General features: G+C 62.3%; 57 protein-coding genes and 1 pseudogene (1 of these 58 cut by a window edge). 24 read left to right on the top strand and 34 right to left on the bottom strand.

What is annotated here, in order from left to right; translation table 11 throughout:
• From RA20_RS03295 to RA20_RS03280, 5 genes and pseudogenes are all read right to left on the bottom strand, one after another.
• On the bottom strand, positions 1-29 hold the start of the coding sequence (locus RA20_RS03295; protein WP_039124628.1) for a DUF1007 family protein. The gene continues 607 nt to the left of window position 1, outside the view; only the first 29 of its 636 coding nucleotides appear in the window; it begins with the start codon at positions 27-29; its stop codon lies beyond the left edge, outside the window.
• A gap of 62 nt (positions 30-91) precedes the next feature.
• Positions 92-340 (bottom strand): annotated as a pseudogene (locus RA20_RS24890) (polyphosphate kinase 2); the annotation flags it as partial.
• A gap of 146 nt (positions 341-486) precedes the next feature.
• Positions 487-1,095, bottom strand: a complete 609-nt coding sequence (locus RA20_RS03290) for a carboxymuconolactone decarboxylase family protein (protein WP_039124625.1) — start codon at positions 1,093-1,095, stop codon at positions 487-489.
• A gap of 176 nt (positions 1,096-1,271) precedes the next feature.
• The gene (locus RA20_RS03285; RefSeq protein WP_039124623.1) at positions 1,272-2,690 is read right to left on the bottom strand and encodes a pyridoxal phosphate-dependent decarboxylase family protein; all 1,419 of its coding nucleotides are present in this window, start codon (positions 2,688-2,690) and stop codon (positions 1,272-1,274) included.
• Between the two features lie 147 nt (positions 2,691-2,837).
• Positions 2,838-3,551 carry a hypothetical protein gene (locus tag RA20_RS03280; protein WP_039124621.1) on the bottom strand — a complete coding sequence of 238 codons (714 nt, stop codon included), beginning with the start codon at positions 3,549-3,551 and terminating at the stop codon, positions 2,838-2,840.
• A 157-nt stretch (positions 3,552-3,708) separates the two neighbouring features.
• Between RA20_RS03280 and parE the strand changes: the two genes are divergently transcribed.
• The 9 genes from parE (at position 3,709) to RA20_RS03230 (ending at position 12,243) form a co-directional block, all read left to right on the top strand.
• The gene (gene parE, locus RA20_RS03275) at positions 3,709-5,667 is read left to right on the top strand and encodes a DNA topoisomerase IV subunit B (protein ID WP_039124619.1); all 1,959 of its coding nucleotides are present in this window, start codon (positions 3,709-3,711) and stop codon (positions 5,665-5,667) included.
• Between the two features lie 4 nt (positions 5,668-5,671).
• Positions 5,672-5,893: a hypothetical protein gene (locus RA20_RS03270; protein WP_039124617.1), complete on the top strand. Its 222-nt coding sequence runs from the start codon at positions 5,672-5,674 to the stop codon at positions 5,891-5,893.
• 138 nt (positions 5,894-6,031) lie between these two features.
• Complete coding sequence (locus RA20_RS25290; protein WP_152618424.1) at positions 6,032-6,838, top strand: hypothetical protein; 807 nt, start codon at positions 6,032-6,034, stop codon at positions 6,836-6,838.
• A protein-coding gene (locus RA20_RS24885) for an IS5 family transposase (RefSeq protein ID WP_152618423.1) occupies positions 6,783-7,570 on the top strand; the annotation gives its coding sequence in 2 pieces (ribosomal slippage) (positions 6,783-7,119 and positions 7,119-7,570; 789 coding nt in all). The genes RA20_RS25290 and RA20_RS24885 overlap by 56 nt, the downstream gene beginning before the upstream one ends.
• An 875-nt stretch (positions 7,571-8,445) precedes the next feature.
• A complete protein-coding gene (locus RA20_RS03250) occupies positions 8,446-9,207 on the top strand; it encodes a hypothetical protein (RefSeq protein WP_039124611.1) in 762 nt (253 codons plus the stop codon).
• 29 nt (positions 9,208-9,236) lie between these two features.
• Positions 9,237-9,893, top strand: a complete 657-nt coding sequence (locus tag RA20_RS03245) for a DNA-3-methyladenine glycosylase I (RefSeq protein WP_039124610.1) — start codon at positions 9,237-9,239, stop codon at positions 9,891-9,893.
• A gap of 34 nt (positions 9,894-9,927) precedes the next feature.
• Positions 9,928-10,608, top strand: a complete 681-nt coding sequence (locus RA20_RS03240; protein ID WP_039124608.1) for a hypothetical protein — start codon at positions 9,928-9,930, stop codon at positions 10,606-10,608.
• Positions 10,609-10,706: 98 nt separating this feature from the next.
• On the top strand, positions 10,707-11,141 hold the full coding sequence (locus tag RA20_RS03235; protein ID WP_039124606.1) for a DMT family transporter: 435 nt from the start codon (positions 10,707-10,709) through the stop codon (positions 11,139-11,141).
• A gap of 55 nt (positions 11,142-11,196) precedes the next feature.
• On the top strand, positions 11,197-12,243 hold the full coding sequence (locus RA20_RS03230; protein ID WP_039124605.1) for a hypothetical protein: 1,047 nt from the start codon (positions 11,197-11,199) through the stop codon (positions 12,241-12,243).
• 27 nt (positions 12,244-12,270) lie between these two features.
• On the opposite strand, the gene RA20_RS03225 is transcribed toward RA20_RS03230, so the two are convergent.
• A complete protein-coding gene (locus RA20_RS03225) occupies positions 12,271-12,588 on the bottom strand; it encodes a bactofilin family protein (RefSeq protein WP_039124603.1) in 318 nt (105 codons plus the stop codon).
• 281 nt (positions 12,589-12,869) lie between these two features.
• On the opposite strand from RA20_RS03225, the gene RA20_RS03220 reads away from it, so the two are divergent.
• Positions 12,870-13,511 carry an imm11 family protein gene (locus RA20_RS03220; RefSeq protein ID WP_039124601.1) on the top strand — a complete coding sequence of 214 codons (642 nt, stop codon included), beginning with the start codon at positions 12,870-12,872 and terminating at the stop codon, positions 13,509-13,511.
• A gap of 192 nt (positions 13,512-13,703) precedes the next feature.
• Here RA20_RS03220 and RA20_RS03215 read toward each other — a convergent pair whose 3' ends face one another.
• From RA20_RS03215 to proS, 4 genes are all read right to left on the bottom strand, one after another.
• Positions 13,704-14,387 (bottom strand): ABC transporter ATP-binding protein, encoded by a 684-nt coding sequence (locus tag RA20_RS03215; protein ID WP_039124599.1) that lies wholly within the window; start codon positions 14,385-14,387, stop codon positions 13,704-13,706.
• A complete protein-coding gene (locus tag RA20_RS03210) occupies positions 14,380-15,666 on the bottom strand; it encodes a lipoprotein-releasing ABC transporter permease subunit (protein ID WP_039124597.1) in 1,287 nt (428 codons plus the stop codon). The genes RA20_RS03215 and RA20_RS03210 overlap by 8 nt, the downstream gene beginning before the upstream one ends.
• Before the next feature lie 158 nt (positions 15,667-15,824).
• On the bottom strand, positions 15,825-16,448 hold the full coding sequence (locus tag RA20_RS03205; RefSeq protein WP_039124596.1) for a GDSL-type esterase/lipase family protein: 624 nt from the start codon (positions 16,446-16,448) through the stop codon (positions 15,825-15,827).
• 112 nt (positions 16,449-16,560) lie between these two features.
• On the bottom strand, positions 16,561-17,916 hold the full coding sequence (gene proS / locus RA20_RS03200; RefSeq protein ID WP_039124594.1) for a proline--tRNA ligase: 1,356 nt from the start codon (positions 17,914-17,916) through the stop codon (positions 16,561-16,563).
• Positions 17,917-18,155: 239 nt separating this feature from the next.
• Between proS and RA20_RS25285 the strand changes: the two genes are divergently transcribed.
• Positions 18,156-18,737: a hypothetical protein gene (locus RA20_RS25285; protein ID WP_152618422.1), complete on the top strand. Its 582-nt coding sequence runs from the start codon at positions 18,156-18,158 to the stop codon at positions 18,735-18,737.
• Between the two features lie 113 nt (positions 18,738-18,850).
• Here the strand turns inward: RA20_RS25285 and RA20_RS03195 are convergent, their stop codons facing one another.
• Positions 18,851-20,452: a BCCT family transporter gene (locus RA20_RS03195; protein WP_039124590.1), complete on the bottom strand. Its 1,602-nt coding sequence runs from the start codon at positions 20,450-20,452 to the stop codon at positions 18,851-18,853.
• Between the two features lie 173 nt (positions 20,453-20,625).
• On the opposite strand from RA20_RS03195, the gene RA20_RS03190 reads away from it, so the two are divergent.
• The 3 genes from RA20_RS03190 (at position 20,626) to RA20_RS03180 (ending at position 24,785) form a co-directional block, all read left to right on the top strand.
• Positions 20,626-22,329 carry an adenylate/guanylate cyclase domain-containing protein gene (locus RA20_RS03190; RefSeq protein ID WP_193748760.1) on the top strand — a complete coding sequence of 568 codons (1,704 nt, stop codon included), beginning with the start codon at positions 20,626-20,628 and terminating at the stop codon, positions 22,327-22,329.
• 117 nt (positions 22,330-22,446) lie between these two features.
• Positions 22,447-23,811: an FAD-dependent oxidoreductase gene (locus tag RA20_RS03185; protein WP_039124589.1), complete on the top strand. Its 1,365-nt coding sequence runs from the start codon at positions 22,447-22,449 to the stop codon at positions 23,809-23,811.
• A complete protein-coding gene (locus RA20_RS03180) occupies positions 23,811-24,785 on the top strand; it encodes an isopenicillin N synthase family dioxygenase (protein ID WP_039124588.1) in 975 nt (324 codons plus the stop codon). The genes RA20_RS03185 and RA20_RS03180 overlap by 1 nt, the downstream gene beginning before the upstream one ends.
• A 179-nt stretch (positions 24,786-24,964) precedes the next feature.
• Here RA20_RS03180 and RA20_RS03175 read toward each other — a convergent pair whose 3' ends face one another.
• The gene (locus RA20_RS03175; protein ID WP_039124587.1) at positions 24,965-25,735 is read right to left on the bottom strand and encodes a DUF5020 family protein; all 771 of its coding nucleotides are present in this window, start codon (positions 25,733-25,735) and stop codon (positions 24,965-24,967) included.
• 575 nt (positions 25,736-26,310) lie between these two features.
• Here RA20_RS03175 and RA20_RS03170 point away from each other — a divergent pair.
• The 3 genes from RA20_RS03170 to RA20_RS03160 are packed head-to-tail and all read left to right on the top strand — an operon-like array spanning position 26,311 to position 29,733.
• A complete protein-coding gene (locus RA20_RS03170; protein WP_039124583.1) occupies positions 26,311-27,378 on the top strand; it encodes an AI-2E family transporter in 1,068 nt (355 codons plus the stop codon).
• A gap of 20 nt (positions 27,379-27,398) precedes the next feature.
• Positions 27,399-28,106 (top strand): HdaA/DnaA family protein, encoded by a 708-nt coding sequence (locus RA20_RS03165; protein ID WP_039124582.1) that lies wholly within the window; start codon positions 27,399-27,401, stop codon positions 28,104-28,106.
• A gap of 52 nt (positions 28,107-28,158) precedes the next feature.
• On the top strand, positions 28,159-29,733 hold the full coding sequence (locus RA20_RS03160; RefSeq protein ID WP_039124581.1) for a Ppx/GppA family phosphatase: 1,575 nt from the start codon (positions 28,159-28,161) through the stop codon (positions 29,731-29,733).
• Positions 29,734-29,748: 15 nt separating this feature from the next.
• Here RA20_RS03160 and RA20_RS03155 read toward each other — a convergent pair whose 3' ends face one another.
• Positions 29,749-30,129: a hypothetical protein gene (locus RA20_RS03155; RefSeq protein ID WP_039124580.1), complete on the bottom strand. Its 381-nt coding sequence runs from the start codon at positions 30,127-30,129 to the stop codon at positions 29,749-29,751.
• 337 nt (positions 30,130-30,466) lie between these two features.
• On the opposite strand from RA20_RS03155, the gene RA20_RS03150 reads away from it, so the two are divergent.
• On the top strand, positions 30,467-31,573 hold the full coding sequence (locus tag RA20_RS03150) for a peptidoglycan-binding domain-containing protein (protein ID WP_039124576.1): 1,107 nt from the start codon (positions 30,467-30,469) through the stop codon (positions 31,571-31,573).
• An 88-nt stretch (positions 31,574-31,661) separates the two neighbouring features.
• Here the strand turns inward: RA20_RS03150 and RA20_RS03145 are convergent, their stop codons facing one another.
• The 7 genes from RA20_RS03145 to RA20_RS03115 form a co-directional block, all read right to left on the bottom strand.
• The gene (locus tag RA20_RS03145) at positions 31,662-32,657 is read right to left on the bottom strand and encodes an endonuclease/exonuclease/phosphatase family protein (protein ID WP_039124574.1); all 996 of its coding nucleotides are present in this window, start codon (positions 32,655-32,657) and stop codon (positions 31,662-31,664) included.
• Positions 32,638-33,336: a molecular chaperone DjiA gene (locus RA20_RS03140; RefSeq protein WP_039124572.1), complete on the bottom strand. Its 699-nt coding sequence runs from the start codon at positions 33,334-33,336 to the stop codon at positions 32,638-32,640. The genes RA20_RS03145 and RA20_RS03140 overlap by 20 nt, the downstream gene beginning before the upstream one ends.
• A gap of 9 nt (positions 33,337-33,345) precedes the next feature.
• Entirely contained in the window at positions 33,346-33,867 is a 522-nt protein-coding gene (locus RA20_RS03135) for a GNAT family N-acetyltransferase (RefSeq protein WP_039124563.1), read from the bottom strand.
• Positions 33,864-34,472, bottom strand: a complete 609-nt coding sequence (locus RA20_RS03130) for a VOC family protein (protein ID WP_039124562.1) — start codon at positions 34,470-34,472, stop codon at positions 33,864-33,866. The genes RA20_RS03135 and RA20_RS03130 overlap by 4 nt, the downstream gene beginning before the upstream one ends.
• A gap of 160 nt (positions 34,473-34,632) precedes the next feature.
• Positions 34,633-34,992, bottom strand: coding sequence for a hypothetical protein (locus RA20_RS03125; protein ID WP_039124561.1), 360 nt, complete (start codon positions 34,990-34,992; stop codon positions 34,633-34,635).
• Between the two features lie 78 nt (positions 34,993-35,070).
• On the bottom strand, positions 35,071-37,200 hold the full coding sequence (scpA, locus tag RA20_RS03120; RefSeq protein ID WP_039124559.1) for a methylmalonyl-CoA mutase: 2,130 nt from the start codon (positions 37,198-37,200) through the stop codon (positions 35,071-35,073).
• Positions 37,166-38,098 carry a hypothetical protein gene (locus RA20_RS03115; RefSeq protein ID WP_039124557.1) on the bottom strand — a complete coding sequence of 311 codons (933 nt, stop codon included), beginning with the start codon at positions 38,096-38,098 and terminating at the stop codon, positions 37,166-37,168. Before RA20_RS03115 ends, scpA begins: the two co-directional genes overlap by 35 nt.
• A 177-nt stretch (positions 38,099-38,275) precedes the next feature.
• On the opposite strand from RA20_RS03115, the gene RA20_RS03110 reads away from it, so the two are divergent.
• Entirely contained in the window at positions 38,276-38,710 is a 435-nt protein-coding gene (locus RA20_RS03110; RefSeq protein ID WP_039124725.1) for a DUF4174 domain-containing protein, read from the top strand.
• A 4-nt stretch (positions 38,711-38,714) separates the two neighbouring features.
• Here the strand turns inward: RA20_RS03110 and RA20_RS03105 are convergent, their stop codons facing one another.
• The 3 genes from RA20_RS03105 to RA20_RS03095 all read right to left on the bottom strand — a co-directional run bounded on the left by RA20_RS03105 (position 38,715) and on the right by RA20_RS03095 (position 41,761).
• Positions 38,715-39,218: a hypothetical protein gene (locus RA20_RS03105; RefSeq protein ID WP_039124555.1), complete on the bottom strand. Its 504-nt coding sequence runs from the start codon at positions 39,216-39,218 to the stop codon at positions 38,715-38,717.
• 147 nt (positions 39,219-39,365) lie between these two features.
• Positions 39,366-41,411 carry an acetyl-CoA carboxylase biotin carboxylase subunit gene (locus RA20_RS03100; protein WP_039124554.1) on the bottom strand — a complete coding sequence of 682 codons (2,046 nt, stop codon included), beginning with the start codon at positions 41,409-41,411 and terminating at the stop codon, positions 39,366-39,368.
• 146 nt (positions 41,412-41,557) lie between these two features.
• A complete protein-coding gene (locus RA20_RS03095; protein ID WP_039124551.1) occupies positions 41,558-41,761 on the bottom strand; it encodes a hypothetical protein in 204 nt (67 codons plus the stop codon).
• 677 nt (positions 41,762-42,438) lie between these two features.
• Between RA20_RS03095 and RA20_RS03085 the strand changes: the two genes are divergently transcribed.
• Positions 42,439-43,581 carry a DcaP family trimeric outer membrane transporter gene (locus RA20_RS03085; RefSeq protein ID WP_039124548.1) on the top strand — a complete coding sequence of 381 codons (1,143 nt, stop codon included), beginning with the start codon at positions 42,439-42,441 and terminating at the stop codon, positions 43,579-43,581.
• 83 nt (positions 43,582-43,664) lie between these two features.
• Here the strand turns inward: RA20_RS03085 and RA20_RS03080 are convergent, their stop codons facing one another.
• From RA20_RS03080 to RA20_RS03055, 7 genes are all read right to left on the bottom strand, one after another.
• Positions 43,665-44,009 (bottom strand): hypothetical protein, encoded by a 345-nt coding sequence (locus tag RA20_RS03080; protein ID WP_039124546.1) that lies wholly within the window; start codon positions 44,007-44,009, stop codon positions 43,665-43,667.
• A gap of 69 nt (positions 44,010-44,078) precedes the next feature.
• Positions 44,079-44,219, bottom strand: coding sequence for a hypothetical protein (locus RA20_RS25665; protein WP_193748759.1), 141 nt, complete (start codon positions 44,217-44,219; stop codon positions 44,079-44,081).
• A gap of 214 nt (positions 44,220-44,433) precedes the next feature.
• On the bottom strand, positions 44,434-44,817 hold the full coding sequence (locus tag RA20_RS03075; RefSeq protein WP_342586142.1) for a DUF6497 family protein: 384 nt from the start codon (positions 44,815-44,817) through the stop codon (positions 44,434-44,436).
• Between the two features lie 98 nt (positions 44,818-44,915).
• A complete protein-coding gene (locus RA20_RS03070; RefSeq protein ID WP_241482203.1) occupies positions 44,916-45,266 on the bottom strand; it encodes a hypothetical protein in 351 nt (116 codons plus the stop codon).
• A gap of 81 nt (positions 45,267-45,347) precedes the next feature.
• The gene (locus RA20_RS03065; RefSeq protein WP_039124541.1) at positions 45,348-45,905 is read right to left on the bottom strand and encodes a hypothetical protein; all 558 of its coding nucleotides are present in this window, start codon (positions 45,903-45,905) and stop codon (positions 45,348-45,350) included.
• Between the two features lie 162 nt (positions 45,906-46,067).
• Complete coding sequence (locus tag RA20_RS03060; protein WP_039124539.1) at positions 46,068-47,600, bottom strand: acyl-CoA carboxylase subunit beta; 1,533 nt, start codon at positions 47,598-47,600, stop codon at positions 46,068-46,070.
• Between the two features lie 173 nt (positions 47,601-47,773).
• On the bottom strand, positions 47,774-48,985 hold the full coding sequence (locus tag RA20_RS03055) for an MFS transporter (RefSeq protein ID WP_039124537.1): 1,212 nt from the start codon (positions 48,983-48,985) through the stop codon (positions 47,774-47,776).
• A gap of 240 nt (positions 48,986-49,225) precedes the next feature.
• Here RA20_RS03055 and RA20_RS03050 point away from each other — a divergent pair, with 240 nt between their 5' ends.
• Positions 49,226-50,437, top strand: a complete 1,212-nt coding sequence (locus RA20_RS03050; protein WP_039124535.1) for a multidrug effflux MFS transporter — start codon at positions 49,226-49,228, stop codon at positions 50,435-50,437.
• 3 nt (positions 50,438-50,440) lie between these two features.
• On the opposite strand, the gene RA20_RS03045 is transcribed toward RA20_RS03050, so the two are convergent.
• Positions 50,441-51,301, bottom strand: a complete 861-nt coding sequence (locus RA20_RS03045) for a LysR family transcriptional regulator (RefSeq protein WP_052248802.1) — start codon at positions 51,299-51,301, stop codon at positions 50,441-50,443.
• 94 nt (positions 51,302-51,395) lie between these two features.
• Between RA20_RS03045 and RA20_RS03040 the strand changes: the two genes are divergently transcribed.
• The 3 genes from RA20_RS03040 (at position 51,396) to RA20_RS03030 (ending at position 53,927) form a co-directional block, all read left to right on the top strand.
• Positions 51,396-51,683 (top strand): YciI family protein, encoded by a 288-nt coding sequence (locus RA20_RS03040; RefSeq protein WP_039124533.1) that lies wholly within the window; start codon positions 51,396-51,398, stop codon positions 51,681-51,683.
• Positions 51,684-51,748: 65 nt separating this feature from the next.
• Positions 51,749-53,137 carry a helix-turn-helix domain-containing protein gene (locus RA20_RS03035; protein WP_039124531.1) on the top strand — a complete coding sequence of 463 codons (1,389 nt, stop codon included), beginning with the start codon at positions 51,749-51,751 and terminating at the stop codon, positions 53,135-53,137.
• A 154-nt stretch (positions 53,138-53,291) separates the two neighbouring features.
• Positions 53,292-53,927, top strand: coding sequence for a hypothetical protein (locus RA20_RS03030; RefSeq protein WP_039124529.1), 636 nt, complete (start codon positions 53,292-53,294; stop codon positions 53,925-53,927).
• Positions 53,928-54,005: 78 nt separating this feature from the next.
• On the opposite strand, the gene RA20_RS03025 is transcribed toward RA20_RS03030, so the two are convergent.
• The 3 genes from RA20_RS03025 to RA20_RS03015 all read right to left on the bottom strand — a co-directional run.
• The gene (locus RA20_RS03025; RefSeq protein WP_039124527.1) at positions 54,006-54,191 is read right to left on the bottom strand and encodes a hypothetical protein; all 186 of its coding nucleotides are present in this window, start codon (positions 54,189-54,191) and stop codon (positions 54,006-54,008) included.
• Between the two features lie 353 nt (positions 54,192-54,544).
• Entirely contained in the window at positions 54,545-54,784 is a 240-nt protein-coding gene (locus RA20_RS03020) for a YdcH family protein (protein ID WP_039124526.1), read from the bottom strand.
• 162 nt (positions 54,785-54,946) lie between these two features.
• Positions 54,947-56,263 (bottom strand): choline dehydrogenase (locus RA20_RS03015; RefSeq protein WP_039124524.1); only part of this gene is annotated, 1,317 nt, incomplete at its 5' end.

The following is a 56,263-nucleotide window of genomic DNA, read 5'->3' as shown; positions in this document are numbered from 1 at the left end:
ACCGCAAGAAAAGGACCAAAACACTTCATGCCGAAAGATCTAAGCCCTGCACCGCACACCCGCAACAGCTAGCACGCGATGCAAGCAGGTTTCAGCGGGCGCGGGTCTCGGGATGCAGCGCCTTGCACAGGATATGATCGGACTGATGGATCACATAATGCGCCTGGCCCGCGATCAGCGGATCGGACGACTGAGCGGTCTCCAGGTCCTTGCCGGGGCAGGCCAGCACCGGCTGGAAATGCCCCATGCAATCCAGCCGCGCCCGTTTCTTTCAGTTCGGCTTGGTCACCGTCCAGGCCGCATCCGCGGTGCCGGTGTAAAAGAACATCGCTTCCCTGGCTGACCGCCCGCGCCCCGGATCCGCGCTGACCAGCCTCAAAAGATGCACCGCCGGCACGAAAAAAGCGGCCCCTTTAGGCCGCCTGCTTCTTTCTGGTTTGAAATACCCCGGGATGAGCGCGCCTGGCGCGCGAGGGGCAGCGCCCCTTATGTGTGCCCCCAGTCCTGCGGGTCCTCCGAGTTGTTCGGGCTCAGCCCCAGCACATCCCCCTTGACCGAGCATCCCAGCCCCAGCACCGTCCGGTTGGCATAAGAAAAATAGGCGGTCACCTGGTTGATCTCCAGGATCTCGCCGTCATCAAACCCGGCCTCGCGCAAGGCCGCCACATCCGCTTCGCTAACGCTGGCAGGCGCCTCGGTCAGCTTGCGCGCATAGCCCATCGCGGCGATCTGCGCAGGATCCAGCGGCGCGGCACCCGGATCGCGCGCTTCAATTGCTGCCCGGACCGCCAGCCCGCGCGCCTCATCCCCCAGCAGCCGCTGCAGGCCTGCAAAATGATGCTCGACGCAGTAGGCGCAGTCGTTCAAGGACGACACCCACACCCCCAGCACCTCCAGAAACCACTTGGGGATCTTGTTGCCGGTGTGGTGCAGCACATTCTTGTAGATCGCCATATGGCCTTCCATCGAATGCGGCCGCAGCGAGTGCACCATCATGATGTTGTCGACATTGTTCCCCGGCCCGGTCACCCGCTCATACAGTTTCTTCAGCTTGCCGGTTGCCTCTTCAAAAGGAACGGTCCTGATCCAAGCCATATTTCTCTCCCTGACTGTTTGCCCAGGAGAGTAGCCGCTGCGCTTTGCGAGGAAAGCAGAAACGGAACGTCAAACACCGCTCTATTCGGAACGTGAGGCGCAAGCCGCACGGCCCGCGCCTGACCTTCCTCCCGGGAAGGCGCGAACCTTGTGCTGCCGCAAGTGAGCTGCGCAATCTAGGCTTGGCTGGCTTCGCGTGCCACGGCTGCAATCGCCGCCGTTACATCCGCTTCGCGGCTGCGGTGGTTGACGATGGCGGCCCGCAGCATCACCCGGCCTTGCGACCTTGTGGTCGAGAACACGGCCTCGCCGCTTTCCTGCAGGGTTTGGGCAATGCGCGCATTCACATCCGACTGCGCCTCAGGCTCCAGATCGCTGCGCGCGGTGAAAACGCAGACATTGGACACCACCGGCGCCCCCAGTTCCATCAAGGGTTGCGCCTCCACCTCTGCCGCCATGAAGGACGCCAGCTCGCAGTTCCCGGTGATCGCCTCCGAGAACGCCGCCTCGCCATAGGTCTCCAGCGCCGTCCAGATTTTCAAGGCCCGGTTGCCGCGGGACAGATCGATGCCGTAATCGCAGAACCACGGCTCGCCGCCCGCCAGCCCGCCCTCGGCGCCCTCCAGATAAGAGGGGCGCGCCGCAAAGGCCGCCCGGTGCTCGTCCTCGTTGCGCAACAGCGCCATGCCGCAGTCATAGCCCACATACATCCACTTGTGGAAATCCAGCGCAATACTGTCAGCCCGGCCGATCCCGTCGGACAGCGACCGGTAAGGCTCTGCTGCAATCCGCGTCCAGGCGCCAAAGGCCCCGTCCACATGCAGCCACAGACCCAGTTCCGCCGCCGCATCCGCCAGCGCATTCAGATCATCATAAAGCCCCAGATCCACCGATCCGGCGGTGCCGACCACAAGAAACGGCACGGCCCCGGCGGCCTTGTCTCCGGCAACCATCTCGGCCAGAGCCGCACAATCCATTTTACCGCCGGCCAAAGGCACCTTGCGCAGATTTTCCGAGCCAATGCCCAGAAGCTCCACAGCCTTCAGTGTCGCATTATGCACGCCCTCGCCCGCATAAGCCGTCAGCCTTGCAGACCCCTGCCCGCTCTTGCGCAGGTCTTTCAGCACCCGGAGGCGCGCCGCCTGAAAGGCTATCACCGTGGCCTGCGACGTCCCCGTCACCAGCAGCCCGCTGGCGCCCTCCGGCATCCCCATCTTGCGGCGGGTCCAGTCAACCACCGCACGCTCCATATAGTTCGCGCCATGGTCGCGCCCGCCCATATTGGCGTTCACCGCAGCCGCCGCCAATGAGCTGATCAGATCCGAGGCCAGCCCTGATCCCTGCACCCAGCCCCAGAACCGCGGATGGGTGTTGCCGCCATGATAGGGCAGCACATCCGAGATGATCCGGTTCACGGTTTCCTGCGGCCCCCGCGCCTCGGCTGTCACCGCGTAGCGCGCATCAATGTCTTCCGGAACCGGCTGCCAGGGACGCTCCGCGGCTGCCTGCATCTGGTCCAGCGCCGCCTCCAGCATCCGCTGCGCCTCGGCCCGGAATGCCGCCCAATCCTGCGTCCTGATCCCCTTCTCAGCCACCTGCGCGCCCTCCTCATGTGCTTAGCTGGCCGCAGATGTACCCCGCAAAGGCTGCAACTGCAGCAATATTCTCCCATCTGCGGCAATCTGAAAACAATGGTTCGGGTTTTTGCGAGGCATTGCCCAGCAAAGATTGGAACCGCATGCTCAGTGGAACTGAACGAAGCGCGTGATCTGCTGCTTGCTGTATCCTAGGTGCGGCAGCATTTCTTCCATGAACCTCTGCCAAGGCTGTCCGGAATAAGTGTGAGAAGCAAAGTTCGAAACGCAGGTTCTGGAGTTGTGAGTATATTCAACCTGCCAGTCGGAGAAGCCGAATATCAGAAACCGCTCCCCGTCCCGGGCGCAAAACGCATCCAAGGGTGCAACGTCCAGCAGCTTGTCTGCCGCTTCAGCGCTGATCCGAGCTTCCCTCTCCTTAAAGGGCAGCTTCTGCGCCGGCATGTTCTCGACGGTAACCCGCGCGCTCTCCACATTTCCGAATGCACGATTGTGCAGAGGTTTGGCGGTCTTCTGCGTCAGCAAGGCCCCGCTAGGGCTCCGCTCGATTCTAAAGACTGCCGGCAGTTCGCCAGGAGGACCCAAGAGAATTCTAAGCCCCCACTCACCGGTCTTCCGCTGATGGCCATTCCACGCGGCTTCCTGAAACGACGCCAGATGAAAGTTCCACCTTCGCTCCCAGAACGACAGGTCTTCGAACTGAGTATCACCAGGCAGGTAATTTCTACCCACCCACCCTTCTGGATAAAACCAACTGCTATTCTTAATCACCGGGCCAACAATTCCGTCCCGTGCCGCATGTCCAGCAGCACACCCGCTCAGCATCAGCGCCAAGCCCGCCGCTATCGCAACTTTCCGCATCCGCAATACTCTGCCTGAAATTGATTTCCGAATTCCGTCAAATCACTATACGCAGGAAAGCGCGGTTATCCACAGCCCCTAGCGGCCCTCTTCCACCCGGCCACAACACCTGCCATAATACCCGTCAACCAAAACCAAGGAAGAGCAGCTCCCGCACATGGCCGACGACCTCCTCAGCACGCCCGCAGCCGAGACCTATGACGCCTCCTCGATCGAGGTTCTGGAAGGCCTTGAACCGGTCCGCCAGCGCCCCGGCATGTATATCGGCGGCACCGATGAGCGCGCGCTGCACCATATGGTCGCCGAGATCCTCGACAACTCCATGGACGAGGCCGTCGCGGGCCACGCCAACCGGATCGAGGTGACGCTGCATTCCGACTACGCCGTCACCATCTCGGACAACGGCCGCGGCATCCCGATCGATCCGCACCCCAAGTTCCCGGACAAATCCGCGCTGGAGGTGATCCTCTGCACCCTGCATGCGGGCGGCAAGTTCTCCGGCAAGGCCTACCAGACCTCCGGCGGCCTGCACGGCGTCGGCTCCTCGGTGGTGAATGCGCTCTCGGATTCCATGGTCGTGCAAGTTGCCAAGAACAAGGAGCTGTTCGAACAGCGCTTCTCCCGCGGCCTGCCGCTGGGCGGCGTTGAGAAGATCGGCGCGGCGCCGAACAAGCGCGGCACCTTCGTCACTTTCCACGCGGACGAGGAAATCTTCGGCCACCACCGCTTCAAGCCCAAGCGCCTGTTCACCCTGGTCCGTTCCAAGGCCTACCTGTTCTCCGGCGTCGAAATCCGCTGGAAGTCCGAGATCGACGACGGCGAAACCCCGCAAGAGGCCACTTTCCACTTCCCCGGCGGCCTCAAGGACTACCTGACCGAGGTGCTGGGCAAATCATCCGTCTACGCAGACGTGCCTTTTGCCGGCAAGGTCGAGTTCCGCGAGAAATTCGGCGAGGCGGGCTATGTGGAATGGGCGATCAACTGGACACCCTCGCGCGACGGCTTCACCCAGTCCTACTGTAACACCGTCCCCACGCCTGAGGGCGGCACACACGTAACGGGCTTCTGGTCCGCGATCCTCAAGGGCATCAAGGCCTACGGCGAGCTGGTCGGCAACAAGAAGGCCGGCCAGATCACCCGTGACGACCTGATGACCGGCGGCTGCGCCCTGGTCTCCTGCTTCATCGCCGACCCCGCCTTTGTCGGCCAGACCAAGGACCGCCTGTCGACGGAATCCGCCAACAAGATGGTGGAGAACTCGGTCCGCGACCATTTCGACAACTGGCTCGCCGCCGACACCAAATCCGCCGGCGCCATCCTCGACTTCCTGATCCTGCGCGCCGAGGAACGGCTGCGCCGCAAGCAGGAGAAAGAGACCCAGCGCAAATCTGCCACCAAGAAACTGCGCCTGCCCGGCAAGCTCACCGACTGCACGTCGAAAGACCGCTCCGGCACCGAGCTGTTCATCGTTGAGGGCGACTCGGCGGGCGGCTCCGGCAAGGGCGCCCGCAACCGCACCAACCAGGCGCTGCTGCCGCTCAAGGGCAAGATCCTGAACGTGCTTGGCGCCGCCTCCAACAAGCTCGGCTCCAACGCCGAGATCAACGACCTCTGCGAGGCGCTTGGCGTCGGCCTTGGCACCAAGTTCAACCTTGACGATCTGCGCTATGACAAGATCATCATCATGACCGACGCGGACGTCGACGGCGCCCATATCGCGTCGTTGCTGATGACCTTCTTCTTCACCCAGATGCGCCCGCTGATCGACGGCGGCCACCTCTACCTCGCCTGCCCGCCGCTGTTCCGCCTGACGCAAGGAGCGAAACGCGTCTACTGCCTGGACGAGGCCGAGCGCGACACATGGCTGGAGAAGGGCCTGGGCGGCAAGGGTAAGATCGACGTCTCCCGCTTCAAAGGTCTTGGCGAAATGGACGCCAAGGACCTGAAAGAGACCACCATGGACCCCGCCACCCGCAAGCTGATCCGCGTCACCATCGACGAGGACGAGCCCGGCGAGACCGGCGACCTGGTCGAGCGCCTGATGGGCAAGAAACCCGAGCTCCGCTTCCAGTATATCCAGGAAAACGCGAAGTTCGTGGAGGAGCTGGACGTCTAAGCCGATGGCGTTCAAGCTTTTCGCCGGGTTATTCTTAGCGCTGCATCTGTTCTTTCTCGCCCTTCTTTACCTCAAGGCGAGGGAGAAAGACCCATCGCTTGGCATCCTGGGTTTCTGGTTTGGACGTGCGCGGCCTCACCCAGCGCTTCAGTTTCTCATGCTGCTGGCATCCGCAAGCACAGCCGCAGTGCTAACAGCCATCATCGACGCTGTGTTTTTCTCCTGATCGCAGTGGTTGCATTCACCAGCCACACGCATAGTGTGAGGCGAAGAGAGAAATAACCCGAGCTCCGCTTCCTGTGTTTCCAAGAAAACACGAAAATTGTGTGTGTGGGGGGGGGGTAGGATGTTTGAGGGAGCCTAAGTGGTAAAGGTTTTCACTGATCATTCTGATCAGCGCCATAAAAGCTGGTGCTATCATTGCTCCCGGACTTTGGGTTCTAGAGAAACCAATCGGGAGCACATTCCAACAAAAAACATACTGACAAAACCATATCCAGAGAACTTGCCAGTTGCTGCAGTTTGCGCAAAATGCAACGAGAGCTATTCTCTGGATGAACAGTACTTTATTGCCTTTTTGTCCGCAGTATTGTCCGGAACCACGGATCCAAATCTACAGGTAAATAATGCTGGCAAAAGCGCTCTTAAGGATCCGAAGCTTCGCGGCCGAATTGAGCGCAGCAAGCGTGAGTACGTAACGATAGGTGGCGAGAAGGTAACACTGTTCGAGCCGGAAGCTGATCGTATCAACAACGTTGTTATCAAAAACGCTCGTGGTCATGTTTTCTTTGAAAACGGTGAACCAAAATTTGAAGAGCCACTTTTCTGCGATGTATTTCCACTGCAAACAGCCAGTGATGAACAGTTAAATGCAATATTCCCGCTGCAGCACTTCGATGTTTGGCCGGAAGTCGGCAGCCGATGGATGCAGCGGCTTGTAGCGGAAAGTGGGTTCGACGACCAAGGATTCTATGTCGTTCAGCCGGAAGTCTACAGGTTTAGACTAGATTTTGATCACGGAGTCACAATCAGATCCGTAATTCATGAATACCTAGGCCGTGTTGACAAAAGGGATTCACAGGCAGAGCTGAACGTGATTCAAGCTGGTATCTGCGATGGAGACCAGCTTGGCACGAGACCTTATGTCGGACGAAGAATGGGTGTTCTTTGAGCGTTTCATCCTTTCTGCCCGCGCCCCGAACGGACGCAAACCTACCAACCACCGGCTTGTTCTTGACGGGATATTCTGGATTGCCCGGACGGGTGCCCCATGGCGCGATCTGCCGGAAGAGTTTGGCAAGTGGTCGAGCGTCTACCGCCAGTTCCGGCGCTGGACGCTGGCGGGGCTATGGGAGGAGATCCTGGAGGCCCTGAACGAAAGCGGGGCCGTGCCAGACGCCCTGCAAATGATCGACAGCACCGTGATCCGGGCCCATCATCAGGCAGCGGGTGCAAAAGGGGGACTCCGCGACAGGGTTTCGGCCGTTCTAGAGGTGGGTTCACGACCAAGATCCACCTCCTCGTCAACGCGCATGGTCTGCCTATGAGAACCGAAATCACGCCAGGGCAAACGTCCGACTATCTAGGCTTTGACCTGGTCATGGCAGAAAATCTGCCCCAGCCTAAGATATTGCTGGCCGACCGCGGCTATGACGCTGACGGCATTCGTAAGTCTATGAATGGCCGTGGCGTTCGCCCCGTGATCCCCATGCGCCGGTCCCGCAAGAAACGCGTCGGTGTGGATCGTTCCTTGTACCGGCTTAGAAACTTGGTCGAACGATGCTTCAACAAGCTCAAGAACGCCCGCAGGGTCGCAACCCGCTACGACAAGACAGCCGAAAGTTTCCTTGGCTTCGTCGATATTACGTCTATCCGCCTATGGCTGCGACATTTGTCAACATGACCTAGCGACGATAGTTGCATGGGAATTTTGAGTTAGTCCTGATGGTTCAAGGAACCCTAGGAATTTTCCTGCCCCTTTCTCACAACACAAGGCCCGCACCTGACCTTGGGGAGGCGTGAAGCGCCTTCGTCATGCTGAAAGCATGCCTCCGGCATGACGGGAAGGTCAGGCGCGGGCCGTGCGGCTAACGCCTCACGTCCCATGAGACACCCTGCCAGCGCCGCTCTTTGATTTGCACGGTCGGGTGCGAAGGGCTCCGCCCGTCCACACTTCAAACCGTCCCCCGGACGGTTTGCCGCTGCGGGAACCGGCGTGAACTCCCGGATGTAAGGTCAGGCGCGGGCCGTGCGGCTAACGCCCCACACCCAAGGGGGCACACCGCCCTCGCTTCTTCTTTGCAAAATACTCCCGCCGGAGGCATCCAACAGGCGCCGTAAACACCAAGGCCTAGGTGTTGCGCACCCGCCGCGCGCCCCGCTTTCCCTGCCTTAACTCCGCTCTGCCATACTCCAATCCGTCGCGGCACCGGTGCGGACTGACATCCCGTACCATCAGGAGATACGGGAATCCCCAAGACCACCTCCTCATCGGGTGCAGGGGTTCTCCGCAAAAGAAGCTTTCGAGCGGACATGGGGCCTCCCGCCCCAGCCGGCCCTCCGCCACAGGCCCGCTTGGGTCATGGCGGCGCCGCCACCTCTTAACGGCCTAGTAAATCCAACAGGCCCAACAGCCCCAGGCAGCAGCCGCCCGGACGGAGCCCCTCTCCGCTCGGCATAAAACCTATTCCCCCGGTGACAGCTTCGTGAAGCCTGTTGCCTGAAACCCCTTTCCCTTCTTATGGTTAGGCCAGCCAATCACAACTATGAGACACGGGCATGGCCTTCATCGCAGACAACCAGCTGCCGCTGCTCCTGCTGTTCTTCTTTGCAGGCCTCGCTGCCACTGCCTTCCTGTTCCGCAAACCCGCAGGGCATCAGGCCTGGAAACTGGCCGATCTGGTCTGGGTGCTGCTTGGCGGTTTCGGCGCGCTGGTGGCAGTGATCTCGGGCATCTACGCCTCTGACAGCTCGCGGCTTGAGCGCCAGATCGACATCGCCTATGCCGCCACCGCGGCCTTTGACCGCGACGCCGCCCGCTTCCGCCTGCGCTTTTGCGATCCTGCCTATGACGCCGACATCGCGGTGCTTTGCGAAAAGGTCGAATTCCTCTCCGCCTCCACCGCGGGCAACGCCGAACTGCCGCTGTTCATCGCAGTCACGGATGAGGTCGCCCCCCTGCGCGGCCTCAGCTTCCTGTTCGGCGGCGGTGAGGAAAAGGACGAAATGGAGGAAATGGAGGCCAAAGCCAGCGCCTTTGACCCCGAGGCCTTCCTGGTCTTCACCTCGCTCGACGCACCCGCCCAGGCCGCGGTGGACAACATGCGCCGCAAGGTGCCTGCGATCGCCGGCGACTACCTGATCATCGCCCGTGCCTATGACGACCTGATCGGCCATGTCGCTACCCTGAAAGAGGAATGGGAGTTCCTGCAGGACAACGCCCATATCCTGGTGCTGCAGATCATCGCACTGTGCCTCGTCAGCTTCGCCGCCCCCTTCCGCCTCGGCAAATCCATTGTCGAGCTGCGCGCCCGCCGCTAACCTGATCCGGCCCCCAGCAGAGGTTTCCCATGCGCTCCTTCGACGAGATCTATGCCATCTCCGCAGACCGCCACGGCGGGCCCGGGGCGCTGGAAGAGAAGCTGGGCAAACCCGACCCGGAGATTACCAAGCTGCCCGAGGACCGCTGGCTGTCGGTGATGACCAAATGCATCTTCCAGGCGGGCTTCAACTGGAAAGTCATCGAGGCCAAATGGGACGGGTTCGAAGAGCTGTTCCACGGCTTCGAACTGGGTCCTTGCGCCTTTATGGACGACCGCGAGTTCGACGCCATCCTCGGCGATACCCGCGTGGTCAGGAACGGCGCCAAACTGGCCACCGTGCGCGCAAACGCCAGCCTGCTGATGGAGCTGCGCGATCAGGGCGGCGCGGGAGAAGTGCTGGGCGGCTGGGCCTCCACCGATTACATCGGACTGCTGGAAATGCTGAAAAAACGCGGCAGCCGCTTGGGCGGAAACACAGGGCAGTATGCTATGCGTTTTGCGGGCCGCGACAGTTTCATCCTGTCCCGGGACGTCACCGCCCGCCTCATGGCTGAAGGCGTCATCGACAAACCCGCCAGCTCCAAAGCAGCCATGAAGGCGGTCCAGGGGGCCTTCAACACCTGGATGGAGCAATCCGGCCGCTCGCTCAATGAAATCAGCCGCGTGCTGGCGTTCAGTTGCTGAAGCGCGCCGCACCCGGCAGGGAACTCAACCGCCTATGATCCGCTACCTGCTCCTCGCCTGTCTGTTCCTCGCCGCCTGCGGGCGCCCGCTGACGGAGACCGAGCGCGCCTATCTCGACGGAATTCACGGCGCCAGCCTCGATGCGGACAAGGTGCGGCTGGTGAAGGGCGCGCCAGTCGGGGCCGTCACCTTCCGCCGCATGCCCCGTCCCCGTGTCACCTGCCGCGAGCGTATCCTGCCGCCGGTGAAAGAAGAGGTCGTCACCTCCAAGCCCGCCGCCGTTGCCCTGTTCAACCGGATCTTCTTCGTCAAGGACTGGTACACAGAGAACTACCTGCCCGATTATCCGCAGAAACTGCACCTGGTCGAGGCAATGCTGCTCGCGCATGAGGCCACCCATGCCTGGCAATGGCAGAACCGCAAACGCACCGGCTATCACCCGCTGCGTGCCGCTGTTGAGCATGGCGGCCGCCGCGACCCCTACCTGTTCGACCTGGAAGGGGATCCGGACTTCCTCAGCTACGGCTACGAGCAGCAAGGCGCCATCATCGAGGAATACGTCTGCTGCCGGGCGCTGGCCCCGCAGGCTGCCCGCACCAAGCGCCTGCACCGGATGCTGTCTGATGCAATGCCGGTCAGCGATCTGCCGCAAAGCCGCGAGCACGACGTCTTCCTGCCCTGGAAAGGTGCCGAGCTGAAAGGCATCTGCGATTAGCACACCGCTGCAGATTGTCCTCACCGCCGCAACGTAGCCCTTGCGTTTCCGGGCGGCATTCCGCCACAACTCTCTTGCAACCGGACAGGAGCCGCCCGATGACCCAATACGCCCTCATCATGCTGGCCGCAGGCCTTGGCATCCCGGTTCTGGCGGCACTGAACGCGGCCCTGGGCAAGCTGATCGGCTCTCCCGCTTCGGCTGCCGTCGTGCTGTTCCTGATCGCGCTGATATCAACCATTGCCTACGCGCTGATCGCCGGCCCGCAGGCGCTGGCCAAGATCCCCGCCGCCCCCAAGCATCTTTTGCTGGCAGGCGTTCTTGTCGCCTTCTATGTTCTGTCGATCACCCATGTCGCGCCGCATTTCGGTGTCGGCAATGCGGTGTTCTTCGTGCTGATCGGCCAGCTGATTTCAGCTGCGGCCATTGACCACTTCGGGCTGTTCGGCGCCCAGATCAGCCCCCTGACCCTGACCCGCGCCGCCGGCATCTCGGTGATGGCGCTGGGGGTCTGGATCACTCAGATGGCGTGAGCCCGCCACGGATCAACCGTGGCTTTCCTCAAAATGCTTTGGCACCGCTTTTTGAATGAGCATTGAAACCATGATGAACGTCATTGAGTCTTACTTTCATACGCCCAAACTCCCGGACCCCATCCATTTAGATCTTGCCGAGTTGAGAGGTGGCGGTTTCTGCCCCTCTCAGTTCTACGGCAAGACCCGCGACGACTTGGACGTTTACGCCCGTTACAGAGGCGGGCATTTGTACGTTAAACTCGGCTATGAAGCGGGCGATGATGCCTATCGGGACGGTTTCAAAATACTGGACGCAAACATCGGGCCGCCCGGTGACGGGACCATGTCGCTACCCCAGTTCTGCCACTGCACCGGCAGCACGGTCGACGGCACTGTACCTGAGGAACTCGGCCGCGATTTCCATCGCTGCCGGGATCTGTCCGGCGCCACTTCTTTTTGGGGTGCCCGCGTTCGCTATCTGACCCCCAAGACGTCGCGCAAAATCCTGGCCGCGTGGCACGCAGCACTGCCGGATGCCCTGCTAGTAGAGCCGGTGCGCAGTGAAGGGACAGGCTTTCAAGGCCTCAGGGAAACAACCTTTGAGGAGGCCAGGGCGTCCAGCCTCTGGCTGGTCAGCGGTGCCTCCCGTGTGCGTGACATTCCCATCTGCCCGGACTTCTATGTCCGGCCAAAGCCGGGTCAGCTTCAGGTCTCCCTCCATTACGGTTTGTGGGACAGCTCAAGCCGCCTTCGCAAGACCTGGGACTATCAGACTGCCTGCCAAGACACCGGCCAGGCTCTGCTGGTTGCCGGCCAGCCCGATATGCCTGAAGATGCAACGCTGCCCTATGAAGATATGATCATGAGCACAGAGTTTCCGTCTGACCACAAAATGCACCAAAGACGTCTGACCCGTCTGATGGAGCGGATCAGGTCAATGCTGCAGGAAACCAAGCTGGAACAGGTGGAACTCACCAGCGGAAACACCGTCGCGCATCTGACCTGCCCGCTCGATCCGGAGCTGAGAAAATGGTGCGCTCAGGGGCCTGACCGCTGGATATCCCTGCGTAAGGAGAACCGGAACGCCCCGTGGACCGGGATACGCCCGGTCCGGGACTAAGGCTCCATAGGCTTGCAACCCGTGGCGTCAGCCCTTGCCGGAGATTTTGATATTGCCCTGCAGCTGGGCACCGCTTTCGGTGGCCATGGTCTTGGCCGAGACATCGGCCTGCACCTGCGAACTCGCTGCCAGGCGCAGGTCGTCGCATTGAATCTTGCCTTTGTACTTGCCCTCAACGGTCACCGATTGCGCCGACAAGGCGCCATCGACGGCGCCGCCGGCATGCACGGTCACCGCTTGCGCCGACAGGTCGCCTGCCACCTTGCCGCGCACTTCGACGCTGCCTTGGGAGGAGGTGATATTGCCCTCGATGGTCACATCTTCTTCGATCACAGAGTTCGCCACGTCTCAGCCCTTTGTCTTGCGCGTTTGATGCCAGCCTAGCCCGGAAGCCGCGGCTTGGCCACCTGATAGCAAGCACGCGCCGCAGGCCAAAGCCCGCCTGCGGCGCCCGGCAGAGTTCCGCTTACGTTTACGGCTTTCAGGACTTTCCTGACCAGATGACAGCAAAACCATCTCAAAGCCTCAGAAACCGAAGGCAAGAGCAAAGCCTCTCTAGGCGCGGTGACAGCAAGCGGATAAAGTCAGACAGACTGCGAGAAAGTATTCAGAGAATTCCAAAATTCATGTTTTGCTACGAACTCTACGGCGATTACACCAGCGAGGACTTCGAGTCTTGCGGCTGGTCCGAAACCGAGGAAAAACGCACCCCCCGGCCAGGCGGTTATTGGAACCCGCATGACGGCCGTTTTCTGCCGGATGGCCGCATGCACCCTGAAGATCAGGAACGTATGTCCTCCCTTTGGGTACGCGTAGCACGAAAAACGCACAAACCACTGCAAGTGATTGGGGAATTCAGTTTCCTGCAAGGAAAAAATGCCGCCTTTGAGAAGGATTTAGCTCTTGGCACCCGCGAAAGAGACCCCGACGGAATAGACCTGATCCATCAGCCGAAAGTCTGGAGCAATATCGCAAATGCGCCAGTCACGCATCCTGCGTTTTACTTCGTGAACATTCTTCGCCGCATCGAAAGCTGGGACGAAGATGAGACGGAGATCATTGGAACTAGACCTGTGGATGGTTACTATACCAGGTTCGGCATTCGCGGCGGCACGCGCGTATTGAAAAGGTCAGCGGTGAAAGGGGCATGGCTGTGGCGGGATGCCAAAACACTGCATGTTCTCTGTTCAGAGGAGTTCAAGTCTTTCGCAGAAGGTATCGGCTGCCGCGGGCTGTCCTTCGGACGAGTGAAAGTGTCCGAACGTTAGCTGCCATTTCCCAGAACAGCAAATTCCGCCTGAGTTGCTGTTTCTGATCCCGTCGGCAGACCAAAACCCTGGGACGGAACCTTGCGCGGCCTCTGCCCCTTTTCATCTTGCTGAAAATATTCTCGTCCCTTTGCCCGGCAGGCGGATTTACTACCGGGTGGGAACGGCACTGCGCCCTTGGGCGCAGGCTGGTTACACCGGCACCAGCAGCCCGTTATCGAGCTTGACCTGCCGGTCCATCCGGGCCGCCAGCTCCAGGTTGTGGGTGGCGATCAGCGCCGACATTCCGGTGCCGCGCACCAGTTCCATCAGCGCCGCAAATACCTGATCCGAGGTGCCGGGGTCCAGATTGCCGGTCGGTTCATCCGCCAGAAGCACCCGCGGCGCATTGGCCAGCGCGCGGCAGAAGGCCACCCGCTGCTGCTCGCCGCCGGACAGCGCCGCCGGGCGGTGGTCCGCGCGGGCGGCCAGGCCCACGGTGGCCAAGAGATCAGCCGCCCGCGCAGCGGCGGCTTTCTGCGAGGTGCCGTTGGCCAGCTGCGGCAGCACGATGTTTTCCAGCGCGGTGAACTCGGGCAGCAGGTGGTGGAACTGATAGACAAAGCCCACCTCCTGGCGCCGAACCCGGGTACGGCGGCGGTCGCCTTTGCGGGTGATGTCCTCGCCAGCCACCCGCACCTCGCCGCTGTCCGGCGTGTCCAGCAGGCCCGCGATATGCAGCAGGGTTGACTTGCCCGCGCCCGAGGGAGCGACCAGCGCCACAACCTCGCCCGCCTGCAGGGTCAGATCGGCGCCGCGCAGCACATCCACCTGCCCCGGCGTGCCCGGCAGATAGGATTTGGCGATCCCTTTCAGCTCCAGCGTGATCTCACTCATAGCGCAGCGCCTCCACCGGGTTCAGCCGCGCCGCGCGGCGGGCCGGGAAAATGGTCACAAAGAAGGACAGCCCCAGCGACAGGGCAATGGCCGACAGCACATCCGCCAGCTTCAGCTCGGCCGGCAGCGCATAGATGCCGCGGATCGACGGGTCCCAGACACCGCCGCCCATCAGGTAGTTCACGAAGGAGAAGATCGGGTCGATATAGAGCGCAAACAGGCAGCCCAGCACCACGCCGCAGACCGTGCCAAGAACACCGGTGAAGGCGCCGCAGATGAAGAACACCCGCATGACGGATCCTTCGCTGAGGCCGATGGTGCGCAGGATTCCGATGTCGCGGCCCTTGTTCTTGACCAGCATGATCAGCCCCGAGACAATGTTCATCGCCGCAATCAGCACCAGGATCGACAGGATGATGAACATCACATTGTCCTCGACCTCCAGCGCCCGCAGGAAGCCGCCGGAGGCATCGCGCCAGGTCCAGATGCCAGCCGTGCTCCCCACTGTCTGCAGGACGGCAATCGACATCGCATCGACGTTTTCCGGATCCTCGACCATCACCTCAATCTCATCCGCCACGCCCTCGCGGTTGAAGAAGCTCTGCGCCTCGGCAAACGGCAGGTAGACGCGGGTGCGGTCAATGTCCCAGCGGCCTGCGGTGAAGATATAGACCACCTCATAGGCATTGACCCGCGGGCTGGTGCCAAAGGCGGTTTTGACCCCGTTGGGGGAGATCAGCTTGATCTTGTCGCCGACCGTGACACCCAGTTCGCGGGCGACGCCGGAACCGACAGCGATACCTTGGCCGAAGCGCGACAGATCCCCAATCGCCTCCTCGCTTTGAGCAACCCCAGGGATGCCCTTGATATCCTCGGCAGAGATCCCGAATACCTGCACACCAGCATTGCGCTGGCGGCGGTTGGCCATCACCTGCCCCTTTACCAGAGGCGCGGCCCGGATGACCCCGGGCACTGCGGCAACCTGATCCGCCAGCGCCTGATAATCCTTCAGGGTGCGGTCCACCACCCCGGCCTCATTCACTTCGCCGTAGGAATAGAGCGTGACATGGGCATTGGCGCCGAGAATGGTGCCGACAAATTCCGACCGGAAACCCGAGCGCACCGCCAGCGTGGCGATCAGCGCAAAGACCGCCAGGGTAATGCCGATGAAGCTGATCCAGGTCATCACGCTGACGCCGCCCTCGGCCTTGCGGGCCCGCAGATAGCGCCAGGCGATGATCCATTCGAAACGGGAAAACGGCGGAGGTGATGTGGCCATAAAGGGGTCCTGCCCGGAAGTTTTGCGCCAACCTGAGGGCTGGCGCCTCCGGGGTCAAGGCAGCCGGGTGCTTTTCTGTGCAAACCGCCGCCGCCGGGCGCCAGATCTTTTAAGAAAAAGATTTGCCAAGAGTTTTGGAAAACTCTTGGGCCTGCTGCCTAAACCGTCAGCAGGCCGGAAACCGGGGTTTGCAGCGCTTCCCCGAGTGCCCGCGAGTCCGCAGCCTCCAGGTGGTAGCCATCCGCATCCGAAGCCCGCGCCACCTGAGCCGCATCAAAGAAGCCGCAATCCAGCCGGGCGGCCAGCGGTGCAATCGCCGCAGCAAGCCCCTCGGATTGCGCAACTTTTTCCGGCGTGATGTCCGGATCGGCGCATAGGCTCATCGGCGGCGGCGAGACAAGCAGCACCTTGGGCGAAGCCGCCTCCGGCAGCCGCCATGGATGATGCCGGATGATCTCCACCAGCCGCTCCAGCCCGTCGCGGATCAGGTGGGTGGCATGGCCCTCATAAACGTCATTGGTGCCCAGCATGATCACGGCCAGGTCCAGCGGCGCATGGCTGTGCAGCAGCATGGGCAGCACCGCGTCGCCGCGCATCTCGACACAGGCGGAATGGCGCGCATGCACCGTAGTGCGCCCCCGCAGACCTTCGGCAAAGACAACGGCGTCCTGCAGCCCCCCGCCCAGCGCCACCGGCCAGCGGTCGCCGTAGCCGTGCCGCCCGCCTGTATGCGGGTCGCTGCCCCAGGTGATGCTGTCGCCAAAGGCCAGTATCTGTTTCATGCCGTTTCCTCCCTGCCGCGCAGATTGCTGATCCAGCGCTGTTCGGGCAAGAAAAAAGGGAGCGTTGCCGCTCCCTTTTCGTGAATATTTCCAATCGGTTCCGGGCTCCGGCTCAGAAACCGCGCCCAGTGGGGTGATTGGCGTAAACCGCCGCGACTTTTTTCACCGCCTCTTCCGGGGACAGCTCTTCGCTTTCGCCGGTGCGGCGCGAGGTCAGTTCGACAACGCCGTTCTTGAGACCGCGCGGGCCGACGGTGATGCGCCAGGGCAGGCCGATGAGGTCCATGGTGGCGAACTTGCCGCCTGCGCGCTCGTTACGGTCGTCATAGAGCGGATCCAGTCCGGCGGCGGTCAATGCTGCATAGAGCTGGTTGCAGGCCGCATCTGCCTCGTCGTCGCCCTGCTTGAGGTTGACGATGCCGCAGTGGAACGGGGTCACGCCCTCGGGCCAGATGATGCCCTTGTCGTCATGGCTCGCCTCGATGATCGCACCCAGGAGGCGGGAGACGCCGATGCCGTGGGAGCCCATGTGGACCGGCACGTTCTTGCCGTCGGGGCCCTGCACAGTGGCACCCATCGCGTCGGAGTACTTGGTGCCGAAATAGAAGATCTGGCCGACTTCGATACCGCGCGCCACCCGGCGGCGCTCCTCGGGGATCTGGTTGAACAGCGCCTCGTCGTGGGTCTCGTCGGTGCGGGCGTATTTGGAGGTGAACTCCTCCAGCACGTTCTGGCACTGCTCGACGCTGTCGTAATCGATCTCCCGGTCGCCGAAGGTCAGATCGGTGACGGCGCTGTCATAGAAAACCTCGGACTCGCCGGTGTCGGCCAGCACCAGGAATTCATGAGTGTCATCGCCGCCGATCGGGCCAGAGTCGGCACGCATCGGGATCGCTTGAAGCCCCATGCGCTCATAGGTGCGCAGGTAGCTGACCAGGTGGCGGTTATAGGCGTGCAGCGCATCTTCCTTGGTGAGGTCGAAGTTGTAGCCGTCCTTCATGTAGAATTCGCGGCCGCGCATCACGCCGAAGCGCGGGCGGATCTCGTCGCGGAATTTCCACTGGATCTGGTACATGGTCAGCGGCAGGTCCTTGTAGCTGCTGACATGGGCGCGGAAGATGTCGGTGATCAGCTCTTCGGCGGTGGGGGTGAACAGCATGTCGCGGTCATGCCGGTCCTTCACCCGCAGCATCTCCTGGCCATAGGCCTCATAGCGGCCCGACTCGCGCCACAAGTCGGCGGACTGCATGGTCGGCATCTGCATCGGGATGTGGCCCGCGCGGATCTGCTCGTCATGGACGATGCTTTCGATCTTCTTCAGCACCTTGAAGCCCAAGGGCAGCCAGGAATAGATCCCGGCGGCGGATTGCTTGATCATCCCGGCGCGCAGCATCAGCCGGTGGCTGACGATCTGGGCTTCCGAGGGGTTCTCTTTCAGAACCGGCAGAAAATAGCGGGACAGGCGCATCTTGGCTCCATCGGTGATGTGTGTTCGAGTTCCCGCCCGGTTTAGTGGGTGATGGGGGTGCGGGCAAGTGGGGAGGTGGACCACGCTACACGCACTCATTGCTGCGGCTTCCTAAGCCGCGGGTTCCTTAGGACTATCTGCAGATTCCCGAAACTTGTACTGGACCTGCAAAACCGGCGTCTGCAATATTCCAAGCGCCCCCATAGTTAAAACCATTTCAATCACGAGAAAGAAATTAAATGTGGAAACCCGACTCATCCGGTGACCGGATAACTGTCATAGCGCAACTTAATGCACGTGTTCAGCCAATTGATCGCGGAAACTATTTCGAAGATCCTCTTGATGAAGCTCTTCGCGCGGCAGGACTGGGAGAGGTTGCCGGAGGTGGGACACAGCTGACTAGCGAGCCGGATGGGATCGCCCACTGCGACATTGAGATTGCGGCCTGCGACTCCACGCCCTCGACGATTGAGTTCATAACCGAAACACTCGAAGACCTTGGAGCACCTAAAGGATCTTTATTGAAGACTGCACCGGGAACCAATGGGATCCCATTCGGCAAACTAGAGGGAATGGCAGTTTTCTTAAATGGAACAGACCTGCCTGAAGAGGTCTATGCTCAATCAGACGTCAACTTGCTTATTGCCTCATGTGATGAGTTGCTGAAGGGCGTCGGCTGTTTTCGAGGGTACTGGGAAGGCAGCCGGGAAACATCATTGTATTTCTACGGAAGTACTTTTGAGGCAATGAAACGAGCCACTGCAGATTTCATTGCAAAGGAACCGTTGTGCCAGTTGGCTCGCGTTGAACAAATCGCTTGATCGCACTCAGCGATTTCCTTTGCCCCTGAACGCAAGCCGCCAGTCAGAACAACAGCGCAATGCCGGGTACAGAAAATATTGCGGGCAGTAGTACTGCCCGCAACTCTCTCAGATTACATCTTCGCCCGCTCGGCCCGCAGCGCCAGCCACAGGCAGTAGCACATGATCAGCACCACCAGCGTGAAGGGGATGCCGGTCGAGACCGCCGCGCCTTGCAGCGCTGACAGCCCGCCGCCCAGCAGCAATGCGATGGCCACCAGGCCTTCGAGCGTGCACCAGAACACCCGCTGGATCACCGGGGCGTCCATCTTGCCTCCCGCGGTAATCGTGTCGATCACCAGCGAGCCGGAGTCCGATGAGGTCACGAAGAAGATGACGATCAGCACCAGAGAGATCGGCGCCACGATCGAGTACAAAGGCAGCTCCTTCAGGAAGCCGAACAGCGCGCCCTCTGGCTTGTAGCTGTCGATCACGGTTGCTTTGACGCCCTCGGCGCCGCCTGCGTTCAGCATGTCGATGGCACCGCCGCCAAAGGTCGACATCCACAGCGCGCAAACAGCCGTAGGTGCGATCAATGCACAGAGCACAAACTCGCGCACCGTCCGGCCTTTGGAGATGCGGGCGATGAACATGCCGACGAAGGGCGACCAGGCAATCCACCAGGCCCAGTAGAAGGTGGTCCAGCCGTGGAAGTAGCTGGTGTCCTCGCGCCCGAAGGGGTTCGACAGCTCAGGCAGCAGCAGAACATAATCCACCATCACGTTGAAATACCGCGCAATTGCGGTGCCGATGCCGGTGACCAGCAGCACGAAGATGAACAGCACCACCGCCATCACCATGTTGATCTCCGACAGGCGCTTGACGCCTGCGTCCATGCCCATCAGCACCGAGCCCAGCGCAATCGCGGTGATGCCGATGATCAGCAGCACAACCACCGTGTTGGAGGGCTCAATCCCAAAGACCTCGTACAGCCCGGCCGCAACCTGCTGCGCACCAAGACCCAGCGAAGTGGTCAGCCCGAACAGGGTGGCAAAGACTGCCAGCGTGTCGATGGCATGGCCCCACCAGCCCCAGACCCGCTCGCCCAGGATCGGATAAAAGGCCGAGCGCAGGGTCAGCGGCAAGTCCAGGTTGTAGCAGAAGATCGCCAGCGACAGACCAACTGCGGCATAGACCGCCCAGCCCTCAAGGCCCCAATGGTGAATGGTGCCGACAATGCCGATGTATTCATTGCCCGGCTGGCTGGCATCGATGTTCAAAGGCCGCGCGGCGCCGCCTTCGGAGAAGTTGTAGTAGACCGGCTCCAGCACACCGAAAAACAGCAGGCCGATGCCGATGCCGGCTGCAAACATCATCGCGATCCAGCCCGCGTAGGAGTAATCCGGTTTGGCATCCTTGCCGCCGATCCGGACCGAGCCGACCGGCAGGATGATCAAGGCCAGGCAGAACAGGGTAATGGCGTCCACCGACAGGACCAGAAACCAGTCAAACGTGCTGGTCAGCCAGGGCCTGAGCCAGCCAAAGAAAGCGGCTGCCGCCTCCTGGTTGGCCAGCGCCACCAGCACGAAGGCCGCGATCAGTACACTGGAAATCAGGAAGACAGGATTGTGGATGTCCAGGCCAAAGGGCCGGATGTTGTCCTGCCCAAGCTCATACTCGGTCTCGAAGTCCCAGACCCTCGGGTCCGGGTCGAGCATTTTCTTCGTCTCCGGCATTTTTCCTCCCCTTATACTTATCAACAACCTCTCCAGTGTCGCATTAATTGGGCAAATCACCTAATCGGGCGGCTGTGCGGCGGGTCCTGACGGCAGAGCCACAGGCGGCGGTGCTGCCCGGAGAAGTAGAAATTAGTTCCGGTTCCCCCTACCCTTGCCTCATGGGACACTTGGTGCAGCAGAAGCAGAGCGCGGTGCTGGCGGCGGATATCGTCGGCTATACACGGCTGATGCATCAGGACGAGGCTGCCACGCTGGCGGATCTGAAATCGCTGCGCAGCACCGTCTTCAACCCGCAGGTCAAAGGCTGCCACGGCGCCCTGATCAAGAGCATGGGCGACGGCTGGCTGGTGACTTTTGATGCGGTTCCCGATGCCATTTCCTGCGCCCGCACCATCCAGCGCGCTTTGCGGGGCCACCCCAGATTCCGCCTCAGGATCGGCATTCACTTTGGCGCGGTGACCATTGAAGACGAAGACATTTTCGGCGATGCGGTGAACCTTGCCGCACGGCTGCAGGAGGCAGCCGAGGCTGGCGGCATCCTGCTGTCGGAGCAGGCAATCCGCGAGGCGGGGCCGGATCTGGCCGCCGCCTTTTCCAACCAGGGGCCGCAGCGGTTCAAAAATGTCGACGACGCCATCACCGTCTACCGCTGGAACCCCGCTCCGGCCGGCGGCAGCCGGACTGGAAAACCGCTGAAGCCGCCAGCGGTTGCCGTGCTGCCCTTTGACAATCTCTCCAGCGACCCGGAGGGAGAGATCCTCTCAGACGGCCTCAGCGAAGATATCATCACCACCCTGTCGAAGATCCCGCAGCTGCGGGTGATCGCGCGCAATTCGACCTTTACCTACAAGGGCCAGGCCGTTGACATCCGCAAGGTGGGCAAGGAGCAGTCTGCCGACTACGTGCTGGAAGGCAGCACCCGCAAGGCCGGCAACCGTCTGCGCATCACCGCGCAGCTGATCGACGCCCAGAGCGGCCACCATGTCTGGGCCGACCGCTACGACCGCGACCTGGATGATATCTTTGAGCTGCAGGACGAAATCTCCCTGCGGGTGGCTACCGAATTGCAGGTGGAGCTGCTGGAGGGCGAGATGGCCCGCCTGAAGGGCAGCGGCACCCGTGATCTGCGGGCCTGGTACCAGCAGATCCGCGCCTTTGCCTGCACCCGCGAAATCAGCAAGCAAAGCTTTGCCGAGGCCAAGCGCTATGCGCTGGAGGCGCACCGGCTGGACCCCGGTTATGCTGCGCCGCTGTGCACGCTGGGCTTCGTCAAGACGGTTGAAGCCCGGCACCTGTTCACGGATACGCCTGCGGTTTCGGCCGGCCAGGCCCGGGATTATGCCCACAAGGCGCTGGAGCTGGACCCGCACAGTGCCGACGCCTACGCGGTGCTGGGATTTGTCCACGCCATAGAGGGCCACCATGATCTGGCCGTTGATGAGTTCCACACTGCCCTGTCGCTGAACCCGAACCACGCAGACGTGGCGATGCGGCTCTCTATCACCCTGTCGTTTGCGGGCCGGGCCGAGGAAGCCATCCACTATGCCCAGCGCGCCATTCAGCTGAGCCCGCATTACCCCGGGTTCTACGCGGGCATTCTGGGCATGGCCCACCGGCTGGCGGGCAACCACATGGATGCGATCGACGCCTTTCAGGACTACAGCCGCCGCACGCCGGGCTTTGGGCATATGGATCTTGCGCTGACCTATGCCGAGCTGGGAGATTTCGGGACCGCCGCCAAGGAGGCGCAGCTGGCGCTGAAAGCCAGGCCGGACTTTACCATCACCCACTGGGCCGGCACCCAGATCTACGCCGATCCCGCCCAGCTGGACCACGAGAAAGACCTGCTGCGCAAGGCCGGCTTTCCGGAATAACCCCGCCTCTTCATGCCGCATTTGCGACACCGCGTCGCAAAAGAACTTGAACCGCCGTTCAAGATTCGAAAGTGTTACCGGAAACACCGCTCTTGAGCAGGCATAAGGGAGATAGACGTGGTCAGGACCATTACCGAACCGGCGCGCGAGATTCCGGTCATTCACGAAACCGAGGTGCTGGTGGTGGGCTCGGGTCCCGGCGGGCTGGCAGCGGCCTTGGCGGCGGCACGCGCAGGCGTGGAAGTCACCCTGCTGGACCGCTTCGGCTGCTTTGGCGGCAATATCACCACCGTCGGCGTCGAGGGCTTTGCCTGGTACCGGCATGAGGAAACGGTCGAGGCCGGCGGCATCGGCTGGGAGTTCGAAGAACGCGCCAAGGCGATGGGGGCCGCAGTGCCCGAAAGCCAGTCGCTGTCCTATGAACTGGACAGCGAGGGCTTCAAGCTGGTTGCCGACAAGCTGGTGGAAGAGGCCGGCATCCACCCGATGCTGCACCGGGTGTTTGTGGCACCGATCCGCGAGGGCAGCCGGATCACCGGCGTGATTGTGGAATCCAAGGCCGGCCGCGAGGCGGTGCTGGCGAAACGGGTGATCGACGCCACCGGCGATGCCGATATTGCCCATATGATGGGCGCCCCCACCATCAAGACCCCGGTCGAGGAAATGCAGGCGGCTAGCGTGATGTTCCACATCGCCGGCGTCGACAAGCAGAAGTTCATGGACGGTGTGAAGGCTGATCCGCAGACCTATGCCAACTGGTCCACCGGCGAATGGCAGGTGGAGACATCCGGCAAGGAAGACGATATGTTCTCGCCCTTCCTGGCGAAACCCTTTGGCCAGGCGATCCGCGACGGGGTGATCCCCGCGCATCTGAACACCATCGGGGGCACCTGGGGTGCGGTGCATGACAGTGGCGAGATGACCTATATGAACCTGGTGCATCTGGCGGGCATCGACGGCACCGATCCCGACAGCATGACCCGCGGCGAGATCGAGGGCCGCCAGCAGGCTATGCATGCCATCAACGCGCTGCGGGCCTATACGCCGGGCTGCGAGGGTGCGCGGCTGCGGAACTTCGGCATGACCATCGGCATCCGCGACACCCGCAAGATCGACGCCCATCACAACATCACCGAGGACGAGACCCGCAATCAGGGCCGGTTCGACGACACCATCGGCATCTACCCGGAGTTCATTGACGGCTACGGGGTGCTGATCCTGCCGACCACCGGGCGCTACATGCAGATCCCCTACCGCTCGATGCTGCCCAAGGGGGTGGAGAACCTGCTGGTTACTGGCCGTGCCATCGGCGGCGATAAAATCGCCCACGCCGCGACCCGCAACATGGCTTGCTGCGCCGTGGCCGGCCAGGGCGCGGGCATTGCCGCGGCGCTGTCGGTGAAATCGGGCTGCAGCTTTGAAGACGTGAGCATCACAGAGGTGCAAAGCGAATTGAACCGCCAGGGCGTGAGGATCCATTGATGCAGAGCATTCCAACCATCGACATTTCCCCCTTGCGCGGGGCGGAGCACCCGCAGCGGCATGCGACCATCCGCGCCATTCTGGCGGCGGCGGAGGATATCGGCTTTCTCTCCATCACCGGCACCGGCGTGGCGCAGGACACCGTGGATGCAGTCCGCCGCGCGGTCCGGGCAATCTTTGCCGTGGAGGAAAAGTCCAAGTGGGACCAGGCGATTACCCGCGAGAACTACCGCGGCTTCATTCCGATGGGGTTCTTCACCCCCAACGACGGCTCCGGCAAGGCCGATAAATACGAGGGCTACAAGCTGCACCACGAAGTGGCAGAAGATGACCCCGTACGCGCGGCCTGTGCGCTTTACGGCCCCAACCGCTGGCCCGTCGAGGTCCCGCAGGCGCGCGAGGTGATCCTGGGCTACTGGGAGCAGCTCGACGGTGTTTTCCACCTGCTGCTGGGCGCTTTGGCCGAAGGGCTGGGCCTGGACCCGGCGGCGTTTCAGGAACCGTTTGAAACGCCGCTCACCAACATGACCCTGCTGCACTACCCGCCGCAGGCGCCGGAGGAGGAAGGGTTCGGCATCCACCCGCACAAAGACACCGACGCGCTGACCATCATTGCGCCGGACCCGGTGGGGGGGCTTGAGGTTCAGACCCGCGACGGCGGCTGGATCACACCCGACTGCCCGCCGGGCGGATTTGTCGTCAATATCGGCGACATGCTGGAACTGTGGTCCGGCGGGCGTCTGGTCTCCACCCCGCATCGGGTGGTGAACAAGACCGGCAAGGAGCGTTACTCCTTCCCCTATTTCGCGGTGCCGCGCCACGACGTGGTGGTCGCGCCGCTGCTGCCGTCGGTAGCGGGCTTTGACCGCCCTTCCGTGCACTGCGGCCATTGGTCGGCCGAAGTCTGGCGCACCAACTGGCCGGATGAAGCAGCGGACGAGGACACGCCAGAGCTGGGAACCATACACAGCTGAAGAGCACCCCGCCGCACCATGGGGGCGGCTTGTATTCTCATTCAGGTGTGCCGATCGGGAAAAACCGGAAACAGAGAAAACAAATGGAAAGAGCCCTCCGAAAATATCCGGACGGCACATCATTAAATTGAATTATTAAAGTGCGCAGGCCAAATCAGGCCTGCGCTTTTAACCTCCCGTCAGAATTTGAAAGCCGCAAACAACGAAAGTGAATCCTCGTCCGCAGAGGTCACGCCGAATTTGTTTTCGAAATGATTGTATTCCAAGCCGATCTGGAACACCCCCGGCTTCTTGCCCATGGCGTGGCCCGCATCCCAGCGCAGCTGCGGCGAGAACAGGATCTGGTTGTCGACCCCCTGCCCGCGTTCGCCGATGAAGTCGACAAAGCCTTTGAACAGAAACTTCTGGCTGCCGATGTCAAACGGCCGGTCCCAAACAACGGTTGCCTGATAGGTGGTGTCCAAATCCCGATCGAACGGATCGGTGACAGTGTCGTAGGCATAAAGACCAAGGCTGAGCACCCGGAAGCCCGGCACGTTGAACGATACCCGCGGGCCGATCAAAGCTGCTGTAAAATCAGTTCCCTGGTTGATGGACGCGCCTAGGGCCACATCCTTGATGAGCCCGTCTCCGAAGGAAAGGCCGGCGTTGCGGCCGGAGAAATGCACGTAGATTTCCCCGTATTGATCGCTCTTGCGGCCAGTGCCGTCCCCATCGGAAAAGAAGTCGACAAAGAAGAACAGATCGCCCCAGTCCCGGACTGTGATGTGATCCAGCGTAACGGTTGTCCGGCTGGTTTCGTTGATCCCGTTGCGGCCGAACAGATAGCCGTCGCCCTGATGCAGCTGCACCTCTGTCGACGAGAAGCCCTGAGCCGCGGCGGTTTGCGGCATGGCTGCGGACACAGCTAATGCGCCTGCTGCCAGCAGGCTTTTCATGTATTTTTTCATTGGTCCCTCCCAAAATTCTTTACCGCCCGGAAAGAATGCAAATTCCTCCGGCCAACCCCTTTCCGTAACGGTATGCCTAAAAATACAAACATCAGGATTTTCTCAAACAAAATCGTCCGGGAGAAATTTCGGTTTCCAATTCCGAATCAGAACCAAGGGAATTTGCACTTCACTGCGCAAGAAATTGTTTTTGCTTCACTTATTCGCACCATCGGAATTCGAGAAGCCCGGATCATTAGAAACAAGGCGAAGGTCTCTCAAAAAATCCAAGGCTATTGAGACGGCGCAAAGCTGCCTCAGCCCCGCTGGCGGCGCAGCCGCGCGGCCTGGCCGCAAGCCATTTGCAGCCGGGGCTTGCCAGGGGGCGGCCTGACGGCGGGCCCCGCCGCCAAACATCAGGCCGGCCGGTTTTACACCGTCCCCTGGAAACGTCCACCATTTGCCCACGGCCTTTTCCGCCTTATCCCCGCCTTGCCCACAGGGGAATGACGCCGCCCCCTTGCAAGACCCTGCCCCATCGGGAAAGACTGGACACAAGATCCTGAACCAGACGGACCAAGGACGGGCAGAACAACATGGCGCTACCAGCAAAGAAGCAGTTCAAATACTGGGGCATTGCCGCCCTGGTCTTTGCCGTTGTGATGTGGGCGCTTGGCAATGTGCTGCTGCCCTTCGTGCTGGGCGCTGCCATCGCCTATATGATCGACCCGATTGCCGACCGGCTGGAAACCTGGGGAATGAGCCGCACGGGCGCGACTGCCACGATCACAGTTGGCGCGCTGCTGGTGTTCCTGCTGATGCTCTTGGTGGTGGTGCCGACGCTGATCTACCAGATGATTGATCTGGTCAACGTGCTGCCGCAGCTGTTCCGCGATGCCCGCGCATTCGCCAATGAGCATTTCCCGGCCATCTTCGAGCAGGACAGCCGGATGCATCAGGCGATCACCGCTATCGCGCAGACGCTGCAATCGCGCGCGGTGGAGCTGCTGCAATCGGTGGCAGGTTCAGCTGTGTCGCTGCTGAATGTGGTGGTGCTGCTGGTGATCGTGCCGGTGGTGGCGGTCTATCTGCTGCTGGACTGGGACCGGATGATTGCACGCATTGACGACCTGCTGCCGCGCGACCATCAGCCGGTGATCCGCCGCATTGCCTCCGAGATTGACGCGGTGCTGCATTCCTTCATCCACGGGATGGGCACGGTCTGCCTGATCCTGGGCACCTATTACGCGGTGGCGCTGATGCTGGTGGGGCTGAATTTCGGCCTCGCTGTGGGCTTCATTGCCGGACTGATCACCTTCATCCCTTACCTCGGCGCTCTGATCGGCGGCGCGCTGGCCATCGGCCTGGCGCTGTTCCAGTTCTGGGGCGACTGGGTGTCGATCGGGCTGGTGGCCGGCATTTTCGCCATCGGCCAGGTGGCCGAGGGCAATTTCCTGACCCCGAAACTGGTCGGCGGCTCGGTCGGCCTGCACCCGGTGTGGCTCTTGCTGGCGCTGTCCGTCTTTGGCGCGCTGTTCGGCTTTGTCGGCATGCTGGTGGCGGTGCCGGTCGCCGCAGCTTTGGGCGTGCTGGCGCGTTTCCTGACCGAGCAGTATCTGGACAGCCGCCTGTACCAGGGGCAAAGCCACCCCGATGCCGAATAACTGTGACACGGATTAAGACGATGGCGCAGCAGCTCAGCTTCAAACTCCCTGCCAAACCCGCGCTGGGGCGGGAGGATTTCTTTGTCACCGCCTCCAATGCGATGGCCGTTTCGCTGCTGGAGTCCGGCTTTGCCTGGCCCAGCGGCAAGCTGGTGCTGACCGGGCCCAAGGGGGCGGGCAAGACGCATCTGGTGCATGTCTGGGCGGACCAGTCCGGCGGGCGGATCGTCAATGCCACTGAGCTGACGGAGGCCGCAGTGCCGGAGCTGGCCCGGACGCCCGTCGCGGTCGAGGACGTGCCGGTGATTGCCGCCGACACCGCGCGGCAGAAGGCGCTGTTCCACCTGCACAATCTGGTGCTGGCCAACGGCCATGCGCTGATCATGACCGGCCAGCAGCCGCCCAATCTCTGGCGGCTCAGCCTGCCGGATTTGCAAAGCCGGGTGCAGGCCGCGACCCATGCCGAGCTGCAGGCGCCGGACGACCAGCTGCTGGCGGTGGTGCTGGCCAAGCTGTTCAATGACCGCCAGATCACCCCCAAGCCGGATGTGATCCCCTATCTGGTGGCGCATATGGACCGCTCCTTTGCCACTGCGGCGCGGGTGGTGCGGCGGCTGGACCACCTATCGCTGGCCGAGAAACGCAACCTGACGCGCCCCTTAGCGGTGCGCGGACTGACTGAAATCCGCGAGGCAGGCCCGGAAAATGACGCATCCGCAAGCGGTTGACCCCTGCCCGCCCATCGCACATCCTGTTGCCGGATCGCAAGACGGAGCCCTCATGGACATGATTCAGGACGCCTCGGACGCAAGCATCGCCGAGTGGGGCCCTTTCGGCCGCCCGATCTTTGACGACCCGGGCGCCCGGGCCCTGTCGCGGGTGGGGGTGGTCGATGTCGGCTCCAACTCGGTCCGCCTGGTGGTGTTCGACGGCGCCGCGCGAAGCCCCGCCTACTTCTATAACGAAAAGATCATGTGCGCGCTGGGGGCCGGCCTGTCGGAGAGCGGCCGCCTGAACCCCGAGGGGCGCAAGCGGGCGCTGTCGGCGCTGCGCCGCTTCCAGCAGCTGGCCGAAGGCATGGGGCTGCCGCCGCTGTCCGCGGTTGCGACCGCCGCAGTGCGCGACGCCGAGGACGGTCCTGAGTTCTGCGAGGAAGTCCTGCGCGAGACAGGCCTCAGGATCCACGTGATCGACGGGCGCGAAGAGGCGCGGCTGTCGGCGCAAGGGGTCCTTCTGGGATGGCCGGGCGCCTATGGGCTGGTCTGCGATATCGGCGGCTCGTCGATGGAACTGGCGGAAATCCAGGACAACACGGTGGGCCAGCGGGTCACCTCGTCGCTGGGGCCGCTGAAACTGCGGGATGTGAAAGGCGGCCGCAAAGGCCGCAAGCAGCACATCAAGGACGTGATTGAGCAGCTGAAATCCGAGATGGGGCCGCAGCGCGACCGGCTGTTCCTGGTCGGCGGCAGCTGGCGGGCGATTGCCCGTGTCGACATGCACCGGCGCGGTTATCCGCTGAAAGTGCTGCATGAATACCGGATGACGGCTGCTGATGTGCGTGCCACCGCCAGATTCATCGCCGAAAATGACATGGACGAGCTGCGCAGCACCTGCGGCATCTCCTCCAGCCGTGCAAGCCTGGTGCCCTATGCCATCGACGTGCTGACCCGGCTGGTCAAGACCTTCAAACCCAAGGACATTGCAGTCTCCAGCTACGGCATCCGGGAGGGGCTTTTGTACGAGCAGATGCCCCAGCGCCTGCGCGAGCGGGACCCGCTGGTCGAAGCGTCGCGCTTTGCCGAAATGAAAGACGCGCGCATCCCCGGGTTCGGCAAGACGCTCTATGATTTTGTCAGCCCGCTGTTCCCGGGCGCACGGCACAGCAAACGGCGGCTGATCAAAGCGGCCTGCCTGCTGCATGACGTGAGCTGGCGGGCGCATCCCGATTACCGCGCCGAGGTCTGTTTCGACAATGCCACCCGTGCCAACCTGGGCGGGCTCAAGCATTCGGAGCGGGTGTTCCTGGGACTGGCGCTCTTGCACCGCTACAGCAACAAGCGCCAGGGCAGCGCCTTTGCGCATCTCTACGGGCTGCTGGATGAAAAGAGCCAGCACGAGGCTGAGGTGCTGGGCAAGGCAATGCGCTTTGGCGCCATGCTGATGGTGACCGGCAAAGGCGAGATCGGCGCGTTGCGCTGGCAGCCGCGCAAGCGGGTGCTGCATGTGGAGCTGCCGGTGGCCGCGCGGGCGCTTTACGGCGAGGTGGCGGAATCCCGGCTGCAGTCGCTGGGCAAGACACTGGATGCAGAGGTGCATCTGACTTTCAGCAAAGCAGGTCCTGCGCCGGCAGCGTGAACCTGCCGCACGGCATCAGATCTCGGTAACGCCTTCTTCGGCGCTGTCTTCATTTTCCGCAGGCGCCTTGTCCCTGGGTTTCTTGCGGATGATGATATCGCCGTTCGGCAGGATCTCAGGCAGCTCATAGGCGCTCCAATCCTCAACCTCCTTGGCAATCTCAGCCAAGGCAGGGCCCATTTCGCTGAGGAAGGCGCCCATCGAGGGGCCGATTTCCTCCATCAGCCCCTGCAGATCTTCCAAGGCAGGCGCCATTTCCTGCACCAGCCCTTCCAGCAGCAGCTCGGCTCCGCGCTCCATCAGCGAGGGGCCATTGTCTTCCTCCCCTGCCTCCTGAGCGGAAAGCGGAGCTGAGAGGACAGCAGTCAATGCGGCAGAAAGGAGGATCTGTTTCATGGCGCCAATATAGGCGGGTCTGAAGGGCGGGAACAGAGGGGTTGCGCTGCAATTGCATACCGGGCGGGTGTTTGCTGCCGGCCCGGGACTGGGCCTTTGGTCCGCGTGGCGCCTGCGGAACACGCCGGCGCAGAGCGGAAAGTGTCAGAAAATGCAGGAAGTCCGCGCCAGACGGCCTTACTGATCCAGGTGGAAACCTCCCGCCAAAGGCGGAAAAAACCTTGGCAGACCAAAAACCCGCAGCCTACTCTTTTCTTAGGGCCAGGCCCCTTAGGTCAACGGGTCCGGTCCCAACTGGTTGTTTGTATGTGAATGTAACGAGTTTTTGGGGTGTCTTATGGGACAAAAAATTAGCGCCTCCGTTGGAAAGGGAGGCAAAAACCAGCCAAATGACGTCAAAGCGATCCAGACGCTGCTTAATCCATTTGCTGGCGATGCCGGGTTTTCAAAACTGAAACCGGACGGCAAGCCAAGCGGCAAACTGGACAAGGCCATCAGCAGTTTTCAGGAAAATATCTGCGGTTTCCGGCCGGATGGGCGGGTTGACCCGGGCAAACGCACGATCAAGAAACTCTTGGCCGGACCCGCCAAAGCCAAGGCCGAAAAGAAAAAAGAGGAAAAGGAAATCCAGAAGGTGAAGTCGCAGGAGCACCAGAAGGCGCTTGCGGCGGCCAAGAAGAGTTTGGAGAAGGCAGCAAAGACGCAAAAAGTCTCCTCAACCGTCTGGGGGGCCATGTGGGAGAGTATCGCAAAGGAAGCAGAGGCGCTTTACGACAGTTATTGGGCCAGCGGTGAAAAGAAGGGAGACCTTGGGTCCCCCGATGAAGCCAAAAAGCAGGCAAAAAAGATCTCTGACAAGATGAACAAGGAGATCAAGAAGAAGATAGACAGCTCAATCAAGGAAGCCGACACCGGCGGGAATACCTACCCCGGCAAAGTGACCGGCAAAACGCAGGGTGTTAAGAAAGAGCTCATTGAAGTCTTGCTCGCAGTCTCTTCTCATTACGAAGGCACGCCGATCGTTGTTGTTTCCGGCTTGCGCGACAAGAGAGGCCAGGCCCGCGCCATGTTTAAGTACTGGGACAAGCATCTCAAGAAATACGGAAAGAACGGGGATATCTACTGGTTTGTCAGGCAGCCGAAGTACCAGGAATTGTGGAAAGAGCTGGATGACCTGAAAATGGTCAAGAAGGATTTGAGCGGGTTTGTGAAATGCATGCTGGAAAAGGCGCCCTGGGGCAGCGTTTCCCGCCACCTGAGCGGCGAAGCCGTGGATATCTCGACGTCCACCGACAAGAAGATCATCAAGGCCCTGTCGATGGTGATGAACTATTTGCCCGAAAAGGATGGAAACTCCGAGGGCATCAAATGCCACCACTTCGACAACAAGACAAAGATTAAGTTCCCTATCACCGATAGCATGCGTTCGAAGTTTCCGAAGTAGAGGAATTCGGGGAGGGCTAGCTGAGTCCCCGCGCATATGCAACTGCGGCAGCGGCCTTGCACCCGGTCCCGTCTGAGCGGCGGTTTTCTCAGGCCACACTGAAATCCAGCGTCACCGGAAAGTGGTCAGACGCATTCAAAAGCGCCTCGCGCATCTCTTCATCCTGATAGCATTCGCCGTCCTCAAACGGATGCCAGATGCGCCATTGCGGCTGCCGGCCCATCAGGCTGTGCGAGATCATCACATAGTCCAGAAGTGCCCGGAAATAGCGTTTGGTTTCCGGATTGTAGAAGCGCGAGGTGCTGGGCAGTGAGGTCGCGCGCGGGCGGGCCAGGCTTTGCGCATTGGGGTCATTCAGAAGCCCCCCCATGACGATCTCGACCGAAGAGTGGCCAAAAAGCTTTTCGTACTGGTCCAGCCCGGGGCCGTCATTAAGGTCGCCCATCACGATCACATGCTCGCCCGCCGCCGCGTGCTCAGCCACCCGCCGGTGCAGCCAGATCGCCTGCGCCAGCTGTTTCCGCCGGTTGGCGATGGAAACAGCCGTGATCTCGTCGCGGGATTTGGCCCCGTGCGGTGCCTTGGATTTCAGATGCGCACCGATCATCCGCAGCCTGGTGCCGCCCTTGGTGGTGACCGCCAGCTCCAGCGGCGGCTTGGAAAAGCGCACCTCGTCCTCCCGCGCGTCGATATCCAGATCGATGCGGAACACGCCGTCGAATTGCGGCGCCTCTGGCGTGGAGCGGGCGTCGTGCACCGCGCCCAGCACGTCAGGGTCGTACAGAAGCGCAATCTCCTGCTGGGTGTCGTTGGGAAAGCCGCTGACCGCCTCCCGCGCCCTGAGGCCGGCTTCTTCCGCAAAACGCTCCAGGGCGCGGGTGGTGCGCTGGGTGCGGCCGGTGTTGGGCGCCTCAACCACCATCACCGCATCCGCATCAATGCGGCGCAGCACATGGGCAATGGCGCGGCCCTGGGTGTAGCGGTCGACGCCGTGGCGCGCCGAAGGCGCGCCGTCCAGCATCAGGTTGTCATCGCCATCAAACAGGTTGGCGAACCATTCGATATTATAGGTGGCCAGCCGCATTGCCGCAGCATCCGTTGATCTCATCCCAGGCGCGGTTGATGTCGATCATCCGCTTCTCGGCCAGCCTGACGGCTTCCTCGGGCACCCCGCGCGCAATCATCGCATCCGGGTGGGTCTCGCGCACCAGCTTGCGCCAGTGCTTGCGGATCTCCTCCTTGGTCATCTCGGGGCTGACCCCCAGCACGGTAAAGGGATCCTTGGGGGCGTCCGGCACAAACCGCGCCCTAAGCGCCTGGAACTGCTGCGGAGTCTGCCCGAAGATGCGGCTGACTTCCTCCAGGAATTCATTCTCGCCCGGGTGATAAAACCCATCGGCCATGGCGATATGAAAAAGCCCCTCCATCAGGTCGCAGAGCGTGGTCGGATCCTCGGCGAACATGCGCTGGATGCGGCGGGCGTACTCCTGGTAGCCCGCGACATCGGTGCGCGCCATGTCAAAGACCCGCGCCGCGCCGGTCTCGTCATCGCGGGCAATCTGGAACACCTCGCGGAAGGCGGTGACCTCGTCCCGTGTCACCTGGCCGTCCGCCTTGGCCATCTTGGCGCCAAGCGCAATCACGGCGATGGCAAAAGCCACCGTCTTTTCGGGCGGTGCGCGCAGCTTGTCGAAGACGTCGGTCAGGCTTTCGCCCTTGGCAAGCGCAGCCAGCGCGTCGGAGATACGGGTCCAGAGTGACATCGCTCAAGCCTAACGGTCTTTGCCGGGGCTGTCAGGGGCGGGAATTCCGGGCGTCAGGATTTTCTGCATGAAGATGGTATCCAGCCACTGCCCCCATTTGCAGCCCAGTTCCGGCATCCTTGCCGTTTCCGCGTAGCCCAAAGCGGCGTGAAAGGCGATGGCGCCGGGGTTGGCGCTGCTGACGCTGGCGATCAGCACGTGAATGCCCGCCTGCTTTGCTTTTTCCTCCAGGGCCTGCAGCAGCGTGCGGCCAATGCCAAGGCCCTGCGCTGCGGGCAGCAGGTGAATGGTATGCTCAGCCGTAAAGCGGTAGCCGGGGCCGGAGCGGAACGGGAAGAAATACGCGTGCCCGAGGATATCTCCGCCCTGCTCCGCCACCAGATAGGCGCCTTTGGCCGCGGCGATCTGTTCGCGCACCTGCTCCGGCGTCTTCTCGATGGTGTTGAAGGTGGCCAGCGTGCCGTGGATGACCTGGTTGGCAATGGCGCAGACAGCCTCGGCATCGGCGGCGGCGGCAGAGCGGATAATCACCGCAGCACCCGTTTGCCATGCGGGGTGTCAAACTCAGCCATCAGGGCCGGCGTCCCCTGCTCCACTGCCAGGCGCGGATCATTGATGACCCGGTCCAGCGCAGTCTGCAGACCGGCCGCCTCAGGATGGCTGACCACAAGGCGGCTTAGGCGGCAGCCCGATTGCGGCAGCCTGCCTGCAGGCGGCTCGGCCTGCCACTGCAGGACCGCGGGGAAGATGTTGTCAAAAGGCAGCAGCCCGTCTGCGGGCACCGTCATCAGCCAGCTGAGATCCCCGCGCTGCATCTGCACATGCCGCTGCGCGTGGGGCGGAAGCAGAAGCTTCTCCGCTTCCAGATCCTCGCTGCGCAGGATCCAGTTGTTCAGCTTTGCGGGCCCTTCGAAGCGGTCGAGGTTGAACCAGCGCGGCTGCTCCTGCGGCTGGGTCCCGGGGTCGATGGCAATGGCTTCAAGGTACAGCCCGTCCTCCAGCCCGATGAGACGGTTATGGGTACCGTACCGCGGGTGCTGGCCGCCCGGGCCGAGGGCGACGCCCAGAGCGTCTTCGGTATGGGCGACAGCCTCTTCCAGCGTTCCGCCTGCCACCGCCAGGTGATCGAGTATCATTTGCGCGCCTCCCCTTTTGCGGCCAGAGACTAGCCGGACGGCGGCGGGGCGCAAGGCGGGAATTTTGCTGAAATTCTGTGTCGCCTTTAAAGATTAGGCCCGTCCCATGCTATCGCAGCCTGGGATCAGCCTACCAAGCACGCGCATTCAGATGCTGCAGTCATTTCTCGCTTGAGAATAAGTCAATCAACCGCTCGAATGCGTACCCAGAGGCATTGATTTCTCCGTCCTGACCAATGCCTTCCAGCTGCAGAAGAGAGCCAAGAAAATCAATCATTTGATCAGCTTCGGTTTCTTCCAAATCAATCTCGCGCCATCCAGTGCCTGTAATTACCGGGCTCTGAAATCTCTTCAAGGTCTTCAAGGCTCTGCCCGCGCTGGCCGGCGCCCCGCTTGCGGTGAACTTGTGCAGAAACTCAATGTCCTTTTCCCAAAGCCTTACGCGAATTGAGTTTCTTTCCAGCCGCAGTTTTTTCTTGGGAACCTGAATATCAGCATTTTGGGGAACGCCTCCCCCCAACGCGAGCAGCCCGCTCCCTTTTTTCTGGTCCGAAATACCCCCGGGAGGTCAGGGGGGCAGGCAGCCCCCCTGCTTTGCTCAGCTGCGCGCTTCGCGGATCAGGCGCAGGATGTCCTGGGCGGCCTCGGGGATGTTGGTGCCGGGGCCGAAGATGGCCTTGACGCCCTTCGAGTACAGGAACTCGTAGTCCTGCTGCGGAATGACGCCGCCGCAGATCACGATGATGTCGCCTGCGCCTTCGGCTTCCAGCGCCTCGACCAGCTGCGGTGCGAGGGTCTTGTGACCCGCCGCCTGCGAGGAGATACCGATCACATGGACGTCGTTGTCGATGGCGTCCTGGGCAGCCTCGGCCGGGGTCTGGAACAGCGGGCCCACGTCGACGTCAAAGCCGATGTCGGCAAAGGCCGTCGCGATCACCTTGGCGCCGCGGTCGTGGCCGTCCTGGCCCATCTTGACGACCAGCAGACGCGGGCGGCGGCCTTCTTCCTCGGCGAAGTCCTCGATCGATTTCTGGATCGCGGCAAAGCCTTCGTCGCCCTCATAGGCCGCGCCATAGACGCCGGCCAGGGTTTTGACTTCCGCGCGGTGGCGGCCGAATTCCTTTTCCATTGCCATGGAGATCTCTCCGACTGAGGCCCGCGCGCGGGCGGCTTCGACTGCTGCTTCCAGAAGGTTGCCGCTGCCGGCCTCGGCGCGGCGGGTGAGTTCATCGAGGGCGGCCTGGCAGGCGGCCTCGTCGCGGTTGGCGCGCATTTTCTCAAGCCGGGCAATCTGGGCATCGCGCACCGCGTGGTTGTCGACATCCAGGATGTCGATCGGGTCTTCCTTGTCCTTGCGGTACTTGTTGACGCCAACCACAACCTCGTCGCCGCGGTCGACCATCGCCTGGCGGCGGGCGGCTGACTCTTCGATGCGCAGCTTGGGCATGCCGGACTCAACAGCTTTGGTCATGCCGCCCATTTCCTCGACCTCTTCCATCAGCGCCCAGGCTTTTTCGATGAGGTCGTTGGTCAGGCTTTCGATGTAGTAGGAGCCGGCCAGCGGATCGACCACATTGGTCACGCCGGTTTCCTCCTGCAGCACCAGCTGGGTGTTGCGGGCGATGCGGGCGGAGAAGTCGGTGGGCAGCGCGATGGCTTCATCGAGCGCGTTGGTGTGCAGGGACTGGGTGCCGCCGAGCACGGCCGACATTGCCTCGTACGCGGTGCGGATCACGTTGTTGTAGGGATCCTGCTCCTGCAGGGAAACGCCCGAGGTCTGGCAGTGGGTGCGCAGCATCTTGGAGCGTTCGGACTTGGCGCCGAACTCGGTCATCACCCGGTGCCACAGGGTGCGCGCCGCACGCAGCTTGGCAATTTCCATGAAGAAATTCATGCCGATGGCAAAGAAGAAGCTCAGGCGGCCTGCGAATTTGTCCACATCCATGCCGGCATTCAGCGCCGCGCGCACATATTCGCGCCCGTCCGCGATGGTATAGGCAAGTTCCTGCACCAGGTTCGCGCCGGCTTCCTGCATGTGGTAGCCGGAGATCGAGATGGAGTTGAACTTGGGCATCTCGTTCGAGGTGTACTCGATGATATCCGAGATGATCCGCATCGACGGTTCCGGCGGGTAGATATAGGTGTTGCGGACCATGAATTCCTTCAGAATGTCGTTCTGAATGGTGCCCGCTAGGACCGATTTGTCGTGGCCCTGCTCCTCGCCTGCGACGATGAAGGAGGCCAGCACCGGGATCACCGCGCCGTTCATGGTCATCGAGACCGAAACCTTGTCGAGCGGGATGCCGTCGAACAGGATTTTCATGTCCTCGACGGAGTCGATGGCGACGCCGGCCTTGCCGACGTCACCGACCACACGGGGGTGGTCGCTGTCATAGCCGCGGTGGGTGGCGAGGTCGAAGGCGACCGAGACGCCCTGCTGGCCCGCAGCCAGGTTGCGGCGGTAGAAGGCGTTGGATTCTTCGGCAGTGGAGAAGCCCGCGTACTGGCGGATGGTCCAGGGGCGGCCTGCGTACATGGTCGCCTTGACGCCGCGGGTAAAGGGGCCAAAGCCCGGCAGAGTGCCCATATGGGGCAGCTCTTTGGTGTCTTCCTCAGTGTAGAGCGGTTTGACCTCAATGCCTTCCAGCGTCTGCCAGTTGAGGTCGTCAACCGCCCGTCCGCGGAGCTCTTTCTCAGCCAGAGCCCGCCATTCGTCTTTGTTTGTCATCAGGTCTTCCTCTTGTCAGTGCGGTACGGGGCGGGTTCAGGCCCGCCGCCAGTTTATCCGGGTCATGGGCCAGCGTGGCGGTGCCGTCGGCACCGCCTGCCAGCCACATCATGTCGTCGGCGTAGCGTTCGCGCAGGAGTGCGGCCTGCGTGTCGTCAAAGGGGCGCCAGCGGCCTGTTCCCTCAGGCAGCTTGGCGGCTACAGAACCGGGCACGCTGGCCTTGAGGTCCTGCAGGCAGAGCGAGGCGTTGAGGCGCACCCGTGCGTGGGTTTTGGGCGCCTCTACTCCGGTCAGCGCTTCCAGCTGCGCTTCGGGGCGGGTTCCGAAGGTTTCAAACGGCAGCACGTGCAGCCGGGTATCCGGCATCGCGCAGGCGATGTCGGCGATCACGTCCCGCCAGCTGCGCGGGGCCTGCACGATGCGGTCCAGCTGAGCAGTTGACGGCACCCGGTGGCCGCGCGCGACGGCATAGGCCAGCGCAGAGGTCCAGTAGCTGTCCAGGCTGCGGATGCTGAGCGCAATGTCGCTCACGGTCCGGCCGAAAGCCTGGGAGAAGCGTGCCATCCGCTCGCCCACGCCACCGTAAAGATCGCCAAGGCGCAGGTTTTCGCGGATTGTGCCCATCATGTTTTCATCGCTGACCAGCAGCTGGTGCACGCCTTTGTCGCGGCAGTTGGAGAGCTGGATCTGCAGCCGTCCGCGGGCGCGCTGTGCGAGGTTGCGGCCGGTAACGCTGGCTGGCCCCGGCTGGATGCCGTGAAACAGACCGTTGCGGGTGCGGAACGGTCCCCAAAACCCGATGCCCTGTTTGCCAAGCCCATGCGTGTTCTGGCGCATGTATTCCTGGAACGACGTGGTTGCGCAGCGGTGCGCGCCGGTATGAAGGATCACTTTCATCGTGCTTCGGGACCTCTTTTGGAGGGCCGCAGGCCGCAGCCCGGTCAAGGGGAATGGCACAATCATGGCCGGCAACCCCTCATTATCCCGTTAACGATGATATTTTTTGAGCAAGTCACGGATTTCTCAGTCGCATTTGCCGCCGCTGAACATATATTCAACGGGACAGGAGAGATCATGAGAGCAATCCTAAGCGTTGTTTTGGCGGGTTTTCTTCCGGTGGCAGCCTTGGCTGCCGACGGCAGCACGCCTGAATTGATCCAGCCCGGGTATGACGCGGCGCTGGCGGATTTCCAGTGGACGCACCGCCCGGTGGTGGTGTTTGCAGACAGCCCCGAAGACCCGCGGTTCGAAGAGCAGATGGAGCGGCTGATGCAAGGCGAGGACGCCTTGCGGGCCCGTGATGTGGTGGTGCTGACGGATACCGACCCGGCGGCAAAATCAGCTCTCCGCAAGAAACTGCGGCCGCGCGGCTTCATGCTGGTTCTGGTGGGCAAGGACGGCGGCGTCAAGCTGCGCAAGCCGCACCCGTGGACAGTGCGCGAGCTGTCGCGCACCATCGACAAATTCCCCGACCGCCAGCGCGAAGTGGAAGAACGCCGCGGCGGCTGAACGGTCAGCCGTTGCCGCGGACGTAGATCAGTGCCATGGCCTGTTTGTCCAGGACCAGCATGGCGTGGCCGTCCGGCACAAAGACCAGTTTGGACGCGGGGTTGCGGATGGCCTGGTAGTAGATCGATTTCACCAGATCCGACATGCAGCTGACACCTGCCAGCCCGGAGTTCAGCACGCCCAGCCCCTGCGGCAGGTTGCGGGACATGATGGCCTCGGTCACCGCGTTGGGGGATTTTCCGGAAACCGCAAAGACCACCGGCTTGCCCGCGTCCAGCATCTTCATGCCGGTTTCGATCGAGCGGGCGCGGTCCAGCATAGAGGTGATGCGCGGGCTCTCCGCGGTGTGGAACACCGCTGCGGTGCAGCTGGATGAGGATTGGAAGAAGTAAGTCTCCCCCAGTTCGACCCAGGCGGAAAGCTGGGCGCGCAGGGCGTCCTCCTTGTCCAGCGCGCAGCCGGACAGAATGGCCAATGCGGCCAGAAAGCAGGTCAGGAGACGTATCATGCGGCACCTTGAGGTCTTCAAACCGCGTCAGTGTCGCAGGGATTCCTGAAGATTTCGTGCATGCAGGCATGCTGAGGGGAGCAGGCACGCCAACGGGGGCGGGAAAACCCGCCTGCCCGCCTGCATATGTGCCTGCCCCGTGGTGCATTATTCGAATTCCATGATCACATCGTCGACCGCCAGGCTGTCGCCGGCACCCGCGTTGATCTTGGAGACGACGCCCTTCTTCTCGGCGCGCAGGATGTTTTCCATCTTCATCGCCTCGACGGTGCAGAGCGCCTGCCCCTCCTGGACCTCCTGCCCCACTTCGACGTCGACCTTCACGATCAGGCCGGGCATCGGGCAGAGCAGCATCTTGGAGGTGTCCGGCGGCAGTTTTTCCGGCATCAGCTCGGCCAGTTCTGCCTGGCGCGGGGTGCGGACCTTGACGGTCAGGTCAGCGCCGCGGGAGCGGACGCGGAAGCCCTGGGTCACCTTGCCGACCTTCAGCACCAGGGTTTCGCCACTGACGTCCAAAGTGGCCAGCTGGTCGCCCGGGGTCCAGTCAGACGCCACCCGCAGCTCGGTGCCGTCGTCAAAGCGCACGGTGGCGCCTTCGCGGTCCGCATCGGTCACCACGCTGAAGGACTGGCCCTGCAGGTTCACAACCCAATCGGTGCCCACCTTGCGCTCGTGGTTGTCCATCCGGCCCGACACGCGGGTGCGGCGGATTTCGGCAACCCGGTGCATGGCGGCACAGGAGGCTGCGATCTTGCGCAGGTCTGCTTCCGGCAGTTCGACACCTTCAAAGCCATCGGGGTACTCTTCAGCGATGAAGGCGGTGGTCATGTCGCCGGAGACGAATTTCTCATGGTCCATCACCGCCGCCACAAACGGCAGGTTGTGGCCGATGCCCTCAACCTCGAAGCTGTCGAGCGCCACGCGCATCGCCTCGATTGCCTCGCCGCGGGTCGGAGCCCAGGTGCAGAGCTTGGCGATCATCGGGTCGTAGTACATCGAGATCTCGCCGCCTTCATAGACGCCGGTGTCGTTGCGCACGGCAGTTGCGCCTGTGGGCGCGTCGCCATGCCAGGTGCCGTTCTCAAGCATCGGGCCGGAGGCCACTTCCGCCGGCGGGCGGTAGCGGGTCAGGCGGCCGATGGAGGGCAGGAAGTTGCGGTACGGATCTTCGGCATAAAGACGGTTTTCAATCGCCCAGCCGGTCAGTTTCACGTCTTCCTGGCGCAGCGGCAGCTCGCCGCCATCAGCGACGCGGATCATCTGCTCGACCAGGTCGACGCCGGTGATCAGCTCGGTCACCGGGTGTTCCACCTGCAGGCGGGTGTTCATTTCCAGGAAGTAGAAGTTCTTGTCGCCGTCGACGATGAATTCCACGGTGCCAGCGGAGGAATAGCCCACCGCCTTGGCCAGCGCCACGGCCTGCTCGCCCATGGCTTTGCGAGTTTCCTCGTCCAGGAAGGGCGACGGGGCTTCTTCCACGACTTTCTGGTTGCGGCGCTGGATCGAGCATTCGCGCTCGCCCAGGTAAATGCCGTTGCCGTGCTTGTCGCAAAGCACCTGGATTTCGATGTGGCGCGGCTGGGTGACGAATTTCTCGATGAAGATCCGGTCGTCGCCAAAGGAGTTCGCGGCCTCGTTCTTGGAGGACTGGAAGCCTTCGCGGGCTTCTTCGTCGTTCCAGGCGATCCGCATGCCCTTGCCGCCGCCGCCGGCGGAGGCCTTGATCATCACCGGGTAGCCGATGTCGTTGGAGATGCGCACGGCCTCGTCGGCGTCTTCGATCAGGCCCATGTAGCCGGGCACGGTGGAGACGCCTGCCTCCTGCGCGATTTTCTTGGAGGTGATCTTGTCGCCCATGCTTTCGATGGCGCCGACCGGGGGGCCGACAAAGGCGACGCCTTCGGCCTCAAGCGCCTCGGCAAATTTCGCGTTCTCGGACAGGAAGCCGTAGCCCGGATGCACGGCCTGGGCGCCGGTTGCACGGATCGCCTCCATCACCTTGTCGATGACGATATAGGACTGGTTGGCCGGCGGAGGGCCGATGTGGACGGCCTCATCCGCCATTTGCACATGCAGGGCCTGCTTGTCGGCGTCGGAGTAGATGGCAACGGTCTTGATGCCCATCTTGCGCGCGGTTTTGATCACCCGGCAGGCGATCTCGCCCCGGTTGGCGATCAGGATCTTATCAAACATAGGCAGTCCCTTTGTATTCTGGCCCTTGGCCCTTGGCATTCCGGAATGCAAAACGCCGCGCCCGGGGCGAGCCCAGGCACGGCGCATGCGCGATGTCACGAGCGGCCCGGAGGGGCCGGCTGTTCAGATGTGCAGAGGCCGCGGCCTTAGCACTTGCGGGGGTTTTGCTCGCAGTAGACGAGGTTGGCCGCGACGCCGATTGCGGCGCCGGTGATCGGGTTGGCATCCAGCAGCAGCGCGCCCGCTGCGCCGGCGCCGCCGCCGTAAACAATCCGTTCGCCGGCGGTGTCGCCGCAGGCTGCCACGAGGCCGCAGAGCGAGAACGCCGCGATGAGAGATTTTGCCCGCATGTCCAGTTTCCTTCTTCCGGGGACGTAAATGTCCCTGCCGGAATTGCAGGCCTGGGAATGCGGATCAACGCTTCCGCCGGCGGGGCGGAAAGTTGGGCGGAGGCTTGCCGCATTGGGGGGGGTATACGGCAAGCTTCCGCCAGTGCCTGAAGGGGATAAAAGACGGGCAGGCCGCGGATGGGGGCGCGAACCTGCCCGTTCAGGCGAAGGGGCCGGAACAGATGCTCGGCACTGCAGCGTGGCTGCGCTGCTTGACCCACGATGCACGGGCTTGCGGCCCCTGTAAGCCCCTGAAATGCAAGGCGCTTGATTTGAGCAGATTCCTGCTGAACTGAAAGGCCCGTGTGCAAATTCACGCCGAAACGGCGATGGGTGCCATGGCAGGTGGCGCCAGGGCGCACCGGTGCTGTCACATCGCCGTGACAGGCCTGGCGCGGATCCGCGCGGCGGGCGGCAGGCGCCTGAAACTTGCGTGAACAAACGCGGCGCAGCGGCACCGGAATTTGCCGCGCCGGCAGATACTTGACCGATCGGTTCACAAACCCGGCAATGCTGCGTGATTTCTGATCACTTTTCCAAGCTTTGAAAGTCACGGCAGCTCGCCTTGATGTCATTTCCCCCTGTTTGCGGTCCGTGAAAGCGTGGCCGCACACCATTGAAGGAGGAGGGATAACCCCATGAAACAGGTGCATAAAGGGCGTGCTGCCCTGGCTGCTGCTGCACTTGCCGGCAGCGCCGGGCTGGCGCAGGCGGACACCAGCGCTGAACTGCAGGAGCTGCGCGCGCGGGTCGAGGCCCTGGAGGCTGAGAACCAGCAGGTGACCGGCGCCCCCGGGGATTTCCGGCTGGGCAACACCGCCGTCGACATCTACGGCTACGTCAAAGCCGACTTTTACTACGACTTCGATTTCACCCAGGGCGATACCGCCTTCGTCAACAACATCGGCGAGCCGGTCAACGCCACCGACGGCGAGTTCGGCGCCACCGTGCGCCAGTCGCGCTTGGGCATCCGCACCACCACCGAAAGCGATTTCGGAACCCTGCGCGGCCAGCTGGAGTTCGACCTCTTTGCCTCGGGCGGCACGTCCGAACTGCGGCTGCGCCACGCCAATGTGCAGATCGGCGACAATTGGCTGGTCGGCCAGTACTGGACCAACTTCATGCCGCTGGGCGAATACCCCACCAGCGTCGAGTTCAACGGCCCGGTCGGCATCGCCTTTGCCCGGGTGCCGCAGATCCGCTACAGCAACAGCTTTGGCGACGGCTTCGACTACAGCCTTTCGCTGGAGGAAAACACCGCCGCCTCCAGCGATCCTGTCGCCACTGCGGCCTTCCAGTACAGCAATGAACTGTTCACCGCGCGGATTGCCGGCCTTGCGGGCACCATTGAAAGCGGCGGCACCGAGGTCGATCAGACCGGGGTGACCCTGTCGGGCTCGATCCGCCCCTGGGACGGCGGCCTGTTCCAGGCAACTTACGTGGATGGCGAGGCGCTGGGGCCGCTGCTGATCGGTCTCGGCGACGCCGTTGTCGGCGGCCAGGCCAACGACGTGGAGGGCTACACCCTCGAGTTCCGCCAGGATCTTGGCGAGAAATGGAACGTCGGCATCGGCTACGGGCGCGAGGATTACGATCTGCCGACCTCGACCGGCACGCTGTCCTTCACCGAGCTGGAGACCGTTCACGTGAACGCCTTCTTCAACCCCACCGACAATCTGACGCTGAGCGCCGAATACATCTTTGGCGAACGCAATGACGCCATTTCCGGCAACACGTTCGATGGCGACCGGGTGCAGTTCGCTGTGCAGCTGAACTTCTAGGGCGCGGCGCCCCGGACGCAGCGGCAGGCATCGCGGAGAGATCCGCGGTGCCTGCTGCACGTTATGCGTCCAGGGCTTCGCCATTACTCGAACGCCTCCGGGAAGGACGCGCGCGCAACCGCCTCGTCAATGACCAGCAGCGCTTCATAGCTTTCCGGATCAAAGGGATCCTCGGCGGCAATCACCTCGCGGCCGAACAGCCAGCTCAGGCGGCCCGCATCCAGGTTGCCGCGCTCGAACGGCTCATTGCCGAAATGCTCCCACAGCGCCTGCATGAAGGTCATATCGACGCGTTTGTCGACATTCTTGCGGTCGCGGAAGCGCTCGCGCCGGATCAGCGGCGTCACCCCTTTGGGGTTCGGGCGGCGGATGGTGAATTGGAAATCGGTGCCGGGCATACGGCCCGGGAACCCGCGGTGTTTCAGCATTTGGGTGCCTCCTGTCCGGCACCCTGCGGGCGGGAAAGGGCCGGCCGCAGGGCCGGACCCTTATGGTCTTTACTTGTATTTGCCGGTGAAGGCCGGCTCTTGCGAGATCGGCTCGGGCTCGACCACGACGAATTCTTCTTCCTGCTGGGCGCAGGCTGCAACGGCGGCCAGCAGGCCTGCCAGGGCGAATAGCTTGATGCTCTTGGACATCTCTGTCTCCTGATTACAAATGCGAAACCTGCGGGGGTCTCACCGCCCGCGTGCCTCAACCTCAATGTGAAGGCAGCCTGATGGCTGCCCGCGCCAAGGATAGCGGGGTTTGCGCCCGAGTCACATGCGAATCGCGGCAAATGACGGGGTTGTGGCTGCAATGCCGCAAGAATCCGCCTATCTGAAGTATGTCCCGCAAGATGTTGTGGAAGCATCAGAAAGCCTCCCACATGCAGCTTGCGTTTTCCGGGCGGTAGGCTTCGAAAAACTGGGTTGCGGCGGGGTTCTGCGCGCCAAAGGGCACCATCCGGTCCGACAGCGAGATCACCACCCGCGCAGGCGTGAGGCCGTTCTCCGCCAGGTAAGGCAGCGCCAGGGTCTCGCAGAGGTGATCCATGTCAGGCGCCGCCGCTTCATAGCTGACGGTGCCGGTTTCGCGGGCGATTTCCGGCGCCAGAAAACGGAACCGCACCCAGGTCTGGCCCGGCGCGTCATCCAGCAGCACCTCGGCAAGGGTCACCGGCTGGCCCGAGGGCACGGCAACAGGCTCGCTGGCATCAGCTGCGGCGGTGAAAAGTGCAAATGGGAAAGCAGCCAAAAGTCTGCAGCCCCGGCCCCCGGTTTCCCGGGCTCCTCCGGCCGGAGCTGCAGGCGCAGCACAAAAAGCGCGCGCTGTCTGAATTTGGCTGACGCGGATCATGAGCCTGATTCGCTCTTCATGTCAATTTTTGCCGCAATTTTGTGCGGATTCTTCGCTTTCATACCGGTTTCAGGGCACAGTCTGCCCTTGCTCCGCCCGGCATGGCGCAGCCAGCGGGCGCGGTTGCCCGGGTGTTCCAGAACGCCGGCTATGAGGTCTGCGGCATTGGAAGGGACGCGGCCCATCACCTGCCCGCCAGCCCGGACTCTAAGCCCCTGCCCTTCTTGGGTAACCTCCACCACTGGAGAGAAGCCCCGCAACGACTGCAGCTTGCGCCACATGTCCTGACGGACCTGATGCGCCAGCCGCAAAGGATCGCCCGCCGGCAGCACGGTTTCCGCCGCCACGTCAAAGGACGCAGGCAGGCGGCGGGAGAGTGTGAGGCCTCTCTCAATTTGCGTGATATGCCAGGTGTTGCGGGTCACGAGTTACCAGTTCTTACGCAACACAGAAGGATTGACGGAGGCGCCGGGTTTGCAAGTCCGGTCAAAAACCGAACCCTCTTCGCAATTGTACTTCACAGCGTCGATGAGGCGGATTTTCAGCTGGTTCGCAGCGTCGCCATACTCCCCCTGCAAGAGAGTTTTGGCAATTTTGATTGCCTCGGCAGATGACTGCCCAGTTTCCGGTATGACAAAAACAGTACCCGGTTCAGATTTAAAGGAATACGTGATGTCTTCCGGAACAACTTTGAAGTCCAAAAACGTCCCTGACGTTAGAACATACTGCCCCTTGCCTTTAAACCGCACATTGTCGAACAAAGCATACGGCAAACCTGCATCACGATCCCGTACAAACCAGGACGTCCCGATGTCGAAACGGTACGTTCCAAAAATGAACCCGCCGTCTCTTTTTCTGCAATCCTTAACCTTGCCGTCAGCTACCGGGCAAAAAACCGCACCTGTGAACGGCGCCCTTTCCTGATGGGTGTACAGCATCAGGAGGTATACGTCATTCTTGGAAATTTTGGTTTTCTTACCCGTCATCTCTCCCGCTCCCGCTTCCAAGCAAAGGAAGGGCACTGCAGCGACTAGCGAGGCAAAAAGAGAATTTTTTATTGAGAACAATGCATTGCTCCTAGTTTCAGGGACCTCCCACAGGGCAGAAAAGCACTGTGGGAGAAGGTGCTGATAGCTTCTTGCGGTTCGTTACAGCGGAATGTTGTCGTGCTTTTTCCACGGGTTCTTCAGCTGCTTGCCCCGCAGCGAGGCAAAGGCGCGGGCAACCCGGCGGCGGGTGGACTGGGGCATGATCACCTCGTCGATGAAACCGCGCTCAGCCGCCACAAAGGGGTTGGCGAAACGGTCTTCATAATCCTTGGTGTGGGCCGCGATCTTGTCCGCATCGCCGAGGTCGGCGCGGTGGATGATCTCGGTGGCGCCCTTGGCGCCCATCACCGCGATCTCGGCGGTCGGCCAGGCATAGTTGAAATCGCCGCGCAGATGCTTGGAGGCCATCACGTCGTAGGCGCCGCCATAGGCCTTGCGGGTGATCACGGTGACCTTCGGCACGGTGGCTTCGCCATAGGCAAACAGCAGCTTGGCGCCGTGCTTGATGACGCCGCCGTATTCCTGGGAGGTGCCCGGCAGGAAGCCCGGCACGTCGACGAAGGTCAGGATCGGGATTTCGAAACAATCGCAGAAGCGCACAAAGCGCGCGGCCTTGCGCGACGAGTCGATGTCGAGGCAGCCCGCCAGCACCATCGGCTGGTTGGCGACAACACCCACGGTCTGGCCTTCGAGGCGGATGAAGCCGGTGATGATGTTCTTGGCGAAGTCTTCCTGGATCTCGTAGAAGTCGCCCTCGTCCGCGACTTTGGTGATCAGCTCCTTCATGTCGTAGGGGCTGTTGGGGTTTTCCGGGATCAGGGTATCCAGGCTGCTCTCGACGCGGCCAGGCTCGTCAAAGAACGGGCGAACGGGGGGCTTTTCGCGGTTGTTGAGCGGCAGGAAGTCGACCAGGCGGCGGACTTCGGCCAGCGCCTCGACGTCGTTTTCAAATGCGCCGTCGGCGACGGAGGATTTCTTGGTGTGGGTGGAAGCGCCGCCCAGTTCCTCAGCCGTCACCACTTCATTGGTCACGGTTTTCACCACGTCGGGACCGGTCACGAACATGTAGGAGGTGTCTTTGACCATAAAGATGAAGTCGGTCATCGCAGGCGAGTAAACCGCGCCGCCGGCGCAGGGGCCCATGATGACAGAGATCTGCGGGATCACGCCGGAGGCCATGATGTTGCGCTGGAAGATCTCGGCGTAGCCTGCAAGCGCGTCGACGCCTTCCTGGATCCGGGCGCCGCCCGAGTCGTTGATGCCGATCACCGGCGCGCCGTTCTGCACCGCCATGTCCATGATCTTGCAGATCTTCTGAGCGTGGGTGGCCGAGACTGAGCCGCCCAGAACGGTGAAATCCTGGGAGAAGACATAGACCTGGCGGCCGTTGATGGTGCCCCAGCCGGTGACCACGCCGTCGCCCGCCGGGCGGTTGTTTTCCATGCCGAAATCGGTGCAGCGGTGGCCGATGAACATGTCGAACTCTTCAAAGCTGCCTTCGTCCAGCAGCAGTTCGATCCGTTCGCGGGCTGTCAGCTTGCCGCGCCCATGCTGTGCGTCGATGCGGCGCTGGCCGCCGCCCAGCCGCGCGTCCTGGCGGCGGTCTTCCAGCTCGGAAAGGATGTCTTTCATGGCACATGTCCCCTGTCAGTTTCAGCGCGAACATATATTGCGCTGCAGCGAAGCCAAAGGACATTTTCGCAAATTTGCAAATCGTTTGCATACGAGGTTCGCAAAGTTGAAAATCAGCAAACCCCACCGCTGGAAGAACGCACCGGAGGAATGACCGTTCTGCGCAGCTGGAGCTACTGTACCCCCGCTTCGCGGCCGCCTGCCCCGCCGCGGCGCAGCCGGACGGCGGCAAGGACCGCAGCGAGACCTGCAGCCGAGGCCAGCAGCATCAGCAGCAGCAGTGCAGGAGCCGGGTTTGCAGCCGGAAGGCTCCACCCCGTCAGCGCGGTCAGGACAGCGCCTGCAGCCACAGTCAGCGCGCCGCTGATCCCGGCGGCGCTGCCCGCCAGCCGGGGCTCGACAGACATTGCCGCAGCATTGCAGGCGGGCATCGTGATGCCGTTGCCGAGACCGGCAAAGACCGTGCAGCCAAAGAAGAGGACCGGCGATGCCGGGCCTGCAAGGGTCAGGGCCAGCCCCGCAGCGAGGCCGGCACAGGCCACCAGCCGCCCGGCCAGCATCAGGGCCGCCGGAGTGCAATGCGGCGCCAGCTTCGCAGAGATCAGGCTGCCAGCCATGAAACCGGCGGTAATTGAGCCGATACATATGCCGAGCGCGCTGGACGGCATGGCAAACTGCGCTGCGGCGGCCAAGGGCGCGCCCGTCAGGAAAATGTAGAAGGCGCCGGTCGAGAAAGCGCCGCACAGGGAATAGGCCCAAAACAGCGGCGCCCGCAAAAGCGCGGCTGCCCCGCCTGCCGGCAGTGGCGCCTCACCTGCCCGGGCGGGTCTTGTTTCCCCCAAATCGGCCCAGCACAGGGCAAACAGCAGCAGCCCCGACACTGCGTAGAAGTGGAAACTGGCGCGCCAGCCGAAGACGGAATCCAGCAGCCCGCCCAGCATCGGGCCAAGCATCGGCGCAACCGCCATGCCCAGGCTGATATAGCCGATCAGCCCGGCCGCCCTCTGCTCGGACGAGGTATCGCGCACAATCGCAAGCGACAGCGCATATCCGGAAATTATGCCGCCTTGCAGCATTCTGAACGCCAGAAAGGTCCAGACATCCTGCGCCAGCGCACAGACCAGCGAGGCGGCGGCAAACAGGGCGGTGGCAGCAAGCAGCACCGGGCGGCGGCCGATCCGGTCCGACACCGACCCCGCAATCAGCTGGATGACAGCAGTGATCCCGAGGTAGCCGGACACTGCAAGGCTGACGGTTGCATAGTCCGCATCCAGGTCCGCTGCGATGCCCGGCAGGGATGGCAGAAACATATTGAGCGACAAGGTGGCATAGGCTGTCAGAACAATCAGTGTGAAAAAATGCGGCGGAGATTTAGCTGCGGGCATTGCAGTGCTCCTGTTTCAAAAACAAAAAACCCCCGGAACTGGTCCGGGGGCGCATGGAAACGGATATGGAAACCGTTAACGGTCCATGCGCCTGTTTACTGCGAATACGGCTGAAATCAGCATGCGGAGCCTCCCTTTACCGGAACGCTATCCGCAATGCTTGCGCGTTGCAACGCCCATGACAGAGGTTGCCTGATTACCCGATAGACAAGGACGGCGGGCTGCTCTAAGGCAGATGGTATGTCCACATATAATGCCCGCATTTCCGGCCAGCGGACGCCTCCGCGCATCTTCACCCTGATCCTGCTGGCAGGCCTGTCGGCGCTTGGCATGAACCTGCATCTGCCGTCGCTTGCGGGGATGGCGGAGTATTATGCGGTTGAATACCGGGTGATGCAGCTGTCGGTGGCGCTGTATCTGGCGGGCAATGCGGTGGTGCAGATTTTTGTCGGGCCGATTTCAGACCAGATGGGGCGGCGGCCGGTGATCCTGGCCAGCATTGTGCTGTTTTTGCTGGCGACACTGGGCTGCATTTATGCGCCCACAGCCGAAGCTTTCCTGATGTTCCGGGTGGCGCAGACCGTCGTGGCCGCCACCATGGTCCTCAGCCGTGCCGCGGTGCGGGACATGTTTGACACCGATCAGGCGGCCAGCATGATCGGCTATGTCACCATGGGCATGGCGGTGGTGCCGATGATCGGGCCGGCCATCGGCGGCTTCCTGGACCAGTGGATGGGCTGGAAGACCAATTTCTGGCTGCTGTTCCTGGTGGGCGCCGCCACGCTGGCCATCACCTTCACCGATTTCGGCGAGACCGCCCGCAAAAGCGGCAAGACGCTGACCGCGCAATTCAAGGAATACCCGGAGCTGCTGCGCTCGCCGCGGTTCTGGGGCTATTCGCTGGCGTCCGGCCTCGCGTCGGGGTCGTTCTTTGCCTATCTGGGCGGCGCGCCGTTTGTCGGCACCGAGGTGTACGGCCTCAGCACGGCGGAACTCGGCGTCTATTTCTCGGCGCCTGCAATCGGCTACTTTGCCGGGAACTTCGTTTCCGGCCGCTATTCCACCCGCATCGGCATCAACCGGATGGTGCTTTGGGGCTGCGTGATCAATGGCGGCGGGGTGCTGGTGTCGCTGCTGATCGCGGCGTCCGGCGCTGATACGGTGTGGACGTTCTTCGGCCTCATGTGTTTTGTCGGGGTCGGCAACGGCATGGCTATCCCCAACGCAACTGCCGGGGCAATCTCGGTGCGGCCGCATCTGGCGGGAACCGCCTCGGGCCTTAGCGGCGCTATCATGATCGGCGCAGGCGCGGCGCTCAGCGCCTTTGCCGGCATGCTGCTGGTGCCGGGCTCCACCGCGGTGCCGCTTTTGACAATCATGTTTGCCACCGGCGTCTGCGGGCTGATCTCGATCCTGCTGGTGATCAGGCGGGAGCGGCGCCTAGAGGCGTGAGGGTCAGCCCGGGCCCGGCGCGGCAAACACCCCTTCCAGCCAGGCAACGGTGCGGCGAATGCGCTCCAGCCCCCGCAAGTCGCGCCGGACCATCAGCCAAAGCTCGCGCTCCGGCAAAGGCACCGGGCAGGGCAGCTCGCGCAAATTGGCATTGGCTGACCCTACAAGCCGCGGCAGCAGGGTCTTCCCCTGCCCAGCCAGCACCGAGAGAAACAGGGTTTCCGCATCATTGAAACAGGCAGGGGACAGCGTTTCCCCCGGCTGGCGCGCTGCCGCATCCACCGCTTCTGCCTGCGGCAGGAAACCCATCCGCGGATCATATCCCAGCCAGGGCAGATCCGGGCCGGCCTGCTGCGCGGCGTAAGCCGCATAGGGCAAAACGGCAATTTTGCGCGCCAGGACCCCCTGCCCTGTTCCAGCCGGACGGGCAAACCGCAGCGCAATATCGGCTTCGCCTTCAGGCAGGCTCAGGTCGCGCGGGTCGCTGGCCAGCTCCACCCGCAGCCCCGGCGCGGCGGACAGCAGGTCCGGCAGCTGCGGCAGCAGCAGATGATTGACGATCAGCGGCACCGCTGTCAGCCGGACGGTGCCTGCAAATTGCACGGCCTCGTCCTGGCCCATCGCCTGAAGCGCCTGCGCCGCATCCCCCATGGCTTCCGCATGGCGCAACGCGCCGCGCCCCGCAGCGGTCAGCCGCAACGCGCCGTTCCCCTCCCTTTCTGTCAGCGCAAACCCCAGCGCTTGCTCCAGCGCTGCCAGCCGCCGCGCCACAGTGCTTTTGTCGGCCCGCAGCAGACGGGCCGCGGCGGTCAGGCTGCCTGCCCGTGCCAGCCCCAGAAGAAAACGTGCGTCATCCCAGTTCATAGCGGCAAATTTGCACCTTAAAGCCGCGGAATTCCACCCTGCCGCGCAATTCTGCCATGATGCACCCTGCTGCAGCGACAATCAGGAGCGAAGCATGATCTATTGCGTTTTGTTTGAAGACACTCCCGGCAGGGAGACACTGCGGCAGCAGCATATGGCTGCCCATCTTGAATTTCTGGCCAGCCGCGGGCAGCAGGTCCAGGGCGCTGGCCCGCTTTTGGAAAACGGGGAGGGACAGGGCGGCATGTGGATCGTCGAAGCCGGTTCGGCGGAGGACGTCCAGGAACTGGTGCAGGCGGACCCGTTCTGGCCGACCGGCCTGCGCAAGTCAGTGCGGATCCTGGAATGGCGGCAGGTGTTCCGGGAGGGTGCGCGGGTCTGACCGCTTGCGCGCGCCATTTTGCAAAGTTAACTTGCGCGGAAAGTAAACTTGCAAAGGCACGCCCTATGGCCACCCAGAAACTTTACGCCGGCGCCAAGCTGCGCGAGATGCGGCAGCGGCTGGAGCTGACGCAGAAGGACTTTGCCGCCAAGCTGGGGGTCTCCCTGCCCTATCTGAACCAGATGGAGAACAACAACCGCCCGGTCTCGACCACGGTGGTGCTGGCGCTGGCGCAGGAATTCGGCATGGATGTGACCGAGCTGAGCGCCGGCGACAGCGAACGGCTGGTCAGCGACATGCGCGAGGCGATGGCGGATCCGGTCTTTGCTGATGACGCGCCGCCGCTGGCGGACCTGCGGCTGACGGCGTCGAATGCCCCTGCCCTGGCACGCGCCTTTCTTTCACTGCACCGGGCCTACCGGCAAACCCATGAGCGGCTGGCTTCACTGGATGAGGCGCTGGGACGGGAGGATGCGCGCATCCAGGCTTCTCCCTGGGAAGAGGTCCGGGATTTCTTCCATTACTGCGACAACTACATCGACGCAGTGGACCATGCGGCAGAACGGTTTGCCTCTACCAGCGACATCCGTGCTGCAGCCATAGCCGAGCTGGAGCGCGGCGGCATCACCGTGCGCCAGACTGAGATGGAGGGGCTGCGCCACTATGACGGCGAGGCCAGGGTGCTGCACCTGTCGAACCGCTCGGCCCCGCAGACGCAGTTGTTCCAGATGCTGCTGCAGGTGGCGCTGCTGCGGCAGAACACTTTGCTGGAAGCGACCCTCGATTTTGCAAAGTTTCAGAGCGAGGAGGCCCGCTCCATCGCCAAGATCGGCCTGGCGAATTACTTTGCCGGCGCCGCGCTGATGCCCTACACGCGGTTCCTGGACGCAGCCCAGGCCTGCCGCCATGACCTGGAGCTGCTGTCGATCCGTTTTGGCGCCTCGATCGAACAGATTGCGCACAGGCTCTCAACTCTGCAGCGGCCCGGCGCCAAGGGGCTGCCGTTTTTCTTTGTGCGCGTGGACCAGGCCGGCACGATCACCAAGCGGCACTCGGCCACGCGGCTGCAGTTTGCCCGTTTCGGCGGCGCCTGCCCGCTGTGGAACGTGCACCGGGCGTTTGAGACCCCGGGCCGCTTCCTGCGCCAGCTGGCAGAGACGCCGGACGGGGTGCGCTATATCTCCCTGGCGCGGGATGTGTCGAAGCCCGGCGGCTCCTACGGCGCGCCGGTGCGGCGCTATGCAATTGCGCTTGGGTGCGAGGTGCGCCACGCGGATGCGCTGGTCTATGCGGACAATCTGGATGTGAGCAACGACAGCGCCTATGAGCCGATCGGCATCTCCTGCCGGATCTGCGAGCGCAAGGACTGCCACCAGCGATCAGTCCCGCCGCTGGAGCGGCGGCTGACCATCAACACCGACCAGCGCGGCGTGCTGCCTTACGAGGTGAGCTGAGGGCGCGATACAGAATTGCTCAGCTTCGCGGGAACGTGCTTTGCGTGCGCCTTGCGATGCTTTGCAGGGGTATATAAACGCGAAACATACTTAGAACCCCCGCTTTTGCAGGATTTCACCCCCCAGTTTCATTCTACAAAACCAAGGACTTTGCATGACCTCTCTCCCCTTGAAGCAGCTCCTTTGCCAGTGTGCACTTTGCCTCGCCATTTCTGGCGGCTCCCAAGCGACCGCCGCTTCTCCGCAAACTCAGCTTGCAGACGAAATCGCTAGGCTGAGCGAGTATAAAAAGATCGGGCACCGTCTGGATGCCAAGGTTGAAGGCTGCGTATTCCATTCCCGCCGGTGGGATCCGCTTCCGGAGGGCGGCGAAGTCCTGGTGGGCATCGCCAGTGCCGATTTGCAAACCGCCGCTTTCACTGTACCGCTGACTTTCCGGATGAGAGCCAAAGTGCTGCAAGAGGAAGGAAAGCCGGTGGATTTTCTACGCAATGGCTCCTGGGTCGTGGATCTGGATGAAGGTCCGGAAGCCGGAGGTGCAATGGAGATTTCCGGCAGCGATGCCTTTCCAATTATTCGAGAGGAGTCTGTTCTGCGGGAGCGGACACAATCCTATATCCGCTCAGGCGACACCCGTCCAAGCCCCCGTGGAGATGGTAAGAGCTACGTTTTCCGGGATAGCACAAGGCTGTTCATTGCCTATGATCAACCAGGAGGAGGGCAGCAGCTGCGCGCGCTGGAAGCTGCTTTGATCGAATACCAGCAGACATATTGCCAGAACCTGTCTTAAACTACTGTTAGAGGATGCGCCGCAAAGGACTGCACCCTGTGTTCCGAACAGTGGCTTTACGAATTCGGCAGGTGCCTGTTACCCGCGCAGCTTGCTGAGCAGCGCCGAAACCAAGGAGGTTTTCCCAGGCTGTTCGACCTCAGGATGGCTCACCTCCTCCGCGGTCAGCACCCGGCGGACAGCTGCCAGAATTTCCGCGTCGCTGACCTCTGCAGCGATGCCCTGAATCTCCTCACCGAAAGCGGTCTGGCAGGTCTGTTCCATCTGGCATCTCCTCAACTCGAAACTCAGGCAGCGGCCCGTATGAAGGCACATCCGTTTGCTGTACCCAGACTATACCAAAGCGCGGAGGATTGCCCCATTTTAGCTCGAATTTGAGGAAATTGGTTAATGTTCGGCCACTGGGCGGAGACAGTCCGTCAGCGGGAGCGGATTGTTTCCGGAGCAGGCGCAATGACCGCCGGAAGAGCCCCAATCCAGCCAAAGTTCCCGAGGGCAAACTGCTTCAAATTTGCTGCAAAGTGATTCTCTTCCGGGCTGTTTCCACTCCCGCCGTGCCCGCCGAAACAAAGAAGGGCGCCCGAAGCGCCCTTCCGTCTTGCTTAGCCGGAACCGGGTCAGACCTTGGACAGGATTCCCCAGATCTCATCCTTCAGCGCGGCGCGCTGCTTGCGCATGTCGGTCTCAGCCTGTGCGCTCACCGGCTCCACGTTGGTTTCGGCCCGGTGCACGGCGCGGTTCACCTCGTGGTATTCATCCGCCAGCTTGGCAAAATGGGCGTCGGACGTCTTCAGCTCGCTCATCAGCGCAGCCTTGTCCGGGAATTCCTGTGCCAGTTCATGGGGCGTGTTGGACACCTGTTCGCTCCTTCTCATTAGGGTCGTGAACAGGTTATGCGCCGGGCCGCGCCGCCGCTTTGACGCGGATCAAAAGATGCCGCGGACGTGCTGATTTTCGACAGAAAAGTAAGCCGCCCGCACAAAGGGGAGGTGGCGGGCGGCTTGCTGGTGCGCGGCAGGTCAGCGCTGCGCTTCGCGCCAGTTCGGGTTGAACCAGGGTTCGGCGTTCGAGGACGGCAGACGGCGGCCCAGGATGTGGTCCGAAGCCTTCTCGCCGGTCATGATCGACGGGCCGTTGAGGTTGCCGTTGGTGATGCGCGGGAAGATCGAGCTGTCGGCGACGCGCAGGCCCTCGACGCCGATCACGCGGCATTCCGGGTCGACCACCGCCATCGGATCATCCGCCGCCCCCATCTTGCAGGTGCCGCAGGGATGATAGGCGCTTTCCACATGCTCGCGCAGGAAGCCGTCGATCTCGTCGTCGGTCTGCAGATCGGTGCCGGGCTGAATCTCATGCTTGAGGAACGGCTTCATCGCGTCCTGGGCAAAGATCTCGCGCGTCAGCCGCACGCATTTGCGGAAGTCGATCCAGTCCTGCTCGGTCGACATGTAGTTGAACAGGATTTTCGGCGCGTCCTTGGGGTCAGAAGAGGCCAGCGTGACCTCGCCGCGGGACGGTGAGCGCATCGGGCCGACATGGGCCTGGAAGCCATGGCCTTCGGCTGCGGCCTGGCCGTCGTAGCGGACGGCGATGGGCAGGAAGTGGTACTGGATATCCGGGTAATCCACCCCCTTGTCGGAGCGGATGAAAGCGGCGCTTTCGAACTGGTTCGAGGCGCCGAGCCCGGTCTTGGTGAACAGCCATTGAGCGCCGACCAGGCCCTTGCCGACCAGGTTCCAGTACTTGAACAGAGTGATCGGCAATTTGCAGGCGAACTGGAAGTAGAACTCAAGGTGGTCCTGCAGGTTCCGGCCGACGCCGGGGCGGTCTGCAACGACCTGAATACCATGTTCAGCCAGGTGCTTTGCCGGACCGATGCCGGACAGCATCAGCATCTTGGGCGAGTTCAGCGAGGAAGCCGCCAGGATCACCTCGGCATTTGCCCGGATCACCTCGGTTTTGCCGCCGCGTTCGATCTCGACACCCACCGCGCGGCCGTCCTCGATCACCACCTTGCGGGCAAAGGCGCGGATCATGTCGCAGTTCTCACGCTTCAGCGCCGGGCGCAGATAGGCGTTGGCGGCGGACCAGCGGCGGCCGTTGTGGACCGTCATCTCCATCGGGCCGAAGCCCTCCTGCTGCTCGCCGTTGTAGTCTTTGGTGACCGGGTAGCCGGCCTGCTCGCCTGCCTTGACGAAGGCATCGTGCAGCGGGTTGTCGCGGGGGCCGCGGGTCACATGCAGGGGACCGTCCTTGCCGCGCCAGTCCGGGTCGCCGCCGTGGCCGCGGTCGTTCCAGGTCTCCATGCGTTTGAAATAGGGCAGCACGTCGGCATA

Origin of the sequence: Leisingera sp. ANG-Vp (assembly GCF_000813725.1) — a bacterium.
Lineage (GTDB): Bacteria > Pseudomonadota > Alphaproteobacteria > Rhodobacterales > Rhodobacteraceae > Leisingera.
This window is presented reverse-complemented; position numbering and strand designations above follow the sequence as displayed.

Coding starts and splice junctions, on each gene's coding strand:
- RA20_RS03290 (WP_039124625.1), bottom strand. CDS start 1,095: ATGGCTTGGATCAGGACCGTTCCTTTTGAAGAGGCAACCGGCAAGCTG.
- RA20_RS03280 (WP_039124621.1), bottom strand. CDS start 3,551: ATGCGGAAAGTTGCGATAGCGGCGGGCTTGGCGCTGATGCTGAGCGGG.
- parE (WP_039124619.1), top strand. CDS start 3,709: ATGGCCGACGACCTCCTCAGCACGCCCGCAGCCGAGACCTATGACGCC.
- RA20_RS03270 (WP_039124617.1), top strand. CDS start 5,672: ATGGCGTTCAAGCTTTTCGCCGGGTTATTCTTAGCGCTGCATCTGTTC.
- RA20_RS03250 (WP_039124611.1), top strand. CDS start 8,446: ATGGCCTTCATCGCAGACAACCAGCTGCCGCTGCTCCTGCTGTTCTTC.
- RA20_RS03245 (WP_039124610.1), top strand. CDS start 9,237: ATGCGCTCCTTCGACGAGATCTATGCCATCTCCGCAGACCGCCACGGC.
- RA20_RS03240 (WP_039124608.1), top strand. CDS start 9,928: ATGATCCGCTACCTGCTCCTCGCCTGTCTGTTCCTCGCCGCCTGCGGG.
- RA20_RS03235 (WP_039124606.1), top strand. CDS start 10,707: ATGACCCAATACGCCCTCATCATGCTGGCCGCAGGCCTTGGCATCCCG.
- RA20_RS03230 (WP_039124605.1), top strand. CDS start 11,197: ATGAGCATTGAAACCATGATGAACGTCATTGAGTCTTACTTTCATACG.
- RA20_RS03220 (WP_039124601.1), top strand. CDS start 12,870: ATGTTTTGCTACGAACTCTACGGCGATTACACCAGCGAGGACTTCGAG.
- RA20_RS03215 (WP_039124599.1), bottom strand. CDS start 14,387: ATGAGTGAGATCACGCTGGAGCTGAAAGGGATCGCCAAATCCTATCTG.
- RA20_RS03210 (WP_039124597.1), bottom strand. CDS start 15,666: ATGGCCACATCACCTCCGCCGTTTTCCCGTTTCGAATGGATCATCGCC.
- RA20_RS03205 (WP_039124596.1), bottom strand. CDS start 16,448: ATGAAACAGATACTGGCCTTTGGCGACAGCATCACCTGGGGCAGCGAC.
- proS (WP_039124594.1), bottom strand. CDS start 17,916: ATGCGCCTGTCCCGCTATTTTCTGCCGGTTCTGAAAGAGAACCCCTCG.
- RA20_RS25285 (WP_152618422.1), top strand. CDS start 18,156: ATGTGGAAACCCGACTCATCCGGTGACCGGATAACTGTCATAGCGCAA.
- RA20_RS03195 (WP_039124590.1), bottom strand. CDS start 20,452: ATGCCGGAGACGAAGAAAATGCTCGACCCGGACCCGAGGGTCTGGGAC.
- RA20_RS03180 (WP_039124588.1), top strand. CDS start 23,811: ATGCAGAGCATTCCAACCATCGACATTTCCCCCTTGCGCGGGGCGGAG.
- RA20_RS03175 (WP_039124587.1), bottom strand. CDS start 25,735: ATGAAAAAATACATGAAAAGCCTGCTGGCAGCAGGCGCATTAGCTGTG.
- RA20_RS03170 (WP_039124583.1), top strand. CDS start 26,311: ATGGCGCTACCAGCAAAGAAGCAGTTCAAATACTGGGGCATTGCCGCC.
- RA20_RS03165 (WP_039124582.1), top strand. CDS start 27,399: ATGGCGCAGCAGCTCAGCTTCAAACTCCCTGCCAAACCCGCGCTGGGG.
- RA20_RS03160 (WP_039124581.1), top strand. CDS start 28,159: ATGGACATGATTCAGGACGCCTCGGACGCAAGCATCGCCGAGTGGGGC.
- RA20_RS03155 (WP_039124580.1), bottom strand. CDS start 30,129: ATGAAACAGATCCTCCTTTCTGCCGCATTGACTGCTGTCCTCTCAGCT.
- RA20_RS03150 (WP_039124576.1), top strand. CDS start 30,467: ATGGGACAAAAAATTAGCGCCTCCGTTGGAAAGGGAGGCAAAAACCAG.
- RA20_RS03145 (WP_039124574.1), bottom strand. CDS start 32,657: ATGCGGCTGGCCACCTATAATATCGAATGGTTCGCCAACCTGTTTGAT.
- RA20_RS03140 (WP_039124572.1), bottom strand. CDS start 33,336: ATGTCACTCTGGACCCGTATCTCCGACGCGCTGGCTGCGCTTGCCAAG.
- RA20_RS03130 (WP_039124562.1), bottom strand. CDS start 34,472: ATGATACTCGATCACCTGGCGGTGGCAGGCGGAACGCTGGAAGAGGCT.
- scpA (WP_039124559.1), bottom strand. CDS start 37,200: ATGACAAACAAAGACGAATGGCGGGCTCTGGCTGAGAAAGAGCTCCGC.
- RA20_RS03115 (WP_039124557.1), bottom strand. CDS start 38,098: ATGAAAGTGATCCTTCATACCGGCGCGCACCGCTGCGCAACCACGTCG.
- RA20_RS03110 (WP_039124725.1), top strand. CDS start 38,276: ATGAGAGCAATCCTAAGCGTTGTTTTGGCGGGTTTTCTTCCGGTGGCA.
- RA20_RS03105 (WP_039124555.1), bottom strand. CDS start 39,218: ATGATACGTCTCCTGACCTGCTTTCTGGCCGCATTGGCCATTCTGTCC.
- RA20_RS03100 (WP_039124554.1), bottom strand. CDS start 41,411: ATGTTTGATAAGATCCTGATCGCCAACCGGGGCGAGATCGCCTGCCGG.
- RA20_RS03095 (WP_039124551.1), bottom strand. CDS start 41,761: ATGCGGGCAAAATCTCTCATCGCGGCGTTCTCGCTCTGCGGCCTCGTG.
- RA20_RS03085 (WP_039124548.1), top strand. CDS start 42,439: ATGAAACAGGTGCATAAAGGGCGTGCTGCCCTGGCTGCTGCTGCACTT.
- RA20_RS03080 (WP_039124546.1), bottom strand. CDS start 44,009: ATGCTGAAACACCGCGGGTTCCCGGGCCGTATGCCCGGCACCGATTTC.
- RA20_RS25665 (WP_193748759.1), bottom strand. CDS start 44,219: ATGTCCAAGAGCATCAAGCTATTCGCCCTGGCAGGCCTGCTGGCCGCC.
- RA20_RS03065 (WP_039124541.1), bottom strand. CDS start 45,905: ATGACGGGTAAGAAAACCAAAATTTCCAAGAATGACGTATACCTCCTG.
- RA20_RS03060 (WP_039124539.1), bottom strand. CDS start 47,600: ATGAAAGACATCCTTTCCGAGCTGGAAGACCGCCGCCAGGACGCGCGG.
- RA20_RS03055 (WP_039124537.1), bottom strand. CDS start 48,985: ATGCCCGCAGCTAAATCTCCGCCGCATTTTTTCACACTGATTGTTCTG.
- RA20_RS03050 (WP_039124535.1), top strand. CDS start 49,226: ATGTCCACATATAATGCCCGCATTTCCGGCCAGCGGACGCCTCCGCGC.
- RA20_RS03045 (WP_052248802.1), bottom strand. CDS start 51,301: ATGAACTGGGATGACGCACGTTTTCTTCTGGGGCTGGCACGGGCAGGC.
- RA20_RS03040 (WP_039124533.1), top strand. CDS start 51,396: ATGATCTATTGCGTTTTGTTTGAAGACACTCCCGGCAGGGAGACACTG.
- RA20_RS03035 (WP_039124531.1), top strand. CDS start 51,749: ATGGCCACCCAGAAACTTTACGCCGGCGCCAAGCTGCGCGAGATGCGG.
- RA20_RS03030 (WP_039124529.1), top strand. CDS start 53,292: ATGACCTCTCTCCCCTTGAAGCAGCTCCTTTGCCAGTGTGCACTTTGC.
- RA20_RS03025 (WP_039124527.1), bottom strand. CDS start 54,191: ATGGAACAGACCTGCCAGACCGCTTTCGGTGAGGAGATTCAGGGCATC.